The organism is Iodidimonas gelatinilytica (assembly GCF_008579125.1).
In the GTDB taxonomy this organism is placed as follows: domain Bacteria; phylum Pseudomonadota; class Alphaproteobacteria; order Sphingomonadales; family Rhodothalassiaceae; genus Iodidimonas; species Iodidimonas muriae.
This window is the reverse complement of record NZ_BKCL01000010.1, coordinates 1-56,868: the sequence shown is the minus strand read 5'-3', so window position 1 is coordinate 56,868 and position 56,868 is coordinate 1. Positions and strand designations below refer to the sequence as shown.

Annotated in this window: 52 protein-coding genes and 8 pseudogenes; 25 read left to right on the top strand and 35 right to left on the bottom strand. The window is 55.8% G+C overall.

Features of this window, described 5'->3' with window-relative positions; genetic code table 11:
- Positions 1-114 precede the first annotated feature (114 nt).
- Positions 115-1,137, top strand: coding sequence for an aspartate-semialdehyde dehydrogenase (locus JCM17844_RS11675; RefSeq protein WP_150001120.1), 1,023 nt, complete (start codon positions 115-117; stop codon positions 1,135-1,137).
- Positions 1,138-1,223: 86 nt separating this feature from the next.
- Here the strand turns inward: JCM17844_RS11675 and JCM17844_RS11670 are convergent, their stop codons facing one another.
- A complete protein-coding gene (locus JCM17844_RS11670) occupies positions 1,224-1,364 on the bottom strand; it encodes a YqaE/Pmp3 family membrane protein (RefSeq protein ID WP_150001119.1) in 141 nt (46 codons plus the stop codon).
- Between the two features lie 511 nt (positions 1,365-1,875).
- Between JCM17844_RS11670 and bfr the strand changes: the two genes are divergently transcribed.
- The 5 genes from bfr (at position 1,876) to JCM17844_RS11645 (ending at position 6,087) form a co-directional block, all read left to right on the top strand.
- Positions 1,876-2,355, top strand: a complete 480-nt coding sequence (gene bfr, locus JCM17844_RS11660; RefSeq protein WP_150001117.1) for a bacterioferritin — start codon at positions 1,876-1,878, stop codon at positions 2,353-2,355.
- Positions 2,356-2,446: 91 nt separating this feature from the next.
- Positions 2,447-5,233 (top strand): ATP-dependent DNA helicase, encoded by a 2,787-nt coding sequence (locus JCM17844_RS11655; RefSeq protein ID WP_150001116.1) that lies wholly within the window; start codon positions 2,447-2,449, stop codon positions 5,231-5,233.
- A 138-nt stretch (positions 5,234-5,371) separates the two neighbouring features.
- Entirely contained in the window at positions 5,372-5,521 is a 150-nt protein-coding gene (locus tag JCM17844_RS15280) for a tellurite resistance TerB family protein (protein WP_210431886.1), read from the top strand.
- Entirely contained in the window at positions 5,476-5,793 is a 318-nt protein-coding gene (locus JCM17844_RS11650) for a tellurite resistance TerB family protein (protein ID WP_210431885.1), read from the top strand. Before JCM17844_RS15280 ends, JCM17844_RS11650 begins: the two co-directional genes overlap by 46 nt.
- 72 nt (positions 5,794-5,865) lie before the next feature.
- On the top strand, positions 5,866-6,087 hold the full coding sequence (locus JCM17844_RS11645; RefSeq protein ID WP_150001115.1) for a DUF3012 domain-containing protein: 222 nt from the start codon (positions 5,866-5,868) through the stop codon (positions 6,085-6,087).
- A gap of 102 nt (positions 6,088-6,189) precedes the next feature.
- On the opposite strand, the gene JCM17844_RS11640 is transcribed toward JCM17844_RS11645, so the two are convergent.
- Complete coding sequence (locus JCM17844_RS11640; protein WP_150001114.1) at positions 6,190-6,729, bottom strand: hypothetical protein; 540 nt, start codon at positions 6,727-6,729, stop codon at positions 6,190-6,192.
- A 166-nt stretch (positions 6,730-6,895) separates the two neighbouring features.
- Between JCM17844_RS11640 and JCM17844_RS11635 the strand changes: the two are divergent.
- Both JCM17844_RS11635 and JCM17844_RS11630 read left to right on the top strand, forming a co-directional pair.
- Positions 6,896-9,626 (top strand): annotated as a pseudogene (locus tag JCM17844_RS11635) (cation-translocating P-type ATPase).
- Positions 9,623-10,030 carry an arsenate reductase ArsC gene (locus tag JCM17844_RS11630; protein WP_150001113.1) on the top strand — a complete coding sequence of 136 codons (408 nt, stop codon included), beginning with the start codon at positions 9,623-9,625 and terminating at the stop codon, positions 10,028-10,030. Before JCM17844_RS11635 ends, JCM17844_RS11630 begins: the two are co-directional and overlap by 4 nt.
- 17 nt (positions 10,031-10,047) lie before the next feature.
- Here the strand turns inward: JCM17844_RS11630 and JCM17844_RS11625 are convergent, their stop codons facing one another.
- The 9 genes and pseudogenes from JCM17844_RS11625 to JCM17844_RS11590 all read right to left on the bottom strand — a co-directional run bounded on the left by JCM17844_RS11625 (position 10,048) and on the right by JCM17844_RS11590 (position 18,146).
- Positions 10,048-11,511: a 2-hydroxymuconic semialdehyde dehydrogenase gene (locus tag JCM17844_RS11625; protein WP_150001112.1), complete on the bottom strand. Its 1,464-nt coding sequence runs from the start codon at positions 11,509-11,511 to the stop codon at positions 10,048-10,050.
- A 19-nt stretch (positions 11,512-11,530) separates the two neighbouring features.
- Positions 11,531-12,627 (bottom strand): annotated as a pseudogene (locus JCM17844_RS11620) (TRAP transporter large permease).
- 38 nt (positions 12,628-12,665) lie between these two features.
- On the bottom strand, positions 12,666-12,836 hold the full coding sequence (locus JCM17844_RS15260) for a hypothetical protein (protein WP_210431879.1): 171 nt from the start codon (positions 12,834-12,836) through the stop codon (positions 12,666-12,668).
- Positions 12,833-13,300, bottom strand: a complete 468-nt coding sequence (locus JCM17844_RS11615; RefSeq protein WP_210431878.1) for a TRAP transporter small permease — start codon at positions 13,298-13,300, stop codon at positions 12,833-12,835. The genes JCM17844_RS15260 and JCM17844_RS11615 overlap by 4 nt, the downstream gene beginning before the upstream one ends.
- Complete coding sequence (locus tag JCM17844_RS16755) at positions 13,233-13,640, bottom strand: type 2 periplasmic-binding domain-containing protein (protein ID WP_150001110.1); 408 nt, start codon at positions 13,638-13,640, stop codon at positions 13,233-13,235. The genes JCM17844_RS11615 and JCM17844_RS16755 overlap by 68 nt, the downstream gene beginning before the upstream one ends.
- Entirely contained in the window at positions 13,640-14,377 is a 738-nt protein-coding gene (locus JCM17844_RS16750; protein WP_210431877.1) for a type 2 periplasmic-binding domain-containing protein, read from the bottom strand. The genes JCM17844_RS16755 and JCM17844_RS16750 overlap by 1 nt, the downstream gene beginning before the upstream one ends.
- 19 nt (positions 14,378-14,396) lie before the next feature.
- Positions 14,397-15,629, bottom strand: a complete 1,233-nt coding sequence (locus JCM17844_RS11600; RefSeq protein ID WP_150001108.1) for a DUF3179 domain-containing (seleno)protein — start codon at positions 15,627-15,629, stop codon at positions 14,397-14,399.
- 73 nt (positions 15,630-15,702) lie between these two features.
- On the bottom strand, positions 15,703-17,469 hold the full coding sequence (locus JCM17844_RS11595; RefSeq protein WP_150001107.1) for a TonB-dependent receptor: 1,767 nt from the start codon (positions 17,467-17,469) through the stop codon (positions 15,703-15,705).
- Complete coding sequence (locus tag JCM17844_RS11590; RefSeq protein WP_210431876.1) at positions 17,421-18,146, bottom strand: TonB-dependent receptor plug domain-containing protein; 726 nt, start codon at positions 18,144-18,146, stop codon at positions 17,421-17,423. Before JCM17844_RS11590 ends, JCM17844_RS11595 begins: the two co-directional genes overlap by 49 nt.
- Positions 18,147-18,473: 327 nt before the next feature.
- On the opposite strand from JCM17844_RS11590, the gene JCM17844_RS11585 reads away from it, so the two are divergent.
- Complete coding sequence (locus tag JCM17844_RS11585) at positions 18,474-19,001, top strand: MarR family winged helix-turn-helix transcriptional regulator (RefSeq protein ID WP_150001105.1); 528 nt, start codon at positions 18,474-18,476, stop codon at positions 18,999-19,001.
- Between the two features lie 79 nt (positions 19,002-19,080).
- Here the strand turns inward: JCM17844_RS11585 and maiA are convergent, their stop codons facing one another.
- The 9 genes and pseudogenes from maiA to JCM17844_RS11540 form a co-directional block, all read right to left on the bottom strand.
- Positions 19,081-19,719, bottom strand: a complete 639-nt coding sequence (maiA, locus tag JCM17844_RS11580; RefSeq protein WP_150001104.1) for a maleylacetoacetate isomerase — start codon at positions 19,717-19,719, stop codon at positions 19,081-19,083.
- Between the two features lie 3 nt (positions 19,720-19,722).
- Positions 19,723-20,274 (bottom strand): hypothetical protein, encoded by a 552-nt coding sequence (locus JCM17844_RS11575; RefSeq protein ID WP_235898994.1) that lies wholly within the window; start codon positions 20,272-20,274, stop codon positions 19,723-19,725.
- 18 nt (positions 20,275-20,292) lie between these two features.
- Positions 20,293-21,119 (bottom strand): annotated as a pseudogene (locus tag JCM17844_RS11570) (CoA-binding protein); the annotation flags it as partial.
- A gap of 9 nt (positions 21,120-21,128) precedes the next feature.
- Positions 21,129-21,814 (bottom strand): annotated as a pseudogene (locus JCM17844_RS11565) (fumarylacetoacetate hydrolase family protein).
- 33 nt (positions 21,815-21,847) lie between these two features.
- Positions 21,848-22,447, bottom strand: a complete 600-nt coding sequence (locus JCM17844_RS11560; RefSeq protein WP_150001101.1) for a hypothetical protein — start codon at positions 22,445-22,447, stop codon at positions 21,848-21,850.
- A pseudogene (gene gtdA, locus JCM17844_RS11555) lies at positions 22,444-23,507 on the bottom strand (gentisate 1,2-dioxygenase). The gene JCM17844_RS11560 and the pseudogene gtdA overlap by 4 nt, the downstream one beginning before the upstream one ends.
- Before the next feature lie 52 nt (positions 23,508-23,559).
- A complete protein-coding gene (locus tag JCM17844_RS11550; RefSeq protein WP_150001100.1) occupies positions 23,560-24,273 on the bottom strand; it encodes a Phenylacetic acid catabolic protein in 714 nt (237 codons plus the stop codon).
- 39 nt (positions 24,274-24,312) lie between these two features.
- On the bottom strand, positions 24,313-25,212 hold the full coding sequence (locus JCM17844_RS11545; RefSeq protein ID WP_150001099.1) for an SDR family NAD(P)-dependent oxidoreductase: 900 nt from the start codon (positions 25,210-25,212) through the stop codon (positions 24,313-24,315).
- Positions 25,209-26,246, bottom strand: a complete 1,038-nt coding sequence (locus JCM17844_RS11540) for a 2Fe-2S iron-sulfur cluster-binding protein (protein ID WP_235898993.1) — start codon at positions 26,244-26,246, stop codon at positions 25,209-25,211. Before JCM17844_RS11540 ends, JCM17844_RS11545 begins: the two co-directional genes overlap by 4 nt.
- Before the next feature lie 461 nt (positions 26,247-26,707).
- On the opposite strand from JCM17844_RS11540, the gene JCM17844_RS11535 reads away from it, so the two are divergent.
- Entirely contained in the window at positions 26,708-27,898 is a 1,191-nt protein-coding gene (locus JCM17844_RS11535; RefSeq protein WP_150001097.1) for an OsmC family protein, read from the top strand.
- 55 nt (positions 27,899-27,953) lie between these two features.
- On the opposite strand, the gene JCM17844_RS11530 is transcribed toward JCM17844_RS11535, so the two are convergent.
- On the bottom strand, positions 27,954-28,448 hold the full coding sequence (locus JCM17844_RS11530) for a MarR family winged helix-turn-helix transcriptional regulator (protein WP_150001096.1): 495 nt from the start codon (positions 28,446-28,448) through the stop codon (positions 27,954-27,956).
- Positions 28,449-28,556: 108 nt separating this feature from the next.
- On the opposite strand from JCM17844_RS11530, the gene JCM17844_RS11525 reads away from it, so the two are divergent.
- Positions 28,557-30,182, top strand: a complete 1,626-nt coding sequence (locus JCM17844_RS11525) for an acetate--CoA ligase (protein WP_150001095.1) — start codon at positions 28,557-28,559, stop codon at positions 30,180-30,182.
- Here JCM17844_RS11525 and JCM17844_RS11520 read toward each other — a convergent pair.
- Both JCM17844_RS11520 and JCM17844_RS11515 read right to left on the bottom strand, forming a co-directional pair.
- The gene (locus JCM17844_RS11520) at positions 30,156-31,889 is read right to left on the bottom strand and encodes a thiamine pyrophosphate-requiring protein (protein ID WP_150001094.1); all 1,734 of its coding nucleotides are present in this window, start codon (positions 31,887-31,889) and stop codon (positions 30,156-30,158) included. The genes JCM17844_RS11525 and JCM17844_RS11520 overlap by 27 nt on opposite strands.
- A gap of 92 nt (positions 31,890-31,981) precedes the next feature.
- Positions 31,982-32,752 carry a S1/P1 nuclease gene (locus JCM17844_RS11515; RefSeq protein WP_150001093.1) on the bottom strand — a complete coding sequence of 257 codons (771 nt, stop codon included), beginning with the start codon at positions 32,750-32,752 and terminating at the stop codon, positions 31,982-31,984.
- 234 nt (positions 32,753-32,986) lie between these two features.
- On the opposite strand from JCM17844_RS11515, the gene JCM17844_RS11510 reads away from it, so the two are divergent.
- Positions 32,987-33,535: a 3'-5' exonuclease gene (locus JCM17844_RS11510; protein WP_150001092.1), complete on the top strand. Its 549-nt coding sequence runs from the start codon at positions 32,987-32,989 to the stop codon at positions 33,533-33,535.
- 177 nt (positions 33,536-33,712) lie between these two features.
- On the opposite strand, the gene JCM17844_RS11505 is transcribed toward JCM17844_RS11510, so the two are convergent.
- Entirely contained in the window at positions 33,713-34,360 is a 648-nt protein-coding gene (locus JCM17844_RS11505; protein ID WP_210431873.1) for an OsmC family protein, read from the bottom strand.
- 56 nt (positions 34,361-34,416) lie between these two features.
- Between JCM17844_RS11505 and JCM17844_RS11500 the strand changes: the two genes are divergently transcribed.
- A complete protein-coding gene (locus tag JCM17844_RS11500) occupies positions 34,417-35,016 on the top strand; it encodes a TetR/AcrR family transcriptional regulator (protein WP_150001091.1) in 600 nt (199 codons plus the stop codon).
- On the opposite strand, the gene JCM17844_RS11495 is transcribed toward JCM17844_RS11500, so the two are convergent.
- The 4 genes from JCM17844_RS11495 to JCM17844_RS11480 all read right to left on the bottom strand — a co-directional run bounded on the left by JCM17844_RS11495 (position 35,013) and on the right by JCM17844_RS11480 (position 38,934).
- The gene (locus tag JCM17844_RS11495; protein ID WP_150001090.1) at positions 35,013-36,467 is read right to left on the bottom strand and encodes a phospholipase D-like domain-containing protein; all 1,455 of its coding nucleotides are present in this window, start codon (positions 36,465-36,467) and stop codon (positions 35,013-35,015) included. The two genes, JCM17844_RS11500 and JCM17844_RS11495, sit on opposite strands and share 4 nt — an antisense overlap.
- Positions 36,468-36,534: 67 nt before the next feature.
- Complete coding sequence (locus tag JCM17844_RS11490) at positions 36,535-37,734, bottom strand: dipeptidase (RefSeq protein WP_150001089.1); 1,200 nt, start codon at positions 37,732-37,734, stop codon at positions 36,535-36,537.
- On the bottom strand, positions 37,731-38,165 hold the full coding sequence (locus tag JCM17844_RS11485; protein ID WP_210431872.1) for a RidA family protein: 435 nt from the start codon (positions 38,163-38,165) through the stop codon (positions 37,731-37,733). The genes JCM17844_RS11490 and JCM17844_RS11485 overlap by 4 nt, the downstream gene beginning before the upstream one ends.
- A gap of 73 nt (positions 38,166-38,238) precedes the next feature.
- Positions 38,239-38,934, bottom strand: coding sequence for a TetR/AcrR family transcriptional regulator (locus JCM17844_RS11480; protein WP_150001087.1), 696 nt, complete (start codon positions 38,932-38,934; stop codon positions 38,239-38,241).
- Between the two features lie 252 nt (positions 38,935-39,186).
- Here JCM17844_RS11480 and JCM17844_RS17365 point away from each other — a divergent pair.
- Positions 39,187-39,672 (top strand): annotated as a pseudogene (locus tag JCM17844_RS17365) (TonB-dependent receptor plug domain-containing protein); the annotation flags it as partial.
- Between the two features lie 596 nt (positions 39,673-40,268).
- Complete coding sequence (locus JCM17844_RS11470) at positions 40,269-41,486, top strand: TonB-dependent receptor (protein WP_371864763.1); 1,218 nt, start codon at positions 40,269-40,271, stop codon at positions 41,484-41,486.
- Between the two features lie 104 nt (positions 41,487-41,590).
- Here JCM17844_RS11470 and JCM17844_RS11465 read toward each other — a convergent pair whose 3' ends face one another.
- From JCM17844_RS11465 to JCM17844_RS17355, 4 genes are all read right to left on the bottom strand, one after another.
- Positions 41,591-42,796, bottom strand: a complete 1,206-nt coding sequence (locus JCM17844_RS11465; RefSeq protein ID WP_210431869.1) for an NnrS family protein — start codon at positions 42,794-42,796, stop codon at positions 41,591-41,593.
- A gap of 187 nt (positions 42,797-42,983) precedes the next feature.
- A complete protein-coding gene (locus JCM17844_RS11460; RefSeq protein ID WP_150001084.1) occupies positions 42,984-43,442 on the bottom strand; it encodes a DUF6789 family protein in 459 nt (152 codons plus the stop codon).
- Between the two features lie 117 nt (positions 43,443-43,559).
- Positions 43,560-43,757, bottom strand: a complete 198-nt coding sequence (locus tag JCM17844_RS17360; RefSeq protein ID WP_150001083.1) for a hypothetical protein — start codon at positions 43,755-43,757, stop codon at positions 43,560-43,562.
- Positions 43,724-44,287 carry a hypothetical protein gene (locus tag JCM17844_RS17355; protein WP_371864762.1) on the bottom strand — a complete coding sequence of 188 codons (564 nt, stop codon included), beginning with the start codon at positions 44,285-44,287 and terminating at the stop codon, positions 43,724-43,726. Before JCM17844_RS17355 ends, JCM17844_RS17360 begins: the two co-directional genes overlap by 34 nt.
- On the opposite strand from JCM17844_RS17355, the gene JCM17844_RS16125 reads away from it, so the two are divergent.
- The 9 genes and pseudogenes from JCM17844_RS16125 (at position 44,189) to JCM17844_RS11415 (ending at position 53,318) form a co-directional block, all read left to right on the top strand.
- Entirely contained in the window at positions 44,189-44,395 is a 207-nt protein-coding gene (locus JCM17844_RS16125; RefSeq protein ID WP_235898991.1) for a hypothetical protein, read from the top strand. The two genes, JCM17844_RS17355 and JCM17844_RS16125, sit on opposite strands and share 99 nt — an antisense overlap.
- 168 nt (positions 44,396-44,563) lie before the next feature.
- Complete coding sequence (locus JCM17844_RS11445) at positions 44,564-47,083, top strand: 4Fe-4S binding protein (protein ID WP_443093537.1); 2,520 nt, start codon at positions 44,564-44,566, stop codon at positions 47,081-47,083.
- A pseudogene (gene nosZ / locus JCM17844_RS17350) lies at positions 46,992-48,744 on the top strand (TAT-dependent nitrous-oxide reductase); the annotation flags it as partial. The gene JCM17844_RS11445 and the pseudogene nosZ, both read left to right, overlap by 92 nt.
- On the top strand, positions 48,737-50,038 hold the full coding sequence (locus tag JCM17844_RS11435) for a nitrous oxide reductase family maturation protein NosD (RefSeq protein ID WP_150001081.1): 1,302 nt from the start codon (positions 48,737-48,739) through the stop codon (positions 50,036-50,038). The pseudogene nosZ and the gene JCM17844_RS11435, both read left to right, overlap by 8 nt.
- Positions 50,035-50,727, top strand: a complete 693-nt coding sequence (locus JCM17844_RS11430) for an ABC transporter ATP-binding protein (RefSeq protein WP_210431864.1) — start codon at positions 50,035-50,037, stop codon at positions 50,725-50,727. The genes JCM17844_RS11435 and JCM17844_RS11430 overlap by 4 nt, the downstream gene beginning before the upstream one ends.
- A 38-nt stretch (positions 50,728-50,765) precedes the next feature.
- Complete coding sequence (locus JCM17844_RS15240; protein WP_210431863.1) at positions 50,766-50,951, top strand: hypothetical protein; 186 nt, start codon at positions 50,766-50,768, stop codon at positions 50,949-50,951.
- Positions 50,948-51,772, top strand: coding sequence for an ABC transporter permease (locus JCM17844_RS11425; protein ID WP_150001080.1), 825 nt, complete (start codon positions 50,948-50,950; stop codon positions 51,770-51,772). Before JCM17844_RS15240 ends, JCM17844_RS11425 begins: the two co-directional genes overlap by 4 nt.
- Positions 51,769-52,314, top strand: a complete 546-nt coding sequence (locus JCM17844_RS11420) for a nitrous oxide reductase accessory protein NosL (RefSeq protein WP_150001079.1) — start codon at positions 51,769-51,771, stop codon at positions 52,312-52,314. The genes JCM17844_RS11425 and JCM17844_RS11420 overlap by 4 nt, the downstream gene beginning before the upstream one ends.
- Positions 52,311-53,318: an FAD:protein FMN transferase gene (locus JCM17844_RS11415; RefSeq protein ID WP_150001078.1), complete on the top strand. Its 1,008-nt coding sequence runs from the start codon at positions 52,311-52,313 to the stop codon at positions 53,316-53,318. The genes JCM17844_RS11420 and JCM17844_RS11415 overlap by 4 nt, the downstream gene beginning before the upstream one ends.
- A 9-nt stretch (positions 53,319-53,327) precedes the next feature.
- On the opposite strand, the gene JCM17844_RS11410 is transcribed toward JCM17844_RS11415, so the two are convergent.
- Both JCM17844_RS11410 and hppD read right to left on the bottom strand, forming a co-directional pair.
- Positions 53,328-54,020, bottom strand: coding sequence for a Crp/Fnr family transcriptional regulator (locus JCM17844_RS11410; protein WP_150001077.1), 693 nt, complete (start codon positions 54,018-54,020; stop codon positions 53,328-53,330).
- 6 nt (positions 54,021-54,026) lie between these two features.
- On the bottom strand, positions 54,027-55,115 hold the full coding sequence (hppD, locus tag JCM17844_RS11405; protein WP_150001076.1) for a 4-hydroxyphenylpyruvate dioxygenase: 1,089 nt from the start codon (positions 55,113-55,115) through the stop codon (positions 54,027-54,029).
- Between the two features lie 329 nt (positions 55,116-55,444).
- On the opposite strand from hppD, the pseudogene JCM17844_RS16120 reads away from it, so the two are divergent.
- Positions 55,445-55,742 (top strand): annotated as a pseudogene (locus JCM17844_RS16120) (transposase); the annotation flags it as partial.
- A 263-nt stretch (positions 55,743-56,005) separates the two neighbouring features.
- Here the strand turns inward: JCM17844_RS16120 and JCM17844_RS11395 are convergent.
- Positions 56,006-56,608 (bottom strand): hypothetical protein, encoded by a 603-nt coding sequence (locus JCM17844_RS11395; RefSeq protein WP_150001075.1) that lies wholly within the window; start codon positions 56,606-56,608, stop codon positions 56,006-56,008.
- Positions 56,609-56,868: the final 260 nt, after the last annotated feature.

The window sequence follows — 56,868 nt, the reverse complement described above, 5'->3', positions numbered from 1 at the left end:
GAAGATACCAAGACGGACCTTGTGAATCTTTCAAGATCATGGGATAGGAACGCCGCTTACATCTTTTTTTTGATGCACGGTTATACAAATCTTTCAAATCAGGAGCGTTGTGCGATGGGCTATCGCCTTGCCATTGTTGGTGCCACCGGACTTGTGGGCCAGGAAATGCTGAACATTTTGGCGGAACGTGATTTCCCGGTAACAGAGATCGTGGCTTTGGCCTCTCGAAAATCCTTGGGCCAAGAGGTCAGTTTCGGCGAGAAAACCCTGAAGGTCAAAGCGCTGGACGATTTCGATTTCAAAGGCACCGACATTGCGCTGTTTGCAGCCGGTGGCGATGTATCCAAGACATACGCCCCCCTTGCCGCCAAAGCCGGGGCCGTGGTGATCGACAACAGCTCTTATTACCGGATGGACCCCGATGTGCCGCTGGTGGTGCCGGAAGTGAATGCAGATGCACTGGCGGGATATTCAAAGAAAAACATCATCGCCAATCCCAATTGCTCGACAGCGCAATTGGTGGTGGCCCTGAAGCCTTTACATGATGTGGCAAAGATCCGCCGCGTGGTTGTTTCCACCTATCAGGCGGTATCAGGCGCTGGCAATGAAGCGTCCGACGAACTGTTCCGGCAAACCCGGGCGATTTTCGTCAATGATCCCATCGAAACAGACAAGTTCACCAAACAGATCGCCTTCAATGTAATCCCCCATATCGACATTTTCCTTGAGGATGGCTCCACCAAGGAAGAATGGAAGATGACGGTGGAAACCAAAAAGATCCTTGATCCGGATATTGAATTGGTCGCCACCTGCGTGCGGGTGCCGGTCTTTGTCGGCCATTCCGAAGCGGTATTTGTAGAATTTGAAAATGATATCACCCCCGGTTCGGCACGGAAAATCCTGCGTGAAGCCCCCGGCTGCTTGGTCATCGACAAGCGAGAAGACGGCGGCTATGTGACACCGGCAGAATGTGCGGGCGAATTTGCCACCTATATTTCCCGCATCCGCCGTGACTCCACGGTGAAAAACGGCCTGAGCCTGTGGGTGGTCTCGGACAATCTGCGGAAAGGTGCCGCGCTCAATGCGGTCCAGATCGCGGAAAGCCTGATCGCCCGCCATTTGAAAAAGGACGCCTGACCGTTCTTTCCCGAAAAAATCCTTCACCAAAAGGCCGTTCTCACAGGGATTTCCCTTTTGGGCGGCCTTTTATTTTTTAGCGATGATCACACGGCATGGATGATGCCGGGGATATAGCCCAACAATGTCAGCACGATATTGATCCAGAAGTGCAGGCCAAAGCCCACCTGCAAAAACACGCCCAAGGGCGGCAGCAAAATAGCCAGAATCAAACGAAGAATATCCATAAGTCTTTGCGCTCCTGCTTTTCAATCAACATTATTTATACGGGAAATATAGCATTGCCAAGCCGGCGCAGGGCCAGCCATTGATTAAATATGGAGATGGACGGCTTTTTACTGTTGACAATCATTCGCAATCTCATAAATACAAAGGGCAAGAGATGAGGTATGTGAATGTATGTCTGTATCTGCAATGGCCTGACAGAAAACCGTGTCCGCGCGGCCGCCCGTGAAACGGGGGAGCGACGCTGTGCGCGCAGTTTGTATCGGCATCTGGGCTGCAAGCCGCAGTGCGGCCTGTGCCTTTCTTTTGCAAAAAGCGTTATCTCTGATGATGATAGGACGCCCGACCTGACTGGCGCCTCCCCGGCGGCCATTTGATCCTGTCTCTCAGTTTCATTATCAAGCGACTGATTTTTATAGGGAAATCTTGATATTTCCTGTCCAATGCGTACATATCTTTAAATGCCAGAGTCTCTCTGGTGCGATAAGGCATATCCAAGGCAGGAGAGAAAAGATGAAGGGCGACAAGAAAGTCATCGAGCACCTGAATGTGGTGCTGAAAAATGAATTAACCGCCATCAATCAATATTTCCTGCACGCACGAATCCTCAAGGATCGTGGTCTCGATAAGTTGGGCGACTACGAATATCACGAATCGATCGATGAAATGAAACACGCCGATCAGTTGATCGAGCGCATTTTGTTTCTGGAAGGTCTGCCCAATCTGCAGCATCTTAATCGCCTGAGAATCGGTGAAACCGTTCCGGAAATGCTGAAAGCGGATCTGGATCTGGAGATGGATGGCCATAAAGACCTGAAAGAGGCCATCGCCCATTGCGAAAAAGTGGAAGATTATGTGTCGCGTCAGCTTTTCCGCGATATTCTCTCCTCCGAAGAAGAACATATCGATTGGCTGGAAACCCAGATTGGCTTGATCGATCAACTGGGGCTGCCAAATTATTTGCAAAGCCAAATGGCCGAGTCCGCCGACTGATTCTGGGCCATAATCCATTTTCTCAGGAAAAAACGCTTGGCAATGCGTTCTTCATATGTTCATGGGCGGCGCTTGCCGTTAAGGTCATGGCATGACCGATGCCATCGCCACCTTTCCCGATCCGGAAACCGTCCTGTCCCGCCTGCCTGCTTTGGTGGTGGGGCACCGCGATGCCGCGCGTCTGTCGGTGGACGGGGAAATCACCAGCCTTAAATTCAACGAAGCCGCGCGCGCTTTGACCGATGAAGCGCATCTGGTGTGCAATCTGCCACTGATAACGCGCAAGCTGAGGCTGAATGTGGGCCAGACCGCAGCCTCTTTCGACCTTCTGGAGCTGTTTGCCTTTGTGCGCCCGGCACGATTCACCCTGCCGACCATTTTCGGGCTAGCGCAAAGCCTGTCCCTTGCCCATCCCCTTACATCCGACCCCATTGATGAAGTGGCGATATTAGGAACGCTGGCCCGGTGTTTGCTGGCGGATTTATCAGCCGATACCTATCGCTGGCACAAAGGCGTTGCCGCCACCGCCATGGCCATGGCCCGTGCCGGATGGCCGTGGGGACCGGTGGTGCTTGGTGCGCTTGGCCCGCGGGCAGAACGGTCCGGCGGCTTGGCGGCATGGCAAGGTCTGCCGGAATGGGAAGACGGGGCCCCCCCGCCCCCGCCTTCGGATCATTCGGTCAGCGAAAACGAAGCCTCACAGCGTTTGGCCAGCCTTTTGGGAGACGGGTCCGAAGCACGGCCCGCGCAAGCCCAATATAGCCGCTCTGCCACCCATGCCTTTCATCCCCGCACGGCACAGAATGCGCCCAATCTGGCTTTGGCAGAAGCGGGCACCGGCACCGGCAAAACATTGGGCTATATCGCCCCGGCCAGCCTATGGGCGCAAAAGAATGGCGGGCCGGTGTGGCTTTCAACATATACCAAGGCCTTGCAACGCCAGATCGATCAGGAACTGGCAAGGCTTTATCCAGATCCAAAAGAACGCGCCGCCAAAACCGTGATCCGCAAAGGCCGCGAGAATTATGCCTGCTTGCTGAATGTGGAAGAAGCCGCGCGCATTTCCTTTGCAGGGGCGGCGGGCACCCGCGATGCGGTACTGATGGGCTTGGTGCTGCGCTGGCTTTCCCACACCCGCGATGGCGATATGGTAGGCGGTGATTTTCCCAGTTGGCTGGGCAGCTATTTCGGACGGGCGCGTCTGGGTGCGCTCACCGACCATCGCGGGGAATGTCTTTATTCCGCCTGCGCCCATTATCGCCGTTGCTTTATCGAACGGGTGGTGCGCAAAACCCGCCGTGCCGAACTGGTGGTGGCCAATCATGCCCTTGTCATGACACAAGCCGCGTCCCGCAAAGGTGATCCGGACCTGCCCCGCCGCTTGGTGTTCGATGAAGGCCATCATGTATTCGATGCCGCCGACAGCGCCTTTTCCGCCCATTTATCGGGGGCAGAAGGGGCGGAATTGCGCCGCTGGTTAAGGGGGCGGGAAACCGCCACCAAGGGCCGGGCGCGCGGCCTTTCAAGCCGGGTGGAAGATCTTCTCACCGATGATGATGTGGCCATGGGCCATCTGCGGGATGCCCTGGAGGCCGCCCGCCTTTTGCCCGGACCGGGCTGGCTGGGCCGCCTGACTACAGACAGCCCGCGCGGCCCTTATGAGCAGTTCCTCGGCCATATCCGCGCCCAGATTTTCAGCCGTGTTTCCGATGCCCGTGGCCCGCACGGCCTTGAATGTGGCACGGAATCGCCTTCGCCGGATTTGTTGAAAGCGGCGGATATTCTGGCGCGGGCCATGACGGCACTCTCCCAGCCTCTTACCGCCTTGGCAAAGCGGCTGATTGCCCTTTTGGATGAGGAGGCCGACAGCCTTGACAGCGCCAGCCGGGGCCGTCTGGATGCCACGGCGCGGGCGCTTTCCTTGCGCTCGGATATGGTTCGCGCATGGGGGACCATGCTGGCCGATCTCAAGCGCACGCCCGATCCCGCTTTTGTGGATTGGTTCGCGCTCGACCGTATGGATGGCCGCGAGGTGGATGCCGGGCTTTACCGCCATTGGCTGGACCCCACAAAGCCCTTCGCCGATACGGTGCTGGAGCCGGCCCACGGGGTGCTTGTTACCTCGGCCACCTTGCTGGACCAGCGCACCGCCATGGAAGATGAAGATTGGTCCCGCGCCGAAACACGAGTCGGGGCGAGCCATCTGGTATTGCCCGCCAAGCGCTTTTCACTGTCTTCGCCTTTCGATTATGCCGCCAACACCCGGATTTTGGTGGTGAATGATTTACGCAAAGGCGATGTGACGCAATTGGCCGCGGCCTACCGGGCATTGTTTCTGGCGGCCAATGGAGGAGCCTTGGGGCTGTTCACCGCCATTGCCCGCTTACGCGCTGTCCATGGCAAAATCATGGGACCATTGGAACAGGCTGGCCTTCCCCTTTATGCACAGCATATCGATCCCATCGAAACCGGCACTTTGGTGGATATGTTCCGCGCTGAAGAACAGGCCTGTCTCTTGGGCACCGATGCGGTGCGCGACGGGGTGGATGTGCCCGGCTCATCCCTGCGCCTGATCGTGTTCGATCGGGTTCCCTGGCCGCGCCCGACCTTACTCCACAAAGCGCGGCGGGCGGCTTTTGGCGGCGCTCTTTATGACGATATGCTGACCCGGTTAAAACTATCCCAGGCCTTTGGGCGCTTGGTAAGGCGCGCCGGCGATCGCGGTATTTTCGTGCTGCTGGATGCGCAAACCCCCAGCCGCTTGCTATCCGCCTTTCCCGACGGGCCCACCCCTGAACGGGTTGGCCTGGCCAAAGCCATCGACATGACCCGCGATTTTTTCAACACGGCGCCTTCGCCGGAAAACCCCGAACGCTAACCGTTCCAAAGCATGTCGTTTTATGCTGTCGCGTTTTGCCCGGCTTCGGCTCTTGTACCATCGGCCTTGCGCACCTAAGTTGCAGGCTTGCACAGTCCTGCATATCAACCACTCACCCTTGTCTAGGAATTTGCTGTCATGTCAACGATCAGTCCGCAAACGGCCCTTGTTTATATCATGGTTCTCGTCTCGGCTTCCGACCGGACCATGAGCGACAGTGAATTGCGGCGCATGGTACAATCGTGCGGCATCTGCCCGCTTTTACAGACTATGAAGAAAACCGGCTGATCGACGATGCCCGCACCTGCGCCGAGATTCTGGATAATGATGACGGGCTGAGCGCGGTTTTGGGCCTGATTACAGAAGCCATCCCCAAAGACCATAATGACCTTGCCTATGCGGTTGCCTGCGACATTGCCGCCGCCGATGATCAATTAAGCCAAGAAGAATTGCGCCTTTTGGAAATCATCCGTCATCGCTTTTCGCTCGACCGCCTGACCGCTGCTGCCATTGAACGCGGTGTTGCGGCACGGCGAAAATCCTTCCCCAGCGAAGTTTAATCGCGTTTGCGAGAACGATTTGCGTTTCTTGCCGTTCATCCTTTTGTTCCGCTAACAAGAGGATGAACGACGATGATCAAAACACCGCTCAAGATCACGGCCATCGCGCTGACTTTCGGCCTTTTAGGGGCCTGCGATGCCGTGCCGGGCAGTGATGCCTGGTGTGAAAAGATGGCCAAGTCGGATAAAACGTCCTGGTCCGCCGAAGATGCCAAGACCTTCGCAGACGAATGTGTTGCGGAGCCGGCAAAAGAGAAAATTGACGACACAATGGACGATCTTCAAAACAACTAAATGGTTTGAAGGTTTTCCCTGCACGAGCACCCATGACCGCCGTTTTCTTCTGTTTTCGGCGCGCGCGGGCTTATGCGGCCTCTATGCAGCCTGTGCGCAATTTTAATAGCCGCTAAGGCCGCTATGGGGAACGCCGCGATCTTCCGGCGGAATATTGAAATCATAAAGGGTCAGCACAAAAGGCTGTTCGCCGGGCAGGGGATGAAGCGGAAAATCCAAAGCAAACACATCAATGCTGCGGCCATTGATCAGGGTCAGACGCCCACGGTTCAAAGCGATAGACGGTCCCGATGTTACTTTCTGAAGGTGGCGCTTTTGATCAATGGCACTGACATCTATCAATTCGCGTATTCTCGTCCCCTTGCGGAAGGATAAGCTCTTTCCAGCATGGTAGCTTTTGAAAAGTGCTTTCACCTCCTCCCCCACAATATGGGCGACCATATCCTCATTGTCTTCCAGCACCCGGCACAGGGTAAAGCGGCTGTGCATGCCCCGCAGATCGGTAAAAGAGACACTCTTGCGGGTGGGTTTTCCCTGTCGCGCCACCAGACCGGCCCACCATTTCGCATATGTATTAAGTGCCCCCAAATCCGGCAATGCGCGAAAAGCGGGATAATAAGCGAAGGCGAATCTCTGAGCCATTCGGGTCACTCCCATGAACAACAGTGGAAGTCTGCGTTCCTCTTCATAGATTTATCATGTGCAAACAATCCAGTCTGGGCCAAATATTCTCTTTGAAAAGCATGATACCGTTCTCTTTGCGCAACACAAAGCCCTGCGACCACCATTTCATGGCGAGGAGTGATGAATGAGCCGTGCCAAAAAAAACACCACCACCGCCGCTCCACAGCCTTGGCATAGCATGGCACCGTCCACGGTGCTTGAACGGTTTAAAAGCAATCTTCACGGATTGACCGATCAGGAGGCCGCCGAACGCTATCAGAAGAACGGCCCCAATCGCTTGCCCGCCTATAAGCGGCGGGGGCCGGCGATCCGGCTGTTCCTGCAATTTCATAATCTGCTGATCTATGTGCTGATCGGGGCGGCGCTTTTGTCGCTGGCCCTTGGGCACGGCATCGATGCTTTGGTCATCGCGGCAGTGGTGCTTTTGAATGCCTGATCGGGTTTATCCAGGAAGGTCAGGCCGAAAAGGCATTGGATGCAATCCGCACCATGATCGACCCGCAATGCTCTGTTTTGCGCGACAATTGCCGCCGCAGCATCGCCGCCGATCATGTTGTAACCGGCGATATCGTCTTTCTGGATGCGGGCGACCGTGTACCTGCGGATCTGCGCCTTTTGACCACCCATGCCCTTCATATGGACGAAGCCGCATTGACCGGAGAATCCCTCCCCATTGAAAAACAAACCGGCTCTTTGGCCCAGAGCACCGCGCTCGCGGATCGGTGCAATATGGCTATATGGGGAGCTATGTTGCATCGGGACAGGGCATGGGAGTGGTGGTCGCCACCGCACAAGACACGCAGCTTGGGCAGATCGGCACCATGTTGCAAAAAGTGGAGATCCCCAAAACCCCGCTGATCATACAGATGGATCAGTTTGCCCGCACGCTTGCCCTGCTGACCCTGTCGATCGCGGCCATCGCCTTTCTTTATACAACGCTGATCGGCACAACGCCTGTCGCCGATGCCTTCATGGCGGTTATCGGTCTTGCGGTTTCGGCTATCCCCGAAGGCTTGCCTGCCGTTCTAAGCATCACCCTTGCTCTTGGTGTGCAGCGCATGGCCAAACGCCACGCCATCATACGCAGGCTTCCGGCCGTGGAAACATTGGGGGCGGTATCGGTTATCTGCACCGACAAAACCGGCACGCTAACACGCAACGAGATGACCGTTAGCGCCCTTGCCCTGAGTGATGCAGCCTATGATGTGACCGGCGCCGGTTATGCGTCAGAGGGCGCAATCTTGCAGAACGGACAAGCCATCGACCCGGCAAAGCATCCCGGCCTGCCCGCCCTGCTAGAGGTGGCGGTGCTGTGCAATGATGCCCGTATCCGCAAATCCGGATCGACCCATGTGGCAGAAGGCGATCCCATGGAAGCGGCCTTGATCACATTGGCGATGAAAGCCGGGCAGGATCTGGCGCAGATCCGCCACCAATTCCCGCGCCGCATCACCCTCCCCTTCGATGCCCGCCATCGCTTCATGGCCACGCTGCATCCCGATGCACAGGGCCAATGCTTTGCCGCTATCAAGGGGGCGCCGGAAAAACTCCTTGCCATATGTACAAAAGAGCGGAATGCACAAGGCGAGGATCACCCCATAGACTTGGCCGATTGGCATAAGAAAATCGAGCAACTGGCCGCCCAAGGGCAACGGGTTCTGGCCTTTGCGGTCAAATCATTTCCTGCCGATAAACAAGAGATTTCCGTACAGGATTTTGAAACGGACGCAGTGTTTCTGGGCTGCATGGGCTTCATAGACCCGCCGCGAAAAGAAGTGACATCTGCCATCAAGGATTGTCACAGAGCCTCTATCCATGTGGTGATGATCACAGGCGATCACGCCGCCACAGCCACAGAAATTGCCCGCCAAATCGGCTTGTCCAATAACCCCGAAACCATCACAGGCGCGGAATTGGACCGGATGGACGACCCAGCTTTGGCGGCCGCCATCACCAAAACCGATGTGTTTGCCCGCACCACCCCGGAGCACAAACTACGGCTGGTTGAAGCCTTTCAAAAACAGAAACGCGTTCTTGCCATGACAGGCGACGGGGTGAATGACGCGCCTGCATTAAAGCGCGCCGATGTGGGCGTGGCCATGGGGAGGAAAGGGACCGAAGCGGCCAAGCAAGCCGCTGATATGGTGCTGGCGGATGACAATTTCTCCTCTATCGTTGCCGCTGTGCGTGAAGGACGCACGGTGTATGACAATCTGATGAAAGTGATCGGCTGGACATTGCCCACAAGCATTGGCGAGGCCATGACCATTCTCATCGCGCTGTTTTTTGGGCTGGCCCTGCCTGTAACGCCGGTGCAAATCCTGTGGATCAATATGATCACCGCTGTCGCCCTTGGCACCACGCTGGCATTCGAGCCAACGGAACCGGGCACCATGAGCCGCCCGCCCCGCAAAAGCGGACGCCCCATCCTTGATGGCGCTTTGATATGGCAGGTGCTGTTTCTTTCGGTTCTGTTTCTGGCGGGGGCCTTTGGCGTATTTTATAAAGCGCAGGCCAATGGCCTGCCCATTGAAGCGGCGCGGACCATTGTTGTGAACACCTTGGTGGTGATGGAAATCTTCTATCTGTTTTCCGTGCGCTATATCCACGGATCGTCCATCACATTGCGCGGTGTGATCGGCACAAAAGCCGTGCTGATCGGTGTGGCATTGGTGGTGGTGGGCCAATTGGCCTTTACCTATCTTCCGGCCATGCAGGCGGTTTTTGACACCCGGCCCATCAGTATTCTGGATGGGGCGATCATTCTCTTGATCGGCATAGCGCTGATCGTCATTGTAGAGATGGAAAAGAAAATCCGCCGGACTTTTTTTGCTCGAAAAACTGGAAAAATATGAAGATTCTCTTTTTGTGCGTTGCCAATTCCGCCCGCAGCCAGATGGCCGAAGGGCTGGCCCGCCATATTCTTGGCGACCGCGCCACAGTCGAAAGCGCCGGGTCCAACCCCACTTCTGTCAATCCCTTCGCCATCAAAGCCATGCAGGAAATAGGTATCGACATCACAGGCCACCGGTCCAAAATCGTCACGGCGGAAATGGCCGCCGCGAACGATCTGGTGATTACCCTTTGTGCCGACGAGGTGTGCCCTGCCTTACCCCCCCAAGTGCGCCATCTGCACTGGCCGGTCCCCGATCCCGCGTCCGATGATCCCGACCTTGGCCCAGCGCAATTGGAAGAGCGCTTCAAAGCCGCACGGGACAATCTTCACGCCCGCATCAAGGCGCTGTCCCAAAGCCTTTGACCCCGCGCGGCAAGCGTTCAGATACGGGTGCAGACCGTCCGCAATTCGGAATAAAAATCGAGCGAAGCCGCGCCGCCTTCGCGCCCGATGCCCGATGATTTCATGCCGCCAAACGGCGTGCGCAGATCACGGATCATCCAGCTATTGACCCACAAAGCCCCCACCCGACGGCGGGCCGCCACCCGATGGGCGCGGCTAAGATCGCGGGTCCACAAAGTGCCCGCAAGGCCATAGGGAGAATCATTGGCCAAAGCGATGGCTTCATCTTCCTCGTCAAAGGGCATGATATGGGTAACCGGACCAAACACCTCTTCTTGTACCGGGATGCTGCTTTGCGCCAGTCCGGTCCAGACGGTGGGTTCGACCCATGCCCCATCGGCAAAGGGGGCCGCAAGATCGGGGATCTTGCCACCGGCATGAACCGTGGCCCCCGCATCGGTCGCCGCTTTGAAATAATGCAATACTTTTTCGCGGTGCCCATGGCTGCTGAGCGGCCCCATGCGCGTGTTTTTATCCATCGGATCGCCAATGCTATAGGCTTTGGCAGCCCTGGTCATACCCTCGACCACCTGATCGAAGATCGCACGTTCCACATAAAGCCGTTCATTGCCCAAACAGATCTGGCCACAATTATGAAAAGCCGACATGGCCTCGGTGCGGATCGCCGCTTCGATATCGCAATCGGCAAACAGGATTCCGGCATTCTTGCCACCCAGCTCCAACGAAATATCCCGCGTGCCTTTGGCCGCTGCCGTCATGATCGCTTCGCCGGTGCGGGTTTCACCGGTGAAGGTGATGGCATCCACATCCGGATGAGCGGTAAGATATTCCCCGGCAGACCCCGGCCCAAAGCCTTGCACCACATTATAAACGCCTTTGGGAATACCGGCGTCGTTCATCACCTCACCCAGCAAAGATGCCGTGGCCGGTGTTTCCTCTGACGGTTTTACCACCACCGCATTGCCGCAGATCAGCGCCGGTGCCACCTTCCATGTCATCAGGATCATCGGCAAATTCCACGGGCAAATGGCCGCCACCACGCCTTTGGGTGCGCGCTGGACCACATTGATGGCCCGTTGCCCTTCAGGAAGGCGGGTTTCAAAACTTTCGGTGGGAGTCATGCGTCCCACTTCGGCAAAGGTGCGGAACTGATCGGCAGCGCGGGGAATTTCCCCCATCTTGGTGGGCATCAAGGGCTTTCCGGTATCAGCCATCTCGGCGGCGACAAACTCATCGAGCCGCGCCATGATCCCGTCCGCCACCCGATGCAGCGCATCGGCGCGATCTTCCATGGTGCTGTGGCCCCAGGAGCCGTCCATCGCTGTTCTGGCCGCCCGAACGGCATCGGCCACATCGTCTTCCCCCGCTTCGCTGACAATAGCCACACGTTCGCCGGTTGCGGGATTGATGTCGTCGAAATGCCGCGCGCTATCACGATAGGCACCATTGATGAAGTTCAGGATTCTGCGGGGGGCTGTCATGGAATATCTCCTACAATGATCACATCAATCCCATGGCGGTTGGCAACCATGTCACCAACACCGGAATCAGCGTTAAAATGAGAATACGGGTCAAATCGGCAAGGAAGAACGGCACGATGCCTTTGAAGATGGTGCCAATGGGAATATGAGGCGCCAAGCCGTGCAGCACAAACACATTCATGCCGATGGGCGGCGTGATCATGCCAAGGCCAGATACCATTACCAGCATCACACCCCACCAGATGGATCATAGCCCAAAAGCAAAATGATCGGCAAAACGAAGGGGAGCGTCACCACCATGGCCGCCACCGATTCAAACACCGCCCCCAGCACGATATACATAAGATACAGCGCCAGAATCACGACGATGGGCGGCACATCCAATCCGCCAATCCAGCCAACGATTTCTTGTGGAAGACCCGACAAGGCCAAAAAATAGCTGAAGCTGAAGGCACCGATGATGATCAGATAAATCATGCCGGAATTGACGGCGGTTTCATAGGCCACCTGCTTGAACACCGCAAAGCTCAGCCGCCCGCGCACCCATGTCAGGACAAAGGCCGCCACAGCCCCCAGAGCCGCGGCTTCCGTCACCGTAACGATGCCGCCATAAATTCCCAAAGTGACCATAAGCCCCAGCAGCAAAACGGCCCAGGCCTGACGCAAGGCTTGCCATCGCTGGCGCCCCGAGCTGCGTTCCTGGGCGGGCACCGCTTGCGGATAAAGCCGGGCATAAACCCAAACAGCCATAAGCTGGAACGCCACCGCCAAAATGCCGGGAACGATGGCGGCAGCAAACATCGCCAGCACAAATTCATCGGCCAGAACCGCATAAATCACGATGATCAGGGACGGCGGGATCACAATGCCCAAAGTGCCCCCCGCAGCAATGGAGCCTGCGGCAAAAGAAGGGCGATAGCCGCGTTCGATCATTTGCGGCAAGGCCACGCGGGTCATGGTGGCAACCGTTGCAATGGATGATCCGCATACCGCGCCAAAGGCCCCGCATCCGGTGACGGTGGCCACCGCCAGTCCGCCGCGTCGATGGCCAATAAAGGCGTTCACCAGATTATAAAGATCCGCCGATAATCCCGACATGGCCGCCAAACTGCCCATCAGCAAAAACAACGGGATAATTGCCAGATCTAGGCTTTTCAAAGCTGAAGCGGCTTCAATCCCCGGAATTGCCAAGGCCGGATCAAGCCCGCCAGAAGCGCAAAGCCCACCACCCCCGCAATTCCCATGGCCGGGCCGATCGGCACATGCAACAGGATCAGGACAAACAATAACACAACGCCAAACAGGGCGATCAAGATTGGGGTCACATGCCTTCCCTTTTGCTATAGACCGCTTGCATAAGGGCGCATAAATTGCTCATGCCCTGTACCAGAAGGGTAACACCGAGAAGCCCTGTCGCCATCAGAGCCGCAGGCCGTTTGGGCAGTTCAACGATCACCGTATGTTGCGTTCCCAGATCCAGCGCATAAAGCCCATAGTGCCACACCAGCACCGCGAAAAAGGCCGTGGTCAGGGTTTGTCCGAAAGCATCAAGCCATAAATGCGCCTTCTGGCCCATGGCACGACCTATAAAACCGATGGTGATATTGCCCCGCCGGGCCATCAAAAGCGGCAAGAAGCAGCTTAATGTCACAGCGATCAACAAGCCGTTTGCATCTTCAAGCCCATGCACCGGTGTGCTCAACACCCAACGCGCCAAAGCATCAATGGTGATGGAAACCCCTTGGACCAGCAGCAGGACAAGCCCCACCACCGCCAAGCCCTTGGCCATGTGATAAACCCGTTTTTCCAACCTCATCAACATTATGAGGCCTCCTTTTCACGGGCGATATCCGCAAGATGGCCCGCAAATCCTCGATCAAGGCCAGACGCTTGGCATCCTCCCCGCCCCAATCCACCGCCATCCGCGCAAAGGCATCGTAAAAGCGCTGCGCCTCTTGCGCGCTTGGCTCATAAAAATGATGGTCGGGGCTTGCCTCCATCCGGGCAACCGCTTGATCGGCTTCTTTCATCATGGCGCGGGTAAAGGCCAAAGACAGCGCCTCGCCACTTTCCGCATTGATGATGTCCTGCACCTCTTTTGGCAGACTTTCATAGCGCTGCTTGTTCATCACCAAAGCCGAAGGCTGAATGCCAAGGGCTGGCGCACATGGGTGCGGGTGGTGCGCTCGATACCGGTGGCGCGGGTGCCATGCCAGCTGAACAAGGTGCCGTCGATCATGTTGCGGCTCAGGCTTTCCGCCACCTGGGTCGCGGTAATCCCGCCCACAGCGGTGCCGCCCACCGCCCCGACAATACGGGCCTGTGCAGCATTGGCCACCCGGATCTTACGGTTGGAAAGCCCATCCAGCGTATCGAGATCAAAGGCCAGATGCAGAAAATTGGCGGGCGAAACCGACAAAGCCAAAGGATGCACATCCGAAAGGCCATCCAGCAATCCGCGCGTATAAAGCCGCCAGAAAGCCTGTGTCAGATCCTCTGGATCATCGGATAAATAAGGAATTTCCAGCAAAGGAACAGCGGGCAACCGCCCCGCCACATAGCCCGTCGGGAACCATGTGATGTCGCTCACCCCGGCGGTCAGCAACCGTAATTGCATTTCCCCGTCGCGGCCCAAAGACCCGCCGGCCATGAGTTTGATTTCATAGCCATATTCGGCCAAGCGTTCATTGACCCGCGCCACCCAGGGCTTGACCACATCGCGCACATGCACAACCCGGTCGGGAACAAAAATGCCCAAGCGCAAAAGATGGGGCTCTTGCGCCTGGGCGCCCCTTGCTGGACTGGCCAGCAAGAACCAGCAAACCAGACATGCGCGAAAACCAAGCGCTACCATATGAGCTGTCACGCGCATGTCCACCCTATATTCAGGCCACGTGTTTCTGGGGGGCAGGTTTTTTATGGATCGCCGTGCCGGGGTGAAAATCAGACCAAACATACCAGAAAATCTTGTTATAATGCGGAATAGGCGTCAAGCGTTTGCCTTTCAGATCCCCATCGACACACATGCCGGTGCGCGTCCACCGGGATTTTGTCTGGCTGTCTTGCAAATGCCCGTCGTCCCCCTCCAGACGAAAATCCAGAGTCTGGCCATCAACGGTCCGGTCATAGGCCTGAACATAATCAGCCACAGCATCCGATAAGACCAACAGGGATACACCGCCCAATTCATCATGGATCAGGCGTTCGGCTTTGCAAATATCCAACGGATAGGCTTTGCTGCTTTTGCCTACCTGAATGCCCAGAACCATTTCTTTCAAGGACAAGCGGTCGTCTTTTTCATTTTGTAAGGGATAGACCATCACCGGGCTTTTGGGATCGATCACATCCGCGCGGGCCAGCAGTTTCAGGTAAAAAATATCCCGCCATTCAATATTGCGCATCCACACGCGGCTATCGGGATAAAGCTGTGCCCATGTTTCCAGCCGCATGGCAAGGGTGGGAAGGGTATCCAGCGGCAGGCTGCCATCCAGCGACCGGTTCTGGATCTGGATCACCGAACATTGGTTGGATTTATCATAGAACACCATATTGTTGGCCAGTGCCGCTGTGATAGTGATGTCCGGCTGCTTGAACCTGTCACGCAGGGCATAAGCCATAGAGCTATGCGCCAGAATACAGTGGGTCATAATGAAGGGATGGTTGCCTTCGGGCTGATACACAATATGTGGCCGCCGCGCCAACCGGGCAACGAAGGCCCAGGGTTTACCGGCGCCATCGATCACGCCCACCACTTCTTCATCGCCACCAAAGCGCTTGAGCGCCTCTTGTGTGGAAATAAAAATGGGTTTGCGCACCGGGCGAAACATCAGCTTGGTGTGCATGAAAAAGCCAAACACCAAGATCCCGACATAAAGAGCCATCGCGGCCATGAAGCCATAGCTCGTGAATGCCCCATCCTGTAAGGCGGTGACACCGGCCCCGATGGCCAAAGCAAGGGAGGCCAGAAAGACCCAGAAGGATTTGCCGTAGATATAGCGTGCACCGGATTCCGAAACGGCAATCTTGTTGGTCAGCATCAAGATTCCCAAGGTGCCGGGCAAGACCGCTACCGCACAAAAAAGAACGGCAAGAGCTGCCAGTATAAGCGAAACACTCATCACATCACCTTATAACCTGTGGAACAAAACGGAGGCGGCGCCTGCTCTTGGTCACCGCCCCTTTCAGGCTCGATCAAAAATGATAGCCAATGCTGAACCCAAAGGTTCTGGGTGGATGGTAATTGGCACCGATCACTTCCGCTGTGGCCAGATCGAAGGTGGCCGATTTGCGCAGTTGATCGGTCAGGTTTTTGCCCCAGAATTCAGCGCTGATTTTGCCATCTCCGGATTCATAACGAATGGAGGCATCCAGCGTGGCGAACTTGTCTTCACTTTGAATATCGTCGTTGAATTCCGTGAAGAAGGTTTCGCCGCGATAGGAAACAGACCCCACCAGCGTCATCGTGCCGTCATAAGGCAAGGTGCCGACGAACAGATCATATTGCGCACTGAAATTCCCCGCCCATTTCGGTGAATTACGGGTGCGGTTTCCAGCCAGATCCAGCTCCGTGGGGTTGAAGTTCTCGTAATTGGGATTGTTGCGTGGATCAATGGGATTGGCCGACACGAAATCGCTAAAGGTGGAATCCAGATAGGCCACAGCACCATTGACCCGGAAGCGCGGCGTGATATGGGCCGACAGATCCAGCTCTACCCCATGCGCCGACATTTCCGCGGCATTTTCAAACACGATACGGAAACCCACAGACGGATCGGGGAAGGTGCGATTCACTTGCAGATTGGTCAGGTCATAAAAGAAGCCCGACATATTGGCCTGGATACGGCCATCCAGCCAGCTGGATTTCAGGCCGAATTCATGGTTCTTGATGGTTTCCGGCTCTAAAATCGTGCGGCTGCCCGCATTGTTTTCCGGCGATCCTGCCTTAAAGCCTTCGGAATAGGTATAATAAAGCATCATATTGGGCATGGCTTGCCATTCCAAACCCACTTCCGGCGTAAACTCCTCGAAGGTCCGCTTGATAAAGGTCTGCTCAGCAGTGAAGCGCATGACCGGACCGGCCCCAAGCCCCAAAATGATATTAGCGGCATTGGTGGAATCCACCGTTTCTCTGGTATAGCGCCCGCCCAGCTTCAGCCGAACCGTCTCCAGCGCGTCGACAAATTCGCCCAATTGCACCGTTGCCTGACCGAAAATAGCCCACGCATCGGAATTCAGTTGGGAATCGATACAGACGCGCTTGGGTTCAGGTATCTCTTGCAGGTCTTCGACGAGCTTCAAGGTATTGCAGGTGGCATGGGCCTCCAGCGGTGTCAGATTGGGGAGCACGCCACCCCCCGGAGGAGGAGGAGGGCCTAAGAATGTCAGCCGGTTGGTGAAGGCATCCAGATTGCCCGGGCTGCCAAAATTCGGCTCCAGCCCAACGGTATTGGTGGGGCTTTGCTGTTCGTTGAAATAGAAAAAGCCGACAACCCCGTCCAGCCAAGAGGTGGAAACAGTGGCCTGCAATTCCGTCGTCCATTGATCGGAAGAAAGATCACGCCGTTGAAAGGTGTTCCCGGTGCCGGTGGTGCTCAGATCGGCAACAATGGCGGAAATCCCGAGATCCTGCGTGAACGACCCTTCGAAATTGCGGAAACTGGTCAGGCTCTTGAGGCTGATCATGTCATTAACGAACCAGTTCAGCTCTGTGGAAACCGACCAGCCTTCCATTTCCGTGGCCGGGTCGAAGCGCCCGGCAAGATCGCGGGGCTTTGTGGCAAAACCACCACGCACAGGCGAACGCAGAGCGGGGATATCGGGGAAGGTTTCCCGAATGAATTTCAAAGATCCCGAAGCATCATCCTGGCGGAACCAATCGGCGGTCAGGCGGGCATCCACATTTTCAGAAATCAGGAAATCCAGATGCATCCGCGCCATTTTGCGGTTGAGATCATCCACATCATTGCCGGTAACCGGATTTTCACCAAAGCCGTTGCGGTTTTCGGTCTTATAGCAACACGCCCCAGGATATTGTCGGTAATGGCCCCGCCAAGGGCGCCTTCGGTGGTCAATTGACCAAATTTACCGATGGTGGCCCGCACATAGCCATCCACCTCTTCCGTGGGCTTTGCGGTGATGAAATTGATCGAACCGCCAACCGCATTCCGCCCATAAAGCGAGCCTTGCGGGCCGCGCACCACTTCCACCCGTTGCAAATCGAACATCGAGAAGGTCTGCGCTTCAGGGCGGCCGACCACCACCCCGTCCACATGCACCGCAACCGATCCTTGCACACCGGATGTGGATGTATTCACCCCCACACCGCGAATGAATAATTTCGCTGCGCGCATATCCTGACCCATGGTGATGCTGGGCATCATGAACTGGATGTCTTCAATGGTGCTGATCTGCTGCTTTTGCAGTTCCTCCATCCCCATCGTTGATACGGACGTACTGATATCCTGCAAAGATTGCTCGCGCCGTGTGGCGGTGACCAGAATTTCTTCCAGTTCGAAAACCGTGGCGCTTTGCGCCTCATCGCTTTCCTGCGCCAAAGCAGATGATCCGGACGCGCTGATCATAATTGCAATGGGCGCCACAGCGGACAATAATCTGGAAGCAGACGGAACACGCATTCTCTTTTCTCCCCTTTGCCGACTTTTTGCTGCCAGCATACGCCTTTTCGGCATGATATTTTCGTTGCAAGTTCAACGATAATGCCTGCGATCAATTTGTCAATCTTTCTTGTAATTTGTCCTTATAGACAAATTTTCTAGAAAAATTCCTTTCAAATCAAATAATTAAAATAAATCTCCTTTATAATATTCTTTTATTTTCCTTGCAACACAAAGGTTGTTTATTTTTTTCCAGTTGCAGATGAAACACATAAATTGGATAAGTAAGGATGGAGAAAAGCAGATCTGAAGACGGCTCATGGCAACCGCAGCAGAAATGAGATCTCGATGAAGATAAAGAAATCACTGCTCGATCCCTTACCGGAGGTCCCGAAACCTCGCGAAAAAACGGACCTCCCGCACCATCTTCCCTATCAGCTTGTGCATGTCTCGGCCCTGCTGTCTTTGGGGGTCAGCCGCCTGTTTCAAACAAAATTCAATCTTGGTATCCGGGAATGGCGGGTTCTTGCTATTCTTGGCCATTATGGCCCCTCAAGCGCTGCCGATCTTGTGGGCCGCGCCGCTTTCGATAAAGCCACCGTTTCCCGCGCCATAAAACGTCTGGAAACCGATGGCATGGTCGGTCGCTGCCCGCACCCCACCGATGCACGCAGGCAATTGATTTATCTTACGGAAAAAGGCGTCGAGCTGCATGACCGGATTGCCCCCCTCTCCATCATGCGCAAGCGCATTGTCGAATCCGCGCTTACGGAAAAAGAGCGCGAAAGCCTGCAAATCATTCTGGAAAAGCTGCGCGGCCAACTTGAATGGCTTAATCAGGAAGAAGGAGGCGATATGAACAATACCGACCGCTAAACACCCGCCATTGCATCATCAACACACCAAATGCATGGGTAAGAATTGCACATGCAACAAAATTACCCTGCCAGATACTTTAAAATGCATCCGGCTGTTGTTCGGGAGCGGCCCGTGCAAAGGCGTCCAATGTTTGCAAATGGGCATCCACTTTAATCAAGGTGGGATAAGCGGACAGATCGGTATTGAAACGCCGGGCGTTCCACATCTGCGGCACAAGGCAAATATCCGCCAATGTGGGCTGATCGCCAAAGCAATAGCGGCCATTGGAATGGCGGGCCACCAGCGGCTCCAGCGCATCGAACCCTTCCTGCACCCAATGGCGATACCAATCATCCACCACCGCCTGATCATGGCCCAGCGGGTTTTTAAGATATTTCAAGATACGCAGATTGTTGATCGGATGAATTTCGCAGGCAATCACCTGCGCCATGGCCCGCACCAAAGCCCTTCCGGCGGCATCTTTGGGCAGGAAGGATGGGCCGGACCGGGTTTCATCCAGATACTCGATGATTGCCAAGGACTGGGTCAGCACCAAGCCATCATCCTCCTCAAGCGCCGGAACCAACCCTTGCGGATTGGCTGCCAGATAAGCGGCGTCCCTTTGCTCTCCCTTTGGCAAATGCACAAAGGCCGGTTCCCAGTCCACCCCCTTGAGATTAAGGGCAATGCGCACCCGATAAGACGATGAACTGCGGAAATAGGTATAAAGCTTCATGGCTTAGTCCTTCTGTGCAATCTGGTAGCAACGGGCCAACAAGCTGGCAGTGCGCGCCATATCCTCGATATTGGAAAACATCGGCACCTGTGCAGCTTCCATTGCATCAAACCACGCCCGGCCATGCTCCAATGTGCCCATCATGGAATGCAGCAATGGCCGTTTGGCTGTTTTGGCAAGGGCCGATAATCGCTCGATCACCGGCGTCGCATCAACCATGAACGGCACCACATGAATCATCAAGATCACATCAAAAGCATCGGCATGATCCAAAGCCGCTTCAAGGCTAAGGCCAAAGCGATCTTCACGGGCATCGGCCAATAAATCCAAAGGATTGCGCACCGAGGCTTCCGGCGGCAAATCGGCCTTGAGGCGGGCTGCCAAAGCAGCAGGCAAATCCACCAGATCCAATCCGCCAAGGGTGGCTTCGTCTGCCGCCAGAACCCCCGGCCCACCGGAATTGGACAGGATCAGGGCGCGCTTGCCAAAGCCCTTGGGGAAAAAGCCCAGCCCTTTGGCTGCCAGGTGCAAATCGCGCAAGGATCGCGCCCGCACGATGCCAGCCTTGCAGCACAAATCCTCGATGGCCGCATCGCTGTCGGCGCTGGCACCGGTATGCGCACGGGCCGCCGCCAGCCCATTTTCCGTCCGTCCCGGAATCAGCGCAATAATGGCTTGGTTTTGGAGAGCTTTTGCGCCGTTTCGGCCAAGGCTTCCATATCCCGCGCCGATTCCAAATACAGCAAGATAGCCGAGATATCTGGATCTTTCCCCAGATGAACCAGATGGTCTTCCACCCCCAGATGCATGGAATTTCCCACGGAAACCACCGTGCCAATGGGGATGTTCTGTATTTGCGCATGGGCGATGACCTCTTCCGCCAAAGCCCCCGATTGCGACACAAAGGCAAGGGGGCCACCGGGCGGCAGATCCCGAAAGAATGTGGCCGCCAAACGGCTTTCCTTACCCAGATGAATAATGCCGCCACAATTCGGCCCGGCAATGATCAGGCCCTTTTCCCGCGCCAGATCATCAAGGATTGCCTGCCGCGCTTGCCCGTCTTCACCGGCTTCCTGAAAGCCGCCGGGCAAGATCAGGATATGTCGGTGGCCTGTGTCCGCGGCTTCACGCACGGCATCCACAATGAAATCGGGACGAATGGCGATCACCACCAGATCCACTGGCGCATCCAGTGCCCGTAAAGACGGCAAAGCCTCGATACCCAATAACGTGCCGCCCTTGGGGTTCACCGGGACCAGCTTTCCCTTATATCCCGCTTTCTGCATCATATGCAGCACCGCCCCGCCGGAGCTTGTGGGGCGGGCGCTGGCCCCCACCACCGCAACGGATCGGGGCGCGAAAAACGGCGTCAGGTCGGAAGGATTGGACTGTGCGGACATGCCGCCCCCTTATAAAATACGGGTGGACAATTCACCCACGCCATCGATTCCACCGGTCATCACATCCCCCGATTGCACGGGGCCAACCCCTGCGGGCGTCCCTGTGAAAATCAGATCGCCGGGCTGTAATTTGAACAGGCCCGAAAGGATCGACACCGTTTCCGCCACATTCCAGATCAAATGGGAAATATCGGCATCTTGCTTGATGGTATCATTCACCGAAATCCAGATCCGCCCTGTCTCGGGGTGCCCAATATCCGATACCCGACGAATGGCGGACATAGGCGCGGATTTATCAAAGGCTTTGCCCGTATCCCATGGGCGTCCTTTTTCACGGGCTTCAAGCTGAAGATCACGACGGGTCAGATCATTGCCCACGGCATAGCCGAAAATATGATCCAATGCCTGTTCGACCGGGATATTCTCGCCAGCCTTGCCAATCGCCACCACCAATTCGATTTCATGATGGAAATTGGCCGTTTTCGGCGGATAAGGCACCGATGCGCCATTAGGCACCACCGCATCCGCCGGTTTGGTGAAAAAGAAAGGCAAATCGCGGTTTGGGTCCATACCCATTTCGCGGGCATGGGCGGCATAATTGCGGCCAACGCAATAAATGCGGTGTACGGGGAAGCGCTCCAGAGTGCCTAAAACTTCAACACTGGCGTAGGGGCCGGGGGAAAAACATAAGACATGGCGTACCTTTACCGAATTTACGAAGGGACAAATCAAAAAACAAAGAGCGTGTTCACGGCCATGGAAAGCGGCCAGCGGCCCGCTTCAAACAGCCGGAATTTGCACAGAAATGGCTGGTCTGTTGGCGGCGGGGAAGACCCCATCGCCAAGGGCTTTTGCAATCGGCACAAGGCCATCTGATAGCAGCTTTGCGATGCCGATCCTGCCGCCGCCCGGATCAAGCCCTGATCTGCAACACCACCTCGCGCCGCCGCCACCGCCGCCGGACCATGCAGCAACCGGGTGGCCGCATCGGTCACCTCGGACAACAGATGCAACAGCACCGTTTCTCCCAAATGATCGGCGGCTTGCCGATAAAGATCCATTTGCAACTGATGCTCTTTTTGCCACCAGTCTTGCGCCCAATCGGCGCGCTGGATCGCCTCCCGTGCCGCCGCCCAATCGCTTTGCCATTGTATCCGGGCGGTGCTGAATCCCAGCCCGTCCACATAGCTGCGGGCTTCTTTCTGCTCGTCATCGGTGGCGGGTTCCCCCACAGCCGCGAACCATGAAGCGCTGTCTATATCCTCGATCAACCGCGCGATGGCCGCAGCCGCATCTTGGGGCGCATTGCTATAGGAATGGTCCGTCATGTTTGCAACTCTTCAAAGCGGTCTTCACGCCACAGCCCCAGTTTTTGCTGGATACCCCGATCAGAATAGCTGAACAGCACCGCATCTTCAGCCGGATGATGGGTTACCTTTGTCCAGGTGGGCAGCACAAACAGATCATTGGGGCCCAATCAAAACGCTGGTCACCGATCATCGAATGACCCCGTCCTTCCACCACCACGAACACCGTACTGTCTGTGCTGCGATAAGGATGGGTGTCAAAGTCTCTCGGCAGAAGCTGCAAAAATGTAGCGATGGTGGGCATGGCAAAATCGCCGGTGGCGGGATGCACATATTTTTGCTTGATGCCATGGCAGGCGTCATAGACATCCGCCACGCGCAATTGCTCCAAAGCGGCCCGGCTACGGGCATAGGGATAGTTGAAAATGGGCGAGGTGGAATAGGCGCTTGCCTCATAATCCACCGGCAAAAGCCCGCTACCAAAACGCGCCGGAGCATCTTGTGCGGGCTTTGTCACCGCTTGGCGATCCGCTTCTCCGGGCTCGGAGAAGCCCACATTCATGAACGACACCAAGGGAATATCAAGGCCATCCAGCCAAATCATGGGAACGTCACTATCATTCCCATGATCGTGCCACGCCCAATTGGGGGTAATGACGAAATCCCCACGCTCCATGAAGGTGCGTTCGCCATTGACCGCCGTGAACGCACCGGAGCCTTCCAAAACAAAGCGCAAGGCCGATTGGGTATGCCTGTGGGCCGGCGCCACATCGCCGGGCAGCACAAGCTGGATGGCCGCATAAAGGGTCGGCGTGATGCGCGATTCACCCGGCCATGCGGGGTTTTCCAGAATCAGGGCACGACGCTCGGCTTCCTTGGCGGTGATCAGCTCTCCCGCCTCCATCAATGTGCGGCGGATATCGGCATAGGCCCATGAAGCCGCCATCTGGTCCCGGCGCGGAGCCCGCGGCACCAGATCGTGCAGCACCGTCCACAAGGCCGACATATTGCGGTCTTTCAACCGGTGATAAAATGCCGACCGCGCCGCTTCCAGATCATTGCCCGCATCCGATATCGTCATCACCTACGCTCCCCAGACCCTATTCAAACGACATTTTGCGCCTTAAAGCCGCTTAGGCCGCATCCGGGACATCCGGTAAGGTCAGCCCCAATTCATCCACAAGCTCTTGGGCGCGTGAAAGATAATCTGCACGCATATCTTCATTGGTGCGCAGCTTGATGCCCCATTTGCGGAACATTTCGTTGTTTTTCGATTTTGACCGTCCGAAAAAGCCCGGAAGAATAGGGAAATAGTCGTTAATTGCCTGCTGGATAGCGGCTTTTCCTTCCGGCGTGCGGATCATTTCCGATGTGAATTCCTTACCAAAATCCGCATGGAATTTTTCCTCCGGCATGGTGGCACGGGCTAGATTGCGCAAAGGATGGAAGGTGCAATGCAACAAATCTTCCACCTGTAAAATCTCTGCCAGATCCGCAAGCAGCTTGATGACACAGAATTCTGCCCAGGATTTCAGCGGATACTCAAAGATCGACAAGGGCTTTTTGTCCCCGCCGGGAAGCAGGTCTTTCTCGGCAATGCCAAGGCGCAGCCCCAATTCCTTGAACCGCACATGATGGCCATATTCTTCCATGGCCACGCGGCAAGTCAGCCATTTGGCATAGGGTGTGGGGGCAAGGCTGATGGCCGGTTCATCAAATACCTGTGCGCCATAAAGCTCGTTGATGGCATGGCTGCGCACCAGTTTTTTAATAGCGGTCTTATATTCTTCGGGTTGGGCGTCAAAATCTTCAATGGTTTTAACTGCGGTCATTTCGGTTGTGCTCATGGCACCCTCCTTATGCAAGGGGATCGATATTGAAAGCCTCTAGGTCGGATTGCAGATCCACATAATGGTCGTTGAACAGACTTTGCGTGGCGTGAGCCAAAGACGGTTCATCCAACCCGTGCCCTTGGCAATGGCATGGGCTATGGGGCGCGGCTGGCTCATCAAAAACACATCGCGCCCCCTTACACCGATCAATTGACCGGTAACATTCCGCCCCAAATCGGATGCCAGCCAGGCGGCGGCCACCGCCACCGGTTTTGCCGGCAATTTCAACGCTCGGGCTTTATAGTCTTTCAGCAAATCAGTTACGGGCGGCAGACTTTCGGTAACGCGGGTGGCAGCAAAGGGCATGATGGCATTGGCGGTGATGCCCGCCCGCGCCAGTTCCAGCGCCCAAACGCGGCTAAGGCCCAAAAGCCCGGCCTTCGCCCCGGCATAAGACGATACGCCGTAATTTCCGTAAAATCCTGCCGACGAAACCATCGACAAAATGCGCCCGCCCGTGCGCCCTTCCTTGGCTTGCGCCCGCATCAAAGGGGTGGCTGCATTGGCCAGATACCATGCCGCCGATAAATTATTGCGGATCACGGCATCGAAATCTGCCGGATCACCTTTCCACACCATGGCATCACGCAGGATCGCGGCGTTGTTCACCAAAATATCGACACCGCCGAACTGCTCTTTCGCCAGCGCCACAGCGCCGGCTGCCGCATCAGGGCTTGCCATATCCTGCTCAAAGGCCACGGCCGCCGGGCCGATCTTTTCCGCAAGCGCCTGAGCCACCCCCGGTTCACGGGCCTTTCCATCAATAGAGGCCCCATTATCGGCAAGCACCAATTTCGCCCCAAGCGATGCAAAACGTTCGGCCACCGCACGCCCTATGCCGCGCCCGGCCCCGGTGATGATGGCGACTTTGCCCGCTAAAAGCAGGTCGGTCATGGCTTTGGCTCCTGTTGTTGGTCAGCGCTGGTGTAAAAAGCGTCTGCATGAATATCGGAAGGGGCGATCCCCAAGGATGGCAACAGGCGTTCAGCCGCCTCCACCATGGGCGGTGGCCCCGCCAGATAGGCGACAAAGCCTTCCAAAGACGGAAAATCCTGCGCCACAGCATCGGTCACCATACCGGTGCGATAGGGCGTGTCTCCCGATGGTTCGGAAAGAACCGGCGTATAATGGAACTGGTCGTTCCGGGCGCAAAGCGCTTCGAAATGATCGCTGAGATACAAATCCCGCGCATCACGCACCCCGAAATAGACATGCACCGGATCAGCCCAGCCCAATGCGGCGGCGCGATCAACGATGGATTGAACCGGCGACAGGCCAGACCCGCCAGCGATAGCCAAAATCGGCCCTTTTCGCCCTTCCCGCAGATAAGCCGTTCCACCCGGCCCCTTCACCCGCACAGGATCGCCCGGTTTCAAATGATTGGCCAGATAGGCGCTGGCCCGTCCACCCGGTATCACACGCACATAAAAAACCAGATGCTCCGCATCGGGTTGATTGGCCATGGACCAGCTTCTAGCTGGCAGGCCGGGCAAGGCCACGTCAGCAAACTGGCCAGCCGTAAAACGGAAAGGTGCGCCGGGCGGAATTGCCAGCTCCAAAGCCAGAATATCATGGGTTAACGGTTTGATGGACACCACATGGCAGGCCATATCCCGCGAAGGATGCACCACCTGATCATCTTCTTGCGCCAATTCAATGGCGCAATCGCTCCACGGTACGGCACGGCACGCCAGAATAAAGCCGCGGTCTTTTTCCGCATCGGTCAGCGCAAATTCGGAATAGGGCGACATTTCCACTTCGCCCGAAAGCAAGCGGCATTTGCAGGTGCCGCAATTCCCCGCACGACAGCTATGAGGAAAAGGACCGCCCTGAGCCAAGGCGGCATCAAGAATGGTGCGCCCCATCTCCACCGACAAAGCAGTATCATCACCTTTAATTGAAACCCGATAGGTCATCCAACGCCCCATTCTTCTTTCGCCCCGATAACCGCCCGCCAACAGAAGGCTCAAGACCATCCGGTGCGGCACGGGACAAAACCTGCGATTAGATTGTCACCTACCCTGACAATCGTCAAGTAATTGTATGGCTTCCAAACAAATTTAATTCGAGCCTCTTTCGCAGAAACTAAAAATAATCTTTTATAATCATAGATTTATTGAAAATCTTTGCGCCCGCGCCTCCCTCCAGTTCACAAATATTTGACTCCATCCACTTTCTCCCCGATGCCAGCGTGACAGCATTAAGATATCAATGTCTTATCCGTGCACCTCACCCCATGGTCATGGCCACGCGTCTTTGTGTTTTTTCCTGTGATCAGGAATTTTCTTGGCCTTTCTTAATTGTAAGGTATAATAACAAAAATTGCCTTCTTGTTTTCGCTATATTTCCAAGGACAGGCACCAAAAGACCCCTTTGAAAGAGAGCCGTCATGACATCAATCGAAGCCTCCAATCTTCCCCTTGCCTTCCCGGCAATAGGCATTGACGACCGTTTTTCCGGGATCACGCCAGGCAAAGGCCAAATCGCGGTCCGGTGTCTGTCCCGCGCCATGGACGGGATGCAAAAACAGGCTTTGGTCTGGGACAGTCTGTCAAAGACGGTATGGAGCCTTGCCTGCGATGAAGGGCCTTATCTCAATGGTACGGATCTGGCTCCCTTTCCGCTGGCCCATTTCAACACAGGGCTGGCATTCTCGCTTTATTGCGAAATCGAGGCATTGGCTGCAGCCCGCGGCGTGCAGCTTGGCGAGTTCACTCTTACCCTTGATACGCTTTATTCTATGGAAGGATCGGCCCTGAAAGGCACCATGACCGGTGGCGCCTTATCGCCCGTCGTCGACATCTCCGCAAAAACGGATCAGGACCGTCCAGCCCTGATGGATCTGGTGGTGGCCGCCATCGCAGGGTCTCCCGCTTTTGCCCTGATGCGCGATGTCTTCACATCGGAATTTACCCTGAAGCATAATGGGAAAGCACTGCCCCTGAACCGCGTGAAAGCGGTGGATGGGGACAGCCTTGCACGCCCCGGCGACAGTTTCGACCACATCCAGCGCGATATGACGGTGACAGCCGCAGAAGACATCATCACCAAGCTGGATAGCGCCCAATCCGTGTTCGGCGTGGAGGGCGGGGCAGGTTCCAGCCTTCAATCCGAACAAAAACGGCAATTACATATTCGCGGAATAGCCCATCGCCGCGCAGACGGTCTGTTGGAAAACAAAGTGCAATTGTTCAAGCCCATTGGCAGCGTGTTCCGCTTTTTGGGGGACAGCGCCCCCGGCTTGGGTGGCACAGGGCGCGCCCCTTCGGGCCTTGCATATCTGTCCGCAGGTCTGGCCTTTTGCTATATGACGCAAATCGGGCGCTTCGCCCATATCATGAAGCAGAATCTGGATCATTATAGTCTGGTGCAGGATACCGCTTTCAGCCTGCCCGGCGCATCCTCTGGCTCCATGACACCAGCCAGCGCGGAAACCGTGCGCACCCATGTGCATATCGATTCCAGTGAACCCGATGATGCCATCCAGAATCTTGTGGATATGGGCGAGCAAACCTGCTTCTTGCATGCGGCCTGCCGCACCGCGCTCAAGGCAAAAATCCGGATCAATGAACCGGCCTGAGCTGTTCATTCACCCCCTGTGAACCAGCCCGCACAGCCGTGGGATTTGGCGTGCCTTAGCCGAGGAATTTTTCCAACAGGCTCCGCAAACGCTCGAATTCGCTGGCCGTCAAACGCCGGGACACATCGGCCTCATGGGCGCGAATGGCGGGGATCAGGCGATCCACAAAGGCTTTGCCTGACTCCGACAATTCCAAAGAATAGGCGCGCCGATCTCCTTCCCGGCGATGGCGCGTTACAATCTGGCGCTTTAAAAGCCCCTCGATGGTTTGGCCCAATGTGGCCCGCTCCACCTCGACGGCGCGGGCAAGGCCCGATTGGCTAATGCCGGGATTGTCGCGGATCAGGATCAGCAAGCCCGCTTGCCCCGGCGTCACCTCAAAGCTCGCCAAAGACTCGCGGAAATGCTGGAACAACCGCACTTGCGCCAACCGCAGCCGAAAACCAAACAGGTCATCCAGGCTGGAAAAATCAACCTTTTGCGTTTTTGTGCGACGTTTCCTGGCCTGTAAATTGGCCTCCTTCGCCTGTGGATTGGCCGAAACTGTCATCACCCCTATCTCCCCTTTGGCAAGCCTTTCCGCTCCACCGTGCTTTGGACTTGTGACATCGCCGCCAAGCCCATATCGTAATTGTAAGGCAACAAGACAGAGAAGCCCATGACCGTGCCCCCGTCCGCATTTCAGGACCCGTTCTTGCTCGACCGCCTGCCTGCGCCATCATTGCAGCCTGATCTGCTCTATACCCTGCCAGAACTGTGCTTTCCAGCCCGATTGAACGCTGCTCAATTTTTAGTTGAGCGTGCGATGGAAAAGGCGGGCGCGCAGGCTATCTATTTCGGCGGCCCGATTCGGTGGACGGCGACCGAACTTGCCGATCAGGCCATGCGCTTTGCCCGGCTTCTAACAACCGATTATGGGCTTGTGCCGGGCCATCGCGTTTTGATCCGCGCCCCCAACAGCCCACTCTTCATGGTGGCCTTGCTGGGAACGATGCTTGCCGGCGGTGTGGCCCTTCCCAGTGCGCCGGCACTTGGCCATGAAGAATTGTCCCATATCTTGAAAACCGCGCGCCCCAATGTCGCATTTTGTACGCCGGACAGAGCAGATGCCCTTGCGCGTGCCGCCACCCTTACCGGCCACAGCCCTGTCCTGTGCCAAGCCGATGACAGCCTTTTGCACAGGCTTTCCCGATGCGAACCACAGGACCAGACGGTTCTGTGTTCGGCCGATGATCCGGCGTTGATCCTGTTTACCAGCGGCACCACCGGACGGGCAAAAGCGGTCGTCCATTCCCACAAAGCCCTGTGCGCGGTTACCGGCAGCTTCGGGGCGCATATTTATCGCGCACAGCCCGACGATCTGGTGATTGGCAGCCCATCTCTCGCCTTTGCTTATGGCCTTGGACTGTTATTTGCCTGCCCATTGGCCGCAGGGGCCAGTATCGCCCTTCAGGAAGAAAACCATCCCGCTGCGCTTTTGGATCACATGGCGCAGCTTGACCCAAGCATATTGGTAACCGTTCCCACCGCCTACCGCCGGATGCTGGCTTTGGGCCGGGACATTCCTTTGGGCCGCTTGCGCCGCTGCTTTTCCGCAGGGGAACCTTTATCGCCGGATCTGGCACAAGAATGGATGGCCCGCACCGGGCTTGCCATCATTGATGTTTTGGGGTCCACCGAAATGCTGGGGCCTTATATCACCACCGGAGAAGGCACTTATGCACCGGGCAGCATCGGGCGGGCAGTGCCGGGATATATGCTTAAAATCATTGACGACACGGGCGCCCAACTGGCACCGGGCGAAACCGGACGGCTTTTGGTACGCGGCCCGACAGGGGCCTGTTATCTCGATCCGGAAAATCAGGCGCAGGCTGTGCAGGACGGCTGGACGCTCAGCGGTGATCTGTGCCGCATGAATGCGGCGGGGGATGTCTGGTTCAAGGGCCGCTATGACGATCTGATTCTATCATCGGGCTATACCCTTTCCGCCATCGAGGTAGAGCAGGTTCTCGCCACCCACCCACAGGTGACAGATTGCGCCGTCATCGGCCTGCCCGATCCCGACCGCGGCCAGATCATTGCCGCCGTCATCGAGGTGCAGCGCCCTCTTGATGCCGAAGAACAAACCAGCCTCGGCGAGTCCCTGATCGCCCATATCAAGCAGCGCATCGCCCCTTATAAAGCGCCACGCCGTTTTGTTTTTGTCAAAGCCTTGCCCCGCACCGCATCGGGCAAGATCCGAAGGGCGGCGCTGCGATCAATGTTCGGTCAGGACATTCAGTAACGCCGGAGTGCCCGCTGCCACCTGAGCCAAAGCCCGCTCCAAAGCCTTGGGAAGCTCCAAAGGATCGCTGACCTCTTCCCCATAGCCACCGCAAGCGCGGACAATATCGTGAAAGGCAGGAGACGGGTCCAACGCCGTCATGGGCATCTGATTGGCCCGCATGGCATGGCCTGTGGGATAAACCGAAGCCGTGGCGGTTTTCACCGCATTCCAGCGGCGATTGTTGAACACGATGGTCAGGGTGGCAATCTTATGCGCCGCCGCCGCCTGATGACAGGCCACCGGATTAGCGAACATATAGCTGCCATCCCCCAGGGTACAGACCACCAAACGGTCCGGCTGCGCCAGCTTTACCCCCATCGAGGCAGGCAGCCCCCAGCCCAGACCGCCCGCATTGCTGGGGCCGAAAAAAGTGCCGGGCGTGGAGAACTGCATCACCGGACGGATACAGCCGATTTCATTAACGATGATGGCATCCGGCCCCTTCACCCGATCCAAACAGGCACTGACCCAAGCCGGAGACATGGTGGCGGGCGCTTGATCGCCCCCCAAAAGTGCCGTGCGGCGTTTTGCACGGGCGGCTTCATGGGCCTTTGTAAGGGCCGAGCGGCGAGCCGCCACCTCTGATTTCCGTGTGGCCGTTGCCCGTTCAAAGGCTTTTTGCAGCGCCGGCAAAGCCTGCGAAGGACGGCATTTGATGGTAATATCCGCAGGAAAACCGCGAATGGGAATATCGGCCGCCAAGGGATCCGCACCCATCTGGATCACCGGAGCATGCTGCGGCCAATCATGGCGGGCCGGAAGCCAAGGGGCTGGCGTCTCCAGCACCAGAATGGCGTCCACATCGGAAAAATCAGGCCCGAAATCAAAACCCGCCTGCATCGGATGCTCGGACGGCAGATTAAGATAATTGGCGCGATATTCGATCACCGGAATGGCCGCCGCTTCGGCAAAATCGGCCAAAGCCTTTACCGCTGCCGGCTCCCGTCCGGAACGGCTGGTGACAATCAATGGTCGTTTCGCATCCGAAAGGATTGCTGCAGCTTCTTCAATCGCCGCCTGATCCACACCCGTTTCCCGTGCCGGAGCGATGCGGGTTTTCTCGGTGGTTTGCAGGCCGTTCAAAGGAGTGCCCAGTGTTTCGCGCGGCATCCCCAGATAGATCGGCCCGCCCGGATCACCTTGCGCCAGGGCCATCGCCCGATCCACCACCGTTTCGATCTGGCAGCCGGTGCGCAATTCATAGTCCCAGACCACCGCTTCGCGCAGCATGCCCGCCTGATCGAACATTTCCTGCCCCCAATGGATCGACACATCGCGGCTGGAGGCATCGCCGCTTTCGGTGATAGGGGTGCGGCCTGCGCCAAAAAAGATCGGCACATTTTCGCGCTTGGCATTCAGCAAGGCACAAAGGCTATTGGCCAGCCCCACCGTCACATGCACCATGGCTGCCTGCATCCGTCCGCTGCCCAGATAATAGCCATGGGCCATAGACACCGCTGCATTTTCATGGGGCACGATGATCGGTGTGGGCAATGCCAGACCCGATTGCGATACACGGGCATAGGCTTCAATGATGGCGGGAAAATCCGTGCCGGCATTGGCAAACAGATAATCAATCCCCCGCGCCTTCATCAGCCCCAGCATCGCTTCCGCGACGGTTTCCGCAGCCAGTGTCATCGGTTTCTGGTCATTGCCTTTGCGCATTATTGTCCCCTGTTGCAAAAAGAGACTGTATGGTGACCTAACAATAAGATCGCCGCAAGGACTTTTTGCCGCAGAAGGGAACGCGCCTTCTTTTATTGGAACAGAGCGTTCAGATAGCTGGCAATACGAATCCCTCCCATAGACAACCGTGTTTTCACATGGGGCACATTTTCATAGCGATAGGTCCAGCTCAAATCTCCCGATTCGGGGTAGATCTGATCCCGCAAAGCCGCACTTTCCGCCATCCATATGTCGGGATCGGTGTTGGACCATTGGGCCACCTGTTCGGGGGTGATTTTGGAATCCAGCCACGCCGACAATTCGGAATAAGACAGCTTTTCAAAATCGATAAGGCCACTGTCCCACACGGAATGCAGATTGCTGTCTTTGCCAAACCATTTCAGCTTCACATCATTGCCGCCGCGATCCGTGCCATTGCCCACATGCAAAGGCTGATGCAGATCACCAATGATGTGCACGATAAACCGCAAGGCCAATTGCCGATCGGCCAAAGGCGCACTTTCATCCGTTACGGTGCGGGAAAACTGCTCCAAAGCGGTGATGGCATCCCCCCGGTCCGGAGCCCCGACGGCTTCGTAGCTTTTACCGTGCGGGACAGTCACATAATGCCATGAACTGGCGGTTTTTTGCCAGAAAGGATCGGGATTGGAGCGCATATCATCGGGCCAGGTGGCGGCTTCCGCCAATGTTTCCGGCCCCAAAAGATCGCGGATGGCCGCCTGCGCCTTTTCATTGAGATGGTTTTCGGCAATGGCTCCGGTGGTCCGATGGCCGATCGGCCCCCAGCCATAGGCCGGCCCAGCCATGGCCACACAAACCGTCAACACAGACAACAAGCGCATCGTGATCTCCCTTTATAAAAACCTGTCTTCTTTGATAATGCAGTTCCAAAGGAAGGCAAAGCCCGATGGAACTGCAAGAACACCGGCACGCATCAAGCATCAAAGCCAAAGCCGTGCCAGTCTTTTTCTCCGGAGAAAAAATGTCTTTTTCGCTTAGGATGCAAAGATTGGAAAAGCCCACAATCATGAACTCACTCAAAAAACCAATGCGCCAAGGGCATCCGGGGATAGACTATGAAAATTGTCGTGCTTGATTTTGAAACCGCCGATACGGGAGCAGACAGCGCCTGTGCGCTTGGTGTCGTGCAGATTGAAAATGGTCAAATCTGCGAGGAAAAAGCCTATTTGATCCGCCCACCAAGACGGATCTTTCACTTCACACATATCCACGGCCTCACATGGCAGCATGTGTGCGACGCCCCCACATTCAAAGAGCTTTTACCCACGATCACCGGGCATTTTACGGGGGCCGATTTTATGGCTGCACATAATGCCGCCTTCGACAGAAAAGTGCTTTTAACCTGTATGGGGAAGGCCGGACACACGCCCCCATCCCTTGGCACGTTATGCACAGTACAACTGGCCCGGCAGGCATGGGGCATCTATCCCACAACACTTCCCGCCGTATGTTCGCATTTCAATATTGCGCTTCAACATCATGATGCCTTGTCCGATGCCCGTGCCTGCGCCCGGATCATCACCAAAGCCATCGAGGAAGATTTCCCCATAGAGCGGGCAAAGCTTAACCCGCCCTCTTACCGGGTTCAGATGGCCGCCCGATGATACTGTCAGGGTCAAGGCATCCTCATCCATCCGATCTGGTAGAAAGATTTTACGCTGTGTCGAACGAGCGAGCCAAAAATATGCCAAGCTGCGCGCGGCATCGCCAATTGTGCGGCTCTGGCTCAATAAAACTTCCGCCGCGCGCCATGTCGGAACACTCTGTTCTTGTGTGTAACGTCACTCGATGCACAATGTGGGTTCAAGGCGCACCGGCATGGAAACATTGAAGCGGTTCGGTGATAGGCGCATCACCGATTGATGGATTTCCTCAAACTGCTCGGGCGTACCGTCACCGGAAATGTGTACGGAATAACGCAATGTGTCGAAGCCGGGCTTAACGAGAGGGTCAAGGCCAAAAAATCCGCGCAGGTCCAACTCGCCTTCGGTTTTGATCTCAAGTTTGGTGAGCGTAATGCCGCGTGCAGCTGCACCAGCCACATATCCGACGGTCATACAGCCGTTAAGTGCCGTCATGAGCATTTCCATAGGGTTTAGTCCGGTGTCGTCCCCCAGAAGCGTTTGCGGCTCATCAACAACCGCCATCCCTTTGCGGTCGTGGGAGACACCACCCAGCCGCATTGTGGTTGGGCGTGACTCGGACCGGCATTTTCCACACCAAGTCGTGCGAACGCCAAAAAGGGCCGCCCCCTTCTCCGGCGCTGCGGCAATTTCCGAGGCAAGGTTTTGCATGGCTTGGGTATCGATGCCGTTAATGATGTGGCTCATCTGTTTGATCTCCGCAATAGGGGTTGATGCGCTGTCCGGAATATATTGACTGACCAGTAAGTAAGTGGTGATAATGTGGTCCACTAAAATGAATGTCAATATCTTACTGATCGATCAGTCAGTTTTATTAATTTCTGAACATAGGGAGAGTCGCAATGGCGGTGGGCGTAACGGCACAAAAGATCATGGTGCTTGCCGAAAGTTATATCTGCGAGCGTGGTTTCAATGCCTTTAGCTTTCGTCATCTGGCGGAGGCCGTTGGTGTCAGAACCGCGGGGGTGCATTACCACTTTCGAACGAAGGAGGAACTTGGAGCGGCCGTTGCGCGGGACTATCGCGAGCGCTTTCTGGAAGAGTTACCGGATCCGGCAGATCCTTCGATTGAACCGGAACAAATGATCACCGATTATGTTTCAGCGTTCCGCGACACACTGGAAAAGAAGAACCGTGTCTGTCTGTTTGGAATGCTGGCGGCAGAGATTGAATCGCTCCCCCCGGAGGTCGTGAACGAAACCCGGCGCTTCTTTGAACTCAATGTCGCGTGGTTGGAAAAAGTTTATGCGCGCATGAAAGAGAACTCCGGCACGCCGTACAACCCGCATGCAGAAGCACTGTCCCTGATTGCGCGAGTTGAGGGATTGATGATCGTCGCCCGTGCGATGAATGACACCAGCCTATTTGACCAGGTGTTTTCCTCGGCTAATGGCAACGGCATTTTATGTGCGAAAAACCCTGCCGATCAAACCCACACTTAACGCCTGAAGCGAAACAACCTGCGCTTGCGGGGTGCCTCGAACAAATCTTGGGGGCGCCTAGGGTCGAGAATTTCCCTTTCCGAAAGCCAGTTTTCCGCCATATTCAAATCTGGCAAGCGGTAATCTCTCAAGGTGCGGCCCTCGCTCCGTATCGTCTCGATGGTGCCGATCAACGATCCGCAGTCTTTTAGCGTCGCCTCAACCTGTTCAACATCGCAACCCAGATGCTCGGCCAGCAGATCATTGCGGATATGGACGATGGCCTTACGTATTCTGGCTGTAGCGGCGGGTGTTTTTGCATGGTCTGCATCAAGGACCAGATCACATTCCGTATCGAGCCCCAAAGAACGGTTGTTCATATTCGATGACCCCACGCGTAAAATCCGGTCATCAACAATCATGATCTTGGCATGAATATATATGGGGTGCCCGCCCTCGCTCAGCGCATGAAACAGACGAAACCGCCGATATTTATCATAGCGGCGCAAGATGGAAACAAGTCGGGCGCGGGCTGTATCCATCACTTTGGATTCCAGCCAGCCTTCCGATGTTTCCGGCGTAACCACCGCGATTTCCGGACCATCCGGCTCCGATAAACGCCGAACAATGGCTTTTGCGATCTTGTATGAGGTAAAATACTGGCTTTCCGCATAAATAAAATGCTGCGCCTTGGCGATCAGATCCACATAAAGCGCCTCGATCTCGAAAATCCCCGCCTGATCGGGCATCCTTGCCTGCGTACGCGCGATGGCAACCGCCACCTTCTTAAAAGGCGCATCCAACCCCATTGGCCAGCAAGACATCCCGGATGTCACCGGGGCAAGCGCTTTGCCGCCAGCCTTTTCCCAACGCATCCGGCAAAAATCGTCCAAGGCCCGCGCGGCCAGCCCTTCCAGGGCCGTTGTGATATCGTGCCATGGTCCGGCATCTGTATTATCGGGTTGCAAACGACCCGGCGCTTCATCGGCATGCTGACGGCTATCCCAACGGCCATTGGTGATATCAATGCCGCCACAAAATGCCATTTCTCCATCTATGGTCAGAATTTTCTGGTGCTGCGCAGCCCCCACCGGATGATTGCCATCCAACTTCCAGTGAAGACGCGGATGCCGCCACCATCGGAAAGCGTCAAGCAAAGTGGTGCCGCGAAACAGAGAGGTCAGCGCCCCCATATCCCAGCGCAGCACATGGATCTGAAGCTCTGGGCGGCGCTGCACCAGCCAATGAAGATAGGCCCCCACCGCCAATGGGCCGTCATCGTCTTGGGCATGGTCATAAAGATGCACCCGCGCATCAAAATCCCAACCCACCAGCATGATGCGCTTTCGAGCATTCATCATGGCGCGGCGCGCGGCACGAAAATAATCCTCCGCATCAATGATCACCGCCGCACGATCCGCCGTTTCAATACGCCAGCAATTGCGGTCCGAAATCAGGGTTGGCGAAGGCATCAGCATCTCCCAATGGCTGCACCCCCATCAACGCCTGACAAGGCAAAATGGCCCGGAAAATCCGGAATCATATCTCCACTTGCGCCAATAGCCGCAAGAAATTGCCTCCCATCACCTTGGCCACATCTAACCGGGGCACCCCCCTTGCCAACAAGGCCGCCGGAAGCACATCCCAATCGGCGTAATTATCGAAAACCGGTTTATAAGTGGCGTCCATATCTGTCCCGATCATCACATGATCTGCGCCGACCACTTCGATCATCGCCAGAATAGCATCGATATAATCCGACAGATTTTGCTGCCCCAGGCCCCAAGGAGCCACACCGATAGCGCCACCATGTTGGGCCACCAAGCGGGCATGGTCTGGCGTGATCATACGCGGGTGACGGACGTTTTCGGTTTGCAAAGACGTATGGGACAACATCACCGGACGGGAAGAAACCTCCAGACAATCACGGCTTGCGGCTTCGCTTGCATGGGCAAGGTCGATCAAAATACCCGCTTCATTCATCGCCTTGACCGCAATACGCCCCAAATCGGTCAGGCCGTTATGAACCGGCGTCTCGGTCTGGTTATCACCAAGTTGATTGACATGATAATGCACAAGACCAATGGTTCTCACCCCATCCTTGGCGGCAGCGAAAACCCGTTCGGGGGCATCTTCGATAAAGTCCCCTCCTTCCACACCGAACAGACAAACGGATTTCTCTCCCCGATGCGCCGCTTCAACGCCCTGCGCTGTGCGTTCGCATGACAAAAGCCCGCGTTCGCAGATGGCGTGCAAAATACCGATCTGGCGACGATATTCACCATAGGCTTCGCCGGGTCTGAAATCACGCGCGGCCCGGATACCTTGCGGCCCCACGGACAACAAGGGCAAGTCGGCCACACAACTGAACACCGCTGCGGTAACATTCCCCGTTTTAATATCATCGACCACGCCGGAAACATTGGCCGGACCGAGCGCTTTCACTGCCGGATTTTGCACATCAATACCGTCAAGAAAGAACCGCCCCGGATGGGCATGCGTATCGATACTGGGGTGGTTTTTCAGGAAACGACGGCCTTCGGCGCGCTGTTCCGCGCTCATGATTTTTGAAAAGTCTTCCCGCGCTTCGGCAGAAAATACATCCTGCGCCTGATCTTGGGTCTGATTTTGGATCTGGGCTTGGACCCATCGCGGCCCCAGAGCCCCCATCAACCCTGCCGAGGCCAGCACGCCCATACCGCCCAGCATATGACGACGATTCACTAAAAACCGGCTCATTTCACATCCTTTCCCTCACGCGCGACACCATTACCAGCATAAGCCCAACATTCGATTTCCAACGCCCCGCCCAAAGCCAGACCGGATGTCCCGAAGGCACTGCGTGCCGGCAGACGGTCGGGCTTGAAATACGTAACATAAACCGAATTGAATGCCGCCCATTGGCTCATATCTGCCAACATGACGGTGCACTTGAATAGATCGTCATAGGAAAGCCCGTGCCGCTTTAGCGTCGCTCCCATATTTTCCATGGCCTGCCGGGCTTGGGCCGATATGCCGCCTGGAACCAATGTGAGTGCGCCCGGCTTCGCACCGATTTGGCCAGAAAGATAAAGAATATCTCCAACCCGGACCGCTTCGGAAAACGGCAAGCCATCAGGATGGGCGAAATAGGTCGGCCCCGCCAAAGCAGATGGCGTAAAAAACGGCAAAAAAGCAGTCCCACCGAAAACGAGAAAGGCCACAGCGATACCAGTCGAACGCAAACGGCAAAACACAGATCTTTCAGCGGTCATCATCGGTCCCCTGTGAGGAATAACAAGACGGCACGGCGGGTCTGGTTTGAGAGAGAGCCGCCGCCACCAATTGGGCCGCCACCTTGGGTTCAAGCGGTAGATCCAACACCAGCCCGCGATAAAAAACCGGACCCATCAACAGATCGAGCGCCAATTCCACATCAAGGTCTTGAGCAAGCTCTCCGCGCGCAACGGCCGCTTCCAGCATAGTACGCAGAGCCGACCCCCGGCGGCTACGCACCAAGCGCTGCAAAGCCTTGAAATCGGGGTGCTGATGCATGGCCCCGACAATCGCTATTGTTGCCCGGCGCATTTTGGGGTCTTGCAAGAACCTTATAGCGGCTTCCAGAATCAGGGTGATTTGTGTGTGAATATCGCCGCGCATATCCTTAAGCGGTGGCAACTCCTGATCCATACGCCGAAACACCGCGCCCACAATATCCAACATCAGATCGTCTTTTGATGGCCACCGCCGATAGATAGCGGGCCGCGAAGACTGCGCCCGGCGCGCCACCGCTTCCAAACTGACCCCGTCAAACCCCTGTTCGGCCAGCAGGTCCAGGGCCGCCCCCAAAAGCCTTTGATCCAATGCCAAATCGCGCGGACGGCCCGAACTGCGTTCTGTTTCAGCCCTTCCCGGCTCTGCGCTCTGCGCTATCGGTAATCCGCTCGTTTCTTCCGCCATCCCGGTTTTCCACTCACCCTTGGTTTGGCCAGACCGACATGATCAACCGGGATGGCAATAACAATGGACGAATAAATTACATTAATGTAACGTAATTATAATGTCCATAACCACCAGGCAATCAAGAACCTGGCATCCCGACTCTGGATCCGCGTCATTATTCGAGAGGCGCCGCACGACGTTCAGATTCGATAAGGGCAATCATAACCTTATGATTTTTTTGTGGTTTCTGCCACATCAGGGAGGGAACAGATGATAACGGAAAGAAGGAAGCATGGACGAAACGGGGCATGCTTATGGGCGATGGCTCTATCCTTGGGCAGTGCGGCGGCGGCAGCGCAAGAAGCGCCTCAAACTGCACAGCAAAGCGGGCGCAGCAGCGATGGGCGGGTTCTGGAAGAAATCATCGTCACCACCCGAAAGCGGGAAGAAAGCCTGCAAGATGTGCCCATGGCGATCACCGCTTTTACCGAAAAAGATCTGGAAGACGCCGGGATTGAGCGCATCGAAGATATCGCGCTCTTGACGCCGGGTTTTAACATGGCGCCCTTGTTCGGCGGCAGCGGGCAAACGCCGGTGATCCGGGGCATGATGACCACCATTGGCGAGCCGAATGTGGGGTTCTTCGTTGATGGCGTTTATCAATCCTCGCGAGCAACCATGGAAGCTCTGATCGAGAATGTGGCCCGTGTGGAAATTGCCAAAGGGCCGCAAAGCGCCCTTTATGGTCGCAACACCTTTGGCGGCGCGGTCAATTACATTACCAAAGATCCCAGCAACAATTTCGAAGGCTTTTTTGAAGGCACATTGGGCAGCGATGAGCGCCGGGATTTCAAGGGATCGATTTCCGGACCGCTGATCCGGGACAAGGTCTTTTTCAGCGCCGGAGCGGTGCACCATGAACGGGACGGGTATTTCAAAAACGAACTGACCGGATCTGGTCTGGATAGCCGCAATACCGAGGTCTATCACGGCACGCTGGAAGCCTTTCTCACCGATACATTCAGCATCACCGCCCGTATCGCCTTTGAAAACACCAATGACGGCGACGAGCCCTTGCAGTTTGTCACCAATAATGCCCAGCTTTTCAACCCGCTTCCCTTTCCTGCCCCGCCCACTAACCAGCTTTTTGTAGGAAAAATGCCCGGTTTTGAAAGTGGTTTTGCCGTTACACCGGGAGAGACAGACCGGGAAAACCTGACCACATCCTTCACCATGGATTGGGACGTGGGCCCTTATACATTAACGGCGATCACCGGCTTCAACAGCTTGATCTGCATACCGCCATTGATGATGATTATCAGGCCCGCCAGATTCATTTTGAAACCACCGATGTGGACCAAGAAGAGTTCAGCCAGGAGATCCGTTTGTCTTCCCCCGGCGACGGTCGGTTCCGCTGGATGCTTGGTGGATATTATTACCATCTGGATGCAGATACGCGCATTGACGACCGCTTTGTCGGCGATGCAGGTCCACTGATGCTGGCTGTTCTGGGGCCATTTCAAAGCCTGATCAGCGATACTGAAGAAGAAACCGACAGCATTGCCGCCTTCGGGCAGGTGGATCTGGATATCACTTCGGCGCTCACCTTTTCCTTTGCCGGACGCTACACCCATGAAGAAAAAGACGTGACGGCGGTGGATACCGACCCCATTGCCGGGATTTCCAATCCACCATTCGTGGATTCCCTGTCTTTCGACAATTTCACGCCCCGGCTATCGCTGGACTATCACCTGACCGATGAGAACCTGTTGTATTTCAGCGCCGCCCGGGCCGTGAAGGTGGGTGGGTTCAATGTGGTAACCGCCGCCGGGCAGATCCTGCCCGAAGAACGCAGCTTCGATCCCGAACGCAGCTGGCATTATGAACTGGGCTCGAAAACCTCGTGGTTCGGTGGACGGCTGACCGCCAATCTCAACGGCTTTTTGATCAAATGGAACGACCAGATCGTCCGGGCTTTGGGGCAAACCTTTGCCGTCCTCAATATCAATGCGGGCAAAACCACGTCCAAAGGCATCGAGCTGGAAGTCGCGGCCCGCCCGATACCCGGCCTCGATATCCGGGGCGGTTTTGCCTATACCGATGCGGAATATGATGATTTCGACTTCACCACCTTGTTGCTTGCAGGCATCACCGATACCCAATTGGCAGGGACACAGCTTCAATATGCTCCCAGCTATATGGCCAATGGTACGGTGCAATATCGGCGGCCTTTGATGGGCGAAATCGACATCATGGGACGTGCGGACATCGCCTATCAGTCCAAGCAAAATGCCGTACAAACTGGCGATGCCTTCACCGCCGATGCCATCCTTCTCAATCTGCGCGCCGGATTTGAAATGGGGCAGCATGCGCTCATATTCTGGGTGGACAATCTGACAGACGAAGAGTCGGCGGCCAATGGTGTGTTCATTACCAATCCGGGGCGTCGCTTCGATTTCGCCGCCGGAGCCGCAGGGCTGGGCCCGGCCACCGGCTTTGAAGCCTTTGGCGGGCTTGCCTTATCGCGGGCGCCACGAAGCTGGGGCGTCACCTTGCGCAGCCGGTTCTGAACAGGATTCTGTCGCCAGATGGATACAAACAGGCGCTGCTGTCGCACCCGCGATGGCAGCGCCCAAAAATCCCGACCATATGATCGGAAAAAGCAGGGTTTTGGTTATTTAAAGAGCAGCATACGGCCATAATGGGCGCTGAAAAGTCCGAAGGCCGCCACCCATAAAAGGCCAGAGACCCACAGCAAAGCGCTATAGGATATGGGCGCGAGCGATGCCCCCACCCGCGCCGCCGCCGCCACTGCAATCAAGACATAAAGCATGGTCGTCCACCGGTCGGCTGTCAGTGTCCGTCCGGTATGGCCCAAAGTGGCCCGGGTCATCACCGCCAATGTCATGGAGCCAACGGCTCCGGCGGTCAGGGCATGAAGGCCAGCCATCGACGGCAGGATTTGCGGCAGAAAAATACTCGCCCCCAACAGACACAGCCCCAAGGGGAGCCAGAAAAAACCCAGATGCAGGCTCCAGATCAACGGCTCTGATAAGCAAAGATGGCCCTGCCATCGGCCAAGGCGCAAGAAGCTCATCCCCCCTGCGATCAGCAAAAATATGCCCGCGATCTGGCTATCGGGCAGGGATACCCACGCAATAAGGGCAACAAGCATCAAAAAAAGGCTGACCTTATCAAAACGGCCAAGGCTTGCGGGCAATCGCTTTTCGCCACGTTTCGACAGCCAGTTTCGGGTGAAGCTGGGAATAATCCGCCCGCCCACCAAGCCGATAAGAAACAGAATCGTAGCAATGCCAAGCCGTTCACCCATACGCCCGGTCGCAGCTAGGCCCATCAGGTCGAGATGGGTCAGAAGATTGGCAATAAACAAAGCGGCCAACGCGACAGGCATGGGGAGATTGCGCCAATTCCGCCCCGCCAGAATTTCACGCACCACAACAGCAATCAGCAGCAACAAGAAAGACAGATCCAGCACCGCCACGAGCGCAGGACTAAGGAGCGCCGACAGTCCCATGGCGAGCCGCCCCAAAAGCCATGTGCCGAACAAAACCATCAAAGACACGCCCTGTAACGGCATGCGGCCCGTCCAGTTGGGGATGGCTGTCAGCAAAAATCCGGCAATCACGGCACCGGTAAATCCGAAAATCATTTCATGGGCATGCCATGCCAGCGGATTGGCCCCCAAAGACAAAGAAACCGCCCCTTGCACCACCGTGAGCCAAAGAAGCAAAGACAATAACGACCAAAGGCCCGCGCCAAAAAAGAACGGACGAAAGCCTTGCCGAAACAGCACCGGGCCATCAAAAGGCCGATAACGGGGAATGCCTGCAGGTTTCATCGTCTCTGCGGTTCCAGCCATTTCCAACGATCCCTTCCCGACGGACGCCTTCTGACCATCCCTTGACTGCCCATAGCCCACTCTAATTCACTATAATATGTATTGTAAATGCCTATTATGAAGCAAGGGAATGGAACGACAAGGCATATCGTTCCATAGACGGGCTTTTGCCCATGCACCTGAAAAGCCGGTGCCTGTTATGAAAAGATCAACTGTGCGGGGCAGCAGGGTTGATGGCCGATGCCTGCGGATGCAAGGCGCCATAAACACCGCCAAGCACCGCTCCAAAAACCACATGAAGGATCAGTGTCATCATGGGGGCCATCACACCAAGGGCCATACCAAAGAGCCCGGCACCGGCCATCGGCATGGCAATGACCATCATCAGCACCCAAGCGACAACGCCAAAAGCAACGCCTTTCAGCCAATAGGTGCGTCCCGGCAAATGGGGAGCCAACAAGGCGAACAATCCACCCCAGACCAAAGTCCCGAGGACGAAATGAGCCACCCAGCCCATAACAGATGAGGCCTCTCCCATCATGTTGGAAAGCATGGCAATGACATTCAATTCCGGCATCAGGCCCATGGCTGCCTTCATCATCATAAGAAGCGAGAGAACCACTGTTGCCACAAATCCGGCAACCATCCCTTTTCCGATTGATTGCATGGTCTTGTCTTCCTTCCTGTTATCGCACTACGACAAGCAGCTACGTTCCTCTTTGCAAAAGGTTCAGCGATCTCGCGCCTTCGTGAACATGTTCGGAAGCGGGGGCCGCCAGCAATCCTAGTGGCCGCCTTTCACCCGGTCGATGCGGTGATGCAGGGTGGCAAGGCGGGCGATGGCGCTGTGAAGGGTCTGTTCGACCTTTTCCCGGGTGGCCGCGTCCGGTGTGGTAACCAGCACCGTTTCCAGAAAAGTGCAAAGCTGTTCCAAAGCCCCTTGCGCTCTTAAAAGCGGGGCAGGATCGTCACCAGTGCGCACATCTTCCTCGAAATCAACGCCCCAGGCGGCGATCCCGGCTTCATGCTGTGCGATGACGGCCTCAAGTGCTGGCAACGTTTCGATCCTTGAAGATGCCCGCGAGCCCGTGCGTGCGCCTCTTTCATTTTGATGCCATGTCGCCCGTCGCCATGCCCGCAACAAGGCCGCATGGTGCAGTTCTTCCTTGGCCAGTATTTCCGCCTGTTTGGCAATTCCGGCATCGGGCGTCGATGCCGCGAGATATGTATAAAAGGCAAAAGCCCGCTCTTCATTCTCGACAGCGATGGCAAAGGCGCGATAAGGCGTAAGCAGCGCACTGCCTGCCGCATCTTCCAGTTTTGGGCCAGATCCTTGGGCAGGTGCCAATGGATCTCATGATCGACCAAAGGCCCTTCGCCTAAAGCCTGCGCCCATTCCGCCACTGCGGCCATATGATGCTGTTCTTCAACAGCCAGCTTATCGAAAGCCGCGGCTGTCTCGTGCTCATGGCGCTGGCGCATTTCTGTTGCAAGCCACTGATAGCGGCGCACGGATTCATGCTCGATCCGGGTGGCGATGGCAATCAATTCTGCCATTGTGCCGGGGGTCATCTGCGGGTCTTGGCTCAACAAAGACATGAGACCATTTCCTCTGTGTGATCTGAGGTTGCATTAAAACACAATATAATCCTAGATTATAATTTCTCACATGTTATCTGTAATTTGATCCAAAGCAAAAGGTGGCACGATCCCGACCCTATAGTCAGACCTCTGCACAGATCAGTTTAAGGAGTTCTCAACGTGCGTTTACGGCGCTTAACTCTCTGGATGTGTGGCCGTTTTTCCATAATGACGGCGTTGTCTCTCCTCTTGTCCGTGCTTTTCGCCCCGCCTGTCTTGGCGCAACAAAGCGCGCAATTGGGCCGGTTTCTGGATCAAGTACAAGCGGCAGATATCGTGCCCGGTGCCAATCATTTCGGTGCGTTGCTGGAGATCGCCCCGATTGCACCGGCTCTTAAGGGCGAAGAAATTATCGGTTATGTTTATCTGACCTCAGACATCGTGAATACCGCGGGCTATTCCGGCAAACCCATCCACACACTGGTCGGCCTTGATGTAGATGGCACCATCATTGGCCTGAAACTGGTAGAGCATCACGAACCCATCGTTCTGATCGGCATCCCGCAAGCGCGTATTGACGCTTCAGTGATGGATCTGATCGGCTTCAACCCCATGCAGGCCGCCAAAAATGGCGAAGCCCCGCCACAGGTGGACATCGTTTCCGGTGCCACCGTCACGGTGCTGGTGATCGGCGACAGCATCCTGCGTTCGGCGGGCCGTGTGGCGCATCTGTTAAGTGGCGGCACGATAGAAACAGCCGGCCCCACCCGCATGGTCGATCCCCAAGGCGGCGCAGTGAGCAACTGGGAAACATTGCTGGGCAATGGAGCGGTGCGGCGCCTGCATATAACGGTGGGCGATGTGAATGAGGCCTTCGCCCTGTCCGGCGATCCAAAAGCCATGAAACGCCCCGAGCCGGGTGCCCCCGATGACGGATTTGTCGATCTTTATGTGGCGCTGGTATCGCACCCTGCCATTGGCCGCACCCTGTTAGGCGATACCGGGTTCGAACGGTTGCAAAGCCAGCTGGGCACCGATCAGGCCGCCATCTTGATCATGGGCGACGGGCGGTATTCGTTCAAAGGCTCAGGCTATGTGCGCGGCGGCATTTTTGACCGGATCGAGCTGACCCAAGGGGCCGAAACCATCCGTTTCCGTGACAAACAGCATGAGCGCATCGCCGATCTGGCGGCAGCCGATGCGCCGTCTTTCAAGGAAATAGCCTTGTTCCGCATCCCCACCGGGGTGCAGTTCCAGCCAGCCGAAACCTTCAGTTTACAGCTTTTGGTGCAGCGGGCCATCGGCGCTCTGGACAAGGCCTTTACCAGCTTCGCCCTCGATTACCGCCTGCCCGCCCTCTATTCCAAGGCAGTGCCCCCCGCACCAAAGACCCCTGCGGTTGTGAAGGCGGCCCCCAGTGCAGATACAAAAAACCCGGAAGAGGCCATATCCGCGCCGGCCATGACAGACATCGCCAATTTCGGGAATGGGCCGAACGCACCGCTCTGGCAACGGATCTGGCGCAGCAAGATCGCCTCGATCTCTGTGCTGGTCATAATGCTGGGCGTGCTGACAGGGATTTTCTTCTTTCAGGATATTTTGGTGAAGCGGGAGAAATTGTTCAATCGCATACGCCTTGCTTATCTTCTGGTGACGCTGTTCTGGCTGGGCTGGGTTGCCCATGCGCAACTCTCGGTGGTTAATGTGCTGGCCTTTGCCAATGCTCTGCGCACCGATTTCCAATGGTCCTATTTTCTGATCGATCCCTTGATCTTCATTTTGTGGTTTTCAGTGGCGGCCGCCTTGCTGTTTTGGGGGCGCGGCCCTTTTTGCGGCTGGCTATGCCCCTTCGGGGCCTTACAGGAACTGACCAACAAAGCCGCCCGCTTGTTGCACGTCCCGCAGATCACGGTGCCATGGGGCCTGCATGAACGGCTCTGGCCTTTGAAATATGTCATTTTCCTTGTGCTGTTCGGTGTGTCGCTCACCTCTTTGGGACTGGCGGAAAAGCTGGCCGAAGTGGAGCCGTTCAAGACCGCGATCATCCTGCATTTCCTGCGCGATTGGTGGTTTGTCCTGTTTGCGGTGGCCTTGCTTGTAGCGGGCCTGTTCATCGAACGTTTCTTCTGCCGCTATTTGTGCCCATTGGGGGCCGCACTGGCCATTCCGGGGCGCTTGCGGATGTTTGATTGGCTCAAACGCTATCGGGAATGCGGCAATCCGTGCATGCGCTGTGCCGTTGAATGTCCGGTAGGCGCAATCCATCCCGAAGGCCACATCAATCCCAATGAATGTATCTCCTGCCTGCACTGTCAGGTGCTTTATCACCACGATCACAAATGCCCGGTGATGATCCAAAAGCGCCTGAAGCGCGAAAAGCGGGCAGCAATGGCGTCCCCCAGCATGAACCTTCCTCACCGGTCGGCACCAAAGGCGGTGTCGCGCCACGCAATGCCTCATCACAGGGAGAAAAGGCATGACAGACATGAAAGACAAAAGCGGACCAAGCCGCCGCGATATCCTCGGCGGCACCGCTTCGGTGGCGACCATTGCCGGGCTTGCGGGAGCGGGCGGCTTCACAGGTGGCGCTGCTCTGTCACCACGATCAAGCCAGGCCGCCACGGCCAAAGAGCATGTGGGGCCGGGCGATCTGGACGAATATTATGTGTTCTTCTCCAGCGGACAAGCAGGGGAATTGCGTATTGTCGGCCTTCCGTCCATGCGTGAACTGATGCGTATTCCGGTGTTCAACCGCTGTAGTGCCACCGGCTGGGGTTCCACCAATGAAAGCCGCAAAATTCTTACCGAAGGCTTGCTGCCGGAAACCCGCAGCTTTCTAGACAGCCGCGGCGGGGTCTATCTGAATGGCGATCTGCATCATCCGCATATGTCCTTCACCGAAGGCACCTATGATGGTCGCTATGTGTTCATGAACGACAAGGCCAATTCCCGCGTCGCCCGCGTTCGTTGTGATGTGATGAAATGCGACAAGATCATCGAGATCCCGAATATGGAAGCAGTGCACGGCCTGCGGGTCCAGAAATACCCAAAAACCGGCTATGTCTTCGCCAATGGGGAAGACCGCTTGCCGCTGCCCAATGACGGCACAATTCTGGATGAACCGGATAAATATCATGGCATTTTCACCGCCATAGACGGCGACAGCATGGAAATCGCCTGGCAGGTGATGGTGGATGGCAATCTGGATAATGTGGATGCCGATTATCAAGGCAAATACTGCTTTTCCACCTGCTATAATTCCGAAGGCGGCACCAATCTGGCCGAAATGACATCGGCAGAGCAGGATTGGGTGGTCATTTTCAATATCGCCCGCATCGAAGAAGCCGTGAAGAACGGCGATTTCACCAGACATCATGCGTGCCGGTGATCGATGGGCGGCATGGCTCGCGCTATACACGCTATGTGCCGGTTCCCAACAGCCCGCACGGCATCAACACCGCCCCCGATGGTATTCATGTGGTTGCCAATGGCAAACTGTCCCCCACGGTAACGGTCTTTGATGTGCGCCGCTTCGACGATCTGTTCTCTGACAAGATCAAACCGCGCGATGTGGTGGTGGCAGAGCCGGAGCTTGGCCTTGGCCCGCTTCACACAGCCTTTGATGGTCGCGGCAATGCCTACACAACGCTTTTCATCGACAGCCAACTCTGTAAATGGAACATCGACAAGGCCATACGCCTGTTCAATGGCGAAGATGTGGACCCGATCGTGCAAAAACTGGATGTGCATTATCAGCCGGGCCATAACCACACCTCCATGGGGCAAACCAAAGAGGCGGACGGCAAATGGCTGATCTCGCTCAATAAATTTTCAAAGGACCGGTTCCTGAATGTGGGGCCCTTGAAACCGGAATGTGATCAGTTGATCGACATTTCCGGCGACAGCATGAAGCTGGTCCATGATGGCCCCAGCTTTGCCGAACCCCATGATGCCACCATCGTCCACCGCTCCAAGATAAACCCGGTGCATCGGTGGGACCGCGACGACCCCTTGTTCGACGATGCAAAAAACAGGCCGAGGCCGATGGTGTCGAACTGGAATATGCGGCGGACGTCATTCGAGACGGCAATAAGGTGCGGGTCTATATGTTTTCTGTGGCCCCCGCTTTCAGTCTGGAGAAATTCACGGTCAAACAAGGCGATGAGGTGACGATCTATATTACCAATTTGGATGATGTGGAGGATCTGACCCACGGCTTCACTCTGACCAATCACGGTGTCGCCATGGAAGTGGCGCCTCAAGCCACCGCCTCCATCACCTTCATTGCCGACAGACCCGGCGTGCATTGGTATTATTGCCAATGGTTCTGCCATGCCCTGCATATGGAAATGAAAGGGCGGATGCTGGTTGAACCGCGAAATGCCTAAAGTGATCCGCCGCTTGCAATATACGCCGCCTAAAGGCCGGGGTCGTCCGGCTTTGTGGCAAGGGCTGGCCTTCGGACTGATCCTGCTTTCGGCCTTATCGGCTCGGGCTGCCGATCATGCCGTGGCCCCGGGGGCGGATTTGCAAGCGACAATCAATGCCGCAACAGCAGGCGATGTGCTGCGTCTTCGGCGCGGCACCTATCAAGGACCGGTGGTGATCGACCGGCCCCTTTCCTTGATCGGCGAGGAAGGTGCGGTGGTAAATGGCACTGGCCTTGGCAGTGTTTTCACCCTCATCGCGCCGGATGTGCGCATCGAAGGGCTGGTCATCACCGGCTCTGGCATTGATGTGCCAAAAATGGATTCCGCCGTTCTTGTAAAACAAACCGCCAAACGCGCCTTGATCCTCAATAACCGCCTTCAGAACAATCTGTTCGGGGTGTATCTGCATGGGGCCGATGGATCACAGGTGGAAAACAATATCATTCACGGGCGGCGCGATCTGCGCACGGCGGAAGCAGGCAATGGCGTCTCTATCTGGAATGCGCCAGGGGCCAAAGTGACCGGCAATGACATCCGCTATGGTCGCGATGGTATTTTCGTCAATACCAGCAAGCGTAATGTCTTTCAAAACAACCGCTTCCGGGATCTGCGCTTTGCCATCCATTATATGTACACCCATGACAGCCGGATCATCGGCAACTGGTCACAGGACAATCATGTGGCCTGGGCCTTGATGTATTCTGACAGGCTGGAGGTGCGCGACAATATCAGTCAGGGCGACCGCGATCATGGCCTCCTTCTGAACTACGTGAACAACACGAAGATCACCGGCAATCAGGTGCGCGACAGCCAAGGCAAATGCCTGTTCGTCTATAATGCCCATAAGAACCAAATTGCCGAGAATCTGTTCAAAGGCTGCCCCATCGGTATTCACTTCACTGCCGGGTCGGAACGCAATGATGTGTATGACAATGCCTTTATCGGCAATCAGACGCAGGTGAAATATGTGGGCACGCGGCGGGTGGAATGGACCTTTGAAGGGCGCGGCAATTATTGGAGCGACAATGCCGCTTTCGACCTGAATGGCGACGGCCTTGCCGACCGTCCTTACCGGCCCAACGACATCGTTGACGATATTCTATGGCGCTATCCGCAAGCCCGGCTTTTGTTGAACAGCCCCGCCATCGACGTTTTGCGCTTTGCCCAATCGAAACTGCCCGCGCTTTATCCCGGCGGAGTGATCGACACCGCCCCCCTGATGCAATCGCCCATTTCAGAAGAGGGATCATGAACACCATTGTCACTCTTGACGGCGTGACCAAGCGCTATGGAAAACTGACCGCCCTTGAAAACGCCACTTTGACACTGGGCGCCGGCGAAGCCGTGGCACTGGTGGGCCATAATGGTGCGGGCAAAACAACATTGATGAAGCTGGTGCTTGGCCTGATCCGGCCCAATGGCGGCACGGTGCGCGTTCTGGAAAAAGATCCCGCGGGCCGCAAAGGGGCACAGCTTCGCCGCCGCCTGGGATTTTTACCGGAAAGTGTGGCCTTTCACAGCGCCATGACGGGCGAGGAATTGCTGGGATTTTACGCCCGACTGAAGCGCGCTCCGCACTCGGCCAATAAAGCCTTGTTGCACCAAGTTGGATTGGCCGAGGCGACGCACCGGCGGGTCGGCACCTATTCCAAAGGCATGCGGCAAAGGCTGGCTCTTGCCCAAGCGCTGATCGGCACGCCGGACATCTTGTTGCTGGATGAACCCACATCCGGGCTTGACCCTGCCTCGCGGGCGCAAGTGTATGCCACAATCGACCGGCTGCGGGCTTCAGGGGCCACGATACTGGTTTCCACCCATGCACTGGCTGAAATCGAGCCCCATGTGGACCGCGCCATTTTGCTGCATCAAGCCGTATCATCGCCGCCGGCGATCTGGCCAGCCTGCGTAAAAACGCAAGATTGCCAACGCGTATCCGCCTGAAGGTGGCCCCATGCAGCACCCAAAAGATCTTAACGTCCTTGCATAGCGACATATCCCTATTGCACCACAGCGCGGACCGGCTGGATCTGGCGGTGGCCCAGAATCATAAACTGGACCTCTTGTTGGAACTGGCCGCCCTACGCGATATGATCGAAGATCTACATGTAGAAGAACCGGGACTTGAAGCGCTTTACCATCATCTGATGAGCGAGGTGCCCGCATGATGCCGCTTTTGACCATCACCGGCTGGGAATTGCGTATTGGCCTGCGCAATCGCTGGGTCGTGGCCACCACGCTGGTTCTGGCAGCCTTGGCATTAAGTCTCGTTTTGCTGGGCAGCGCCCCCACGGGCACGGTTGGCGCCTCCCCCATTACAGTGGTGGTGGTAAGCCTTGCCAGCCTGACCATCTTTTTGGTGCCGCTCATCGCACTGCTTTTGTCGTTCGACGCCATAGTCGGAGAGGCAGAACGCGGCACCTTGCTCTTGCTGCTGGCCTATCCGGTGGCGCGCTGGCAGCTGGTGCTGGGCAAATTCCTTGGCCATGTCCTGATGCTGGCCCTTGCCACGGTACTGGGTTATGGCGCGGCAGCGGTTGTGCTCTATGTCGGCGAAGGGGCCGATGCCGGGGCCTGGCCCGCCTTTGCGCTGCTGATCGGGACATCGGTATTGCTTGGGGCGGTGTTTGTGGCGCTGGGCAGTCTGGTAAGCATCATCGTGCGCGAACGCGCCACCGCAGCGGGCGTTGCTGTGGCGCTGTGGTTGGTGCTGGTCCTGCTTTATGATGCGGCGCTTTTGGGCCTTTTGGTGGCCGATCAAGGCCAGAATATCAGCGCAGGAAGCCTTGATCTTCTGCTTTTGATGAATCCCGCCGATATATACCGGCTGATCAACCTCACCGCCCATGAAGCAACGGCTGTGGCCTCGGCCATGAGCACCCCCATCGAGGCAGGGCTGTCCCTTTGGAGCCTTTATGCAGCCTTGATCATGTGGATTGTGCTGCCCCTTGGGGCCGCTGTGGCGCTTTTCAAAAGGAGGCAGGCATGAGCCTTTCCCGCGCGATTTTGATGGGGTGGGGGGTGCTGGCCATGCTTGTGCTTTCTGGCTGCAACCAAAACACGGAAAACGCACAAATCCCTGCACCGCAAGAACCGGATGGCGACGCCATGGGCTATTATTGCGGGATGCTGGTGGTCAACCATTCCGGCCCCAAAGGGCAAATCTTCTTGAAAGGCCGGGATGATCCGCTCTGGTTCAGTTCGGTGCGCGACACCATAACCTTCACCTTGTTGCCCGAAGAATCCAAAGCAATCCGCGCCATCTATGTCAATGATATGGGGGTGGCCACCAATTGGAACCAGCCGCAACCCGGCGCATGGGTGGCGGCCAAGGATGCCGTTTATGTGGTGGGCAGCGATCAAAGCGGCGGCATGGGCGGGCCGGAATTGGTGCCCTTCAGCGACAAAGCGGCTGCCGAACAGTTTCAGGCCGCCCATGATGGCACGCTTTATACTTTTAAAGACATTCCACAAAGCGCTGTGCTGGGGGAACCGGATATGAGCCCGGAAAAAAGGAAGCGAGGATCATGATACCGCATAACCGCATGACCAAGCCCGCCAGCCCCCTTACAAGACGCCGGTTTATCGGCATTGTCGGATTTTGCGCCGGGGCCACTTTGCTGCCGTTCAGGGCCCATGCCACAACCCGACGCCATCAATGGAGCGGCGTTGCGTTGGGGGCGCGCGCCTCTATGCAACTGGTTCATCCTGATGCCGCCAAGGCCCGGCACATCATCCATCTGGCGGTGCAGGAAATCGAACGGCTGGAAGCTGTTTTCAGCCTGTATCGCCATGAATCGGCCCTTTCGAAGCTGAACAGAGAAGGGTATTTAAGCGCCCCTCCTTTGGAACTTGTGGAGCTGTTGCAACGTGCCAAAAGCATCAGCCGTGCAACGAACGGCCTATTCGATATAACGGTGCAACCGCTTTGGCAGCGCTATCACCGCTATTATAGCGCCCATCCCGATGCCGAAACCCCACCGCCTGTGGACGATATTCTGCCGCTCATCAATTGGCGTGCCGTGCGCATTGACCCTGCCCATATCGGCTTTGATAAACCGGGGATGGCCATCACGCTCAATGGCATCGCTCAAGGCTATATCACCGATCGCGTGGCCGATTTGCTCAAACGCAATGGCGTTGACCGGGTGCTTCTGGATTTGGGCGAAACCCGCGCGATGGGCCTGCGCGAAGATGGACGGGCATGGGCCGTGGGTGTGGCCGATCCCCAAGCCCCCGCGCGTATCAGCGGCCATATCGAATGTGTGGACCGAGCTGTCGCCACATCCGGCGGATATGGCCTGATGTTTGATGCGGCCAGACGGATCAGCCATCTTTTGAACCCGCATACGGGGGCCTCTATCCCGGCAGCCCGCAGCATAACCGTGGTGGCCGATCAAGCGGCAACTGCCGATGCGTGGTCCACCGCCTTTTCACTGATGAAAAACAAAGATATTATAAAACAAGCCGTACAAATGGATCATCTGGCGGTGTATCAAAGCGACCCCACGCAGGGCCTCAAACACTTGGTCTAGCACCCCGGCCTATCGGGCAATTTCGGCCAAACGCTCAGGGTTGCGGATCACCAGATGGCTGCTCCGCCGCGACGAGATCATACCCTCTTGGTCCCATGCCGATAAGATACGGCTCACCGTATGCAGCGTTGTCGCTGTCATTTCCGCCAGATCTTGGCGCGATAGGGAAAAGGGAATTTCTATGCCGCCGTCCACAGGGCGACCGGATTGCGCCACGATCCGCAGCAAAGCCGCTGCAATGCGCCGATCCACCCGATGCGTTGCAATTTCTTGAAGCCGGGCCTGCAATTCTTCAACCCGGCCACCGATCACCTTGATGGCATTCACCGCGATCGCCGGAAAGCGCTGCATCTGCTCCGACAAACGGGCAACGCTCCAGGACAGGACCATGCACTCTTCCATAGCGATCAGCGTGGCCGGGAAAGGACGATGACGCAACACCGCCACCGTTCCCAACATGTCCCCCGCGCCCATATGGCGAAGCACCACATTCTGGCCGTCCGAGGTCAGTTGCTCCAAGCGCAACCAGCCCCGGCCAACCACATAGCCATGAAGCGCTTCTTCACCCTGCGTGAACAAGGGCGCACCCTTTTCCAAATGCCGCTCATGGGCCTCACGGGCCACCATTAACAAAGCCGTGTCGTCAAGCCCTTCATAAAGCGGCACCCGGCGCAACACGTTTATCCGCGCGTCTATGTTCATGCGCGTCTAGACCTTCAGCACACCACGCTCCACCTGATCCCGCTCGATGCTTTCGAACAGGGCTTTGAAATTGCCTTCCCCGAAGCCTTCCTTGTAATCACCTTTGCGCTGGATGAATTCAAAGAAAACAGGTCCGATCCGCGGTTCTGCGAAGATTTGCAACAGCAAACGCGGTTCACCGCCTTCGGTTGTCCCGTCAAGCAAAATGCCGCGCTTTTGAAGCTCCTCCACAGGCTCGCCATGCCCCGGCAAGCGCTCGCCCAGCATTTTGTAATAAGTGTCTGGCGGTGCCGACATGAAAGGCACCCCCTTCTCTTTCAAACGGTCCCAGCACGCAACAAGATCATCGCAAATAAGTGCGATATGCTGGATACCCTCGCCATTATAGGCGCGCAGAAATTCTTCGATCTGCCCCTTGCCGCCCTCGCCTTCTTCATTGAGCGGAATACGGATCTTGCCGTCCGGTGCCGTCAGCGCTTTTGAGGTAAGGCCCGTATATTCGCCTTTAATGTCGAAGAAGCGGATTTCCTGAAAATTGAAAAGCTTCTCGTAATAATCGGCCCAATAGGCCATGCGGCCACCATAAACATTGTGGGTCAGATGATCGATAAGCTGGAAGCCACAGCCTTCGGGATAGCGGTCAACACCGGGCAGATAGTTGAAATCGATATCGTAAATATTGAGATCGTCTTCCTCTTCGCCATAGCGGTCGATCAGATAGATGATCGAATTGCCAATGCCACGAATGCCGGGGATGTGCAACTCCATTGGTCCGGTATCAACCTGAACCGGCTCGGCCCCTTGATCGAGCAAATGCCGATAGGCCGCCCGCGCATCTCGCACACGAAAGCCCATGCCGCACGCGCTTGGCCCATGTTCACGGGCAAAATACCAAGCGGCAGATTTTGGCTCGTAATTGGTGATCAGATTAATGCCGCCCTGACGCCAAAGTTCCACATCTTTCGAGCGGTGGCGGGCGATCTTGACGAACCCCATGGTCTCGAAAACGGGTTCCAGCATACCCTTTTCCGGGGCAGAAAACTCGATGAATTCAAAACCATCAAGACCAGCGGGGTTTTCAAACAAATCAGCCATTTGGAGCTCCACGATTAAGATATTCAGATGTCGCCGCGGTTCTACCGCTCTCTTTTGGTCAAAACCATTGGGTGCCCGCAAAACATGCCGCACATCATGCATTGAAGACCACGAGCTTGTGTCCTTGTCACATGGGATACCACCCTGTCCAAAGAAAATCGACATATCCACACAGGCAAACCGAAAACCGGGGCATCACGCCGTCATGCGCGGGGGCTATTCATTAAATGAATTGGTCGTTTTAAACGATATTTGCAAGCATCATGGACTTGTAACGGTTTTGTGCCGGTGACTTGAGCGTATAACACTGGCACAAGGAGACCGGTAAAATGAAGAAGCATACAGAGGCTTTCAAGCAAGAGGCGGTTCGGATTGCACTGACGAGCGGATTGTCGCGGCGGCGTGTTTCTGCTGATTTGGGTGTTGGATTATCGACACTGGGTAAGTGGGTGTCGCAGTATCGATCCAGTGATCTGAGGCAGCACCGCAGGCTGATTTAGCCCACGAGAATGAACGTCTGCGCCGTGAGAACCGTATTCTCAAGGAGGAGAGGGAGATTCTAAAAAAGGCCACGCAGTTCTTCGCGAGCCAACGCCCATGAGGTTTGCGTTTGTGCATCGCGGCGCCTCACAGGACCCAGCGATCGAGAAGGGCAACGGCAAGATAGAGAGCGCACCAACCGATGAAGAGCTTCTCCCGACGAGCCCGTTGTTCAGGGCGCGGGGCGAAGATGCGACCCAAGACATAAAGCTGTGAGGCGAGGACGAGCGTATGGAGGACGACGTTCAGGACAATGTCATATGGCCCTCCAGCGTCCAATGAAAATATTATGATTGCAGGGACAGATAAAGAAATAATTATGAATACAAAAATTGATATTATATTATAAATCATTGATCGTTAATCTCCTGACCGCATTGTTTTATACCATTTTTTGCTTCTAGATTGCCGATATAATCTATAGATCCACCAAATATCCACGATATACAACCGAGCTTATGAATTTTTATACTTTCCTCTATATCTTTGTTATTTTCTGGCCAATAACCAGAAAATTTAAATCCTATATCCTGCATATATTTTTTTGATGAAATCCACATTTCCCTAATTAGATATATATTTCTTATGTAATTAAATTCATCTATCTCTATACAAGATACGTCTAACATTTTTATAGAATCGTAGAAGATACGGAAATAAACTCCACGCGTTTCGTACAATTTCTTTGTGTTTTTCGCATGCTCAATCCAATTCTCCTCAAATCGTGCATATGACGCACTATCATATACAGATTCCAATATTCCTGGAACAGAACTGTGGAATGATACAATTGAGTTATCTCTTATTTCCACATTGTCTGATGCAGGTAGTATATAAAGCGCACACGCTGACATATATATTCCATCTACAATTATATATGTATTATGTGAAGAAATTAATTGTGCCAAGCGAAGTGCAGATTTTTCATCACCATCATTACTAGAAATTATCAAATAATTTATTTTATCTATGTTATCATTTATATAATAAACTTTGCTATCATCAATTGTACCATTTAAAAAACACTCATTTCTTCATTTTTTTTGCAATACATTATCTTGATTATTAATATTCTAAAATATGATAATAAAATTAATATGTAACATGTTATGATATTCATATTTACACCTAATTAATTTTGTTATGTTTTTGCGTGTTTCATAGTGGCCTGCCCCCATTAAGTGTTCCAGTTGTCAAGTTAGGACTTGGCCAC

Excerpts from the sequence above, each read along its gene's own strand:
- JCM17844_RS11510 (WP_150001092.1), top strand. The coding sequence starts at position 32,987 with ATGAAAATTGTCGTGCTTGATTTTGAAACCGCCGATACGGGAGCAGAC.
- JCM17844_RS11490 (WP_150001089.1), bottom strand. The coding sequence starts at position 37,734 with ATGAGCCGGTTTTTAGTGAATCGTCGTCATATGCTGGGCGGTATGGGC.
- JCM17844_RS11630 (WP_150001113.1), top strand. The coding sequence starts at position 9,623 with ATGAAGATTCTCTTTTTGTGCGTTGCCAATTCCGCCCGCAGCCAGATG.
- JCM17844_RS11600 (WP_150001108.1), bottom strand. The coding sequence starts at position 15,629 with ATGAGTGTTTCGCTTATACTGGCAGCTCTTGCCGTTCTTTTTTGTGCG.
- JCM17844_RS16125 (WP_235898991.1), top strand. The coding sequence starts at position 44,189 with ATGATGCTGTTCTTCAACAGCCAGCTTATCGAAAGCCGCGGCTGTCTC.
- JCM17844_RS11430 (WP_210431864.1), top strand. The coding sequence starts at position 50,035 with ATGAACACCATTGTCACTCTTGACGGCGTGACCAAGCGCTATGGAAAA.
- JCM17844_RS11645 (WP_150001115.1), top strand. The coding sequence starts at position 5,866 with ATGATCAAAACACCGCTCAAGATCACGGCCATCGCGCTGACTTTCGGC.
- JCM17844_RS11625 (WP_150001112.1), bottom strand. The coding sequence starts at position 11,511 with ATGACAGCCCCCCGCAGAATCCTGAACTTCATCAATGGTGCCTATCGT.
- JCM17844_RS11550 (WP_150001100.1), bottom strand. The coding sequence starts at position 24,273 with ATGAGCACAACCGAAATGACCGCAGTTAAAACCATTGAAGATTTTGAC.
- JCM17844_RS11520 (WP_150001094.1), bottom strand. The coding sequence starts at position 31,889 with ATGCGCAAAGGCAATGACCAGAAACCGATGACACTGGCTGCGGAAACC.
- JCM17844_RS11675 (WP_150001120.1), top strand. The coding sequence starts at position 115 with ATGGGCTATCGCCTTGCCATTGTTGGTGCCACCGGACTTGTGGGCCAG.
- JCM17844_RS11615 (WP_210431878.1), bottom strand. The coding sequence starts at position 13,300 with ATGGCCAAGGGCTTGGCGGTGGTGGGGCTTGTCCTGCTGCTGGTCCAA.
- JCM17844_RS11585 (WP_150001105.1), top strand. The coding sequence starts at position 18,474 with ATGAAGATAAAGAAATCACTGCTCGATCCCTTACCGGAGGTCCCGAAA.
- JCM17844_RS11515 (WP_150001093.1), bottom strand. The coding sequence starts at position 32,752 with ATGCGCTTGTTGTCTGTGTTGACGGTTTGTGTGGCCATGGCTGGGCCG.
- JCM17844_RS11420 (WP_150001079.1), top strand. The coding sequence starts at position 51,769 with ATGAGCCTTTCCCGCGCGATTTTGATGGGGTGGGGGGTGCTGGCCATG.
- JCM17844_RS16755 (WP_150001110.1), bottom strand. The coding sequence starts at position 13,640 with ATGAACAAGCAGCGCTATGAAAGTCTGCCAAAAGAGGTGCAGGACATC.
- JCM17844_RS11540 (WP_235898993.1), bottom strand. The coding sequence starts at position 26,246 with ATGGGGCGTTGGATGACCTATCGGGTTTCAATTAAAGGTGATGATACT.
- JCM17844_RS11435 (WP_150001081.1), top strand. The coding sequence starts at position 48,737 with ATGCCTAAAGTGATCCGCCGCTTGCAATATACGCCGCCTAAAGGCCGG.
- JCM17844_RS11465 (WP_210431869.1), bottom strand. The coding sequence starts at position 42,796 with ATGGCTGGAACCGCAGAGACGATGAAACCTGCAGGCATTCCCCGTTAT.
- hppD (WP_150001076.1), bottom strand. The coding sequence starts at position 55,115 with ATGGCTGATTTGTTTGAAAACCCCGCTGGTCTTGATGGTTTTGAATTC.
- bfr (WP_150001117.1), top strand. The coding sequence starts at position 1,876 with ATGAAGGGCGACAAGAAAGTCATCGAGCACCTGAATGTGGTGCTGAAA.
- JCM17844_RS11415 (WP_150001078.1), top strand. The coding sequence starts at position 52,311 with ATGATACCGCATAACCGCATGACCAAGCCCGCCAGCCCCCTTACAAGA.
- JCM17844_RS11530 (WP_150001096.1), bottom strand. The coding sequence starts at position 28,448 with ATGACAGTTTCGGCCAATCCACAGGCGAAGGAGGCCAATTTACAGGCC.
- JCM17844_RS11670 (WP_150001119.1), bottom strand. The coding sequence starts at position 1,364 with ATGGATATTCTTCGTTTGATTCTGGCTATTTTGCTGCCGCCCTTGGGC.
- JCM17844_RS11655 (WP_150001116.1), top strand. The coding sequence starts at position 2,447 with ATGACCGATGCCATCGCCACCTTTCCCGATCCGGAAACCGTCCTGTCC.
- JCM17844_RS11445 (WP_443093537.1), top strand. The coding sequence starts at position 44,564 with ATGTGTGGCCGTTTTTCCATAATGACGGCGTTGTCTCTCCTCTTGTCC.
- JCM17844_RS11480 (WP_150001087.1), bottom strand. The coding sequence starts at position 38,934 with ATGGCGGAAGAAACGAGCGGATTACCGATAGCGCAGAGCGCAGAGCCG.
- maiA (WP_150001104.1), bottom strand. The coding sequence starts at position 19,719 with ATGAAGCTTTATACCTATTTCCGCAGTTCATCGTCTTATCGGGTGCGC.
- JCM17844_RS11545 (WP_150001099.1), bottom strand. The coding sequence starts at position 25,212 with ATGACCGACCTGCTTTTAGCGGGCAAAGTCGCCATCATCACCGGGGCC.
- JCM17844_RS11460 (WP_150001084.1), bottom strand. The coding sequence starts at position 43,442 with ATGCAATCAATCGGAAAAGGGATGGTTGCCGGATTTGTGGCAACAGTG.
- JCM17844_RS11590 (WP_210431876.1), bottom strand. The coding sequence starts at position 18,146 with ATGCGTGTTCCGTCTGCTTCCAGATTATTGTCCGCTGTGGCGCCCATT.
- JCM17844_RS11410 (WP_150001077.1), bottom strand. The coding sequence starts at position 54,020 with ATGAACATAGACGCGCGGATAAACGTGTTGCGCCGGGTGCCGCTTTAT.
- JCM17844_RS11535 (WP_150001097.1), top strand. The coding sequence starts at position 26,708 with ATGACATCAATCGAAGCCTCCAATCTTCCCCTTGCCTTCCCGGCAATA.
- JCM17844_RS11525 (WP_150001095.1), top strand. The coding sequence starts at position 28,557 with ATGACCGTGCCCCCGTCCGCATTTCAGGACCCGTTCTTGCTCGACCGC.
- JCM17844_RS11640 (WP_150001114.1), bottom strand. The coding sequence starts at position 6,729 with ATGGCTCAGAGATTCGCCTTCGCTTATTATCCCGCTTTTCGCGCATTG.
- JCM17844_RS11495 (WP_150001090.1), bottom strand. The coding sequence starts at position 36,467 with ATGCCTTCGCCAACCCTGATTTCGGACCGCAATTGCTGGCGTATTGAA.
- JCM17844_RS15280 (WP_210431886.1), top strand. The coding sequence starts at position 5,372 with ATGTCAACGATCAGTCCGCAAACGGCCCTTGTTTATATCATGGTTCTC.
- JCM17844_RS11560 (WP_150001101.1), bottom strand. The coding sequence starts at position 22,447 with ATGACGGACCATTCCTATAGCAATGCGCCCCAAGATGCGGCTGCGGCC.
- JCM17844_RS11425 (WP_150001080.1), top strand. The coding sequence starts at position 50,948 with ATGATGCCGCTTTTGACCATCACCGGCTGGGAATTGCGTATTGGCCTG.
- JCM17844_RS11500 (WP_150001091.1), top strand. The coding sequence starts at position 34,417 with ATGGCGGTGGGCGTAACGGCACAAAAGATCATGGTGCTTGCCGAAAGT.